This window comes from Mycobacterium sp. (assembly GCF_002863225.1).
GTDB lineage: Bacteria > Actinomycetota > Actinomycetes > Mycobacteriales > Mycobacteriaceae > Mycobacterium.
Window position 1 is genome coordinate 1 of record NZ_PKEK01000004.1, and the last position, 42,677, is coordinate 42,677.

Here is a 42,677-nt window from a genome sequence, read left to right on the forward strand (position 1 = left end):
CCAGCCATGTTTGACACCCGGAGACGTACTTTGAGGGAACCTGGCGCGCCGAGTCCAGCCGTTCGTATGCTGGCAGCGAAGCGAGCTTGGCCCTGCTTTTACACCGGAATCTGGACGCGACCCGAAAACGCCGAGCCGGGTCAGCTTGCGATAGTTCCTGGGCGACTTCTGCAGCGCGGCATCGAGTCGGTCCTTGTCGTTGTCGAGGTTGGGTGCCACCCGGGAGAGCTGCTCGATGGTGCCCGACAGCGGCCGCCTGGCTTTGCCCAGCAGGTCGGCCACCGAGGTGGTGCCGGTGCTCAACGCGTCGATGGCGGGACCGAACGTGTCGCGGTCGTTCGCCAGTCCCGTGACCAGTTTCTCGAGGCGATCGATCGCCCCGGAGAATTGGGCACCGTCCTTGTTGAGGGTGGCCGCCACGGTGTTCAGGTTGTCGATCAGCCGCTCGATGGTCTGGTCGTTGTCGGCCAACGCATTTGTGAACGACGTCGACTTGCTGAACAGTGACTGCAAGGTACCGCCCTCACCCTGGAACACTTCCAACAGTGCCGACGACAGCGCGTTGACATCGCGCGGATTCAGGCCGTGGATAAGCGGTTTCAAGCCACCGAGTAGCAAGTCGAGATCGAGCGCGGGCGCGGTGTGACCGATGTTGATCTGCGCGCCGGCCGGCAGCCGCTTGGCCGAGCCCGGGCCGTCGACCAAATCCAGGTACCGATCCCCGACCAAGTTGAGGTATCGCACTGCCGCCCTGGTGCCCTCGGTCAGCGTCACGGACCGGTCCGCGTCGAACTTCACCACGACCCTCTTGTCCGACTGCAACGAGACACCGTTGACGGTGCCCACCCGAACGCCGGCGACCCGCACCGAATCTCCGGCCCTCAGCCGTGACGCATCGGTGAACAGCGCCGAATAGCCCGTGACCCCACCGGTGCGGTACTGGCCGAAAGTGAAGAACAAGAACACGGTCAGCAACGACATCACGACGGCAAAGACACCGAACTTGACCAGCGTCGGGCCCAGCGAGCCCCTCATCCCTGCTGTCCAACCTGAGCAGGGTTACGCGGTGGGCCGTCGATCGGTCCGTACAACAGCTGTTTGAGGCCGTCGAAGTTCAGCAGCAACTGCGGATTCCCGTAACTCACCGGATTCGAGCCGGTGTCGGCGATGAGAACTTTCGCCGTGCTGTTGAACGGAATCCTGGGAAGGTTCATGCAATGGGGACCGCCGGTCGCTGCCACCTTGGGCAGGTTGGCCGGGTACCGGTAGCGTTCGGCGCCCCAGGTGAGACTGGCCGAGATCGCGATGCTCGGTTCCGGCAACGGCGGCGTCCGAGACAACTGCGCGTCGCCGGCCAGCGCGCAGGTCAGTGCCGGGGCGTATTCATTGAGCAGATCGGTGGTCGGCGCCAACAGGTGGAACACGTTGGTCAAACCCTTCCGGTTGGCGCCCAGCACGTCGTTGCCGACATCGGCCAAACCGATTGCGCTGATCAGGAATGCGTCGAGGTTGCGCCGCTCGTCGACGATCGTCTTGCTGATCTTCACCGAGTTGTCGAACGTCTTGACCAGATCAGCCGACACGTCGCCGTAGGCGCGAAACACCGGTGCCGACATCTCGATGTCGTGGCGCAGCGCGGGCAGGGTCGGCTGGAATTTCGCCAGGAAGGAGTCGAGGTCGGTGAATGCCTGTCCGATCTTGTCTCCCCGCCCGCTGACGGCTTGGGAGACCGCCCCCAGAGTCTCGTTGAGCTTCGCCGGGTCGAGCGTGCCCAGCACCTGGGTCAATTGCTTGAACACCGTGTTGATCTCGACGGTGACATGCTGGCTGTCGAGCACCTGACCGGCGTGCAGAGATTGCGCCGACGGTTCCGCCGGCGGCACAAGTTCGACGAACTTGGCGCCGAACACAGTGGGCGATGTGAGGTCGACGAGCACATTCGACGGAATCAGGTGCAGCTCTGAGGGGTCCATCGCCAAGTGCAGGGCGGCCTGACCGTTGGGTCGCGATTCGATCGAGGCGACTTTGCCGACCTGGACACCGTGCATCTTCACTTTGGCGTCCGGGTTCATCACCAGGCCGGCCCGTGGGGACAGGACTGTCAACGGCACGCTCTCACTGAAGCTGCCTTGGAACAAACCAACGGCGACGGCAACGATCGCGGCGATGACCGCGACGGTCACCAGACCCGTCAGTGCGCGTATCCCGTTGTGGGGCATCGGAGGTGTTCCCTATCCCGAGAGGTTGAAGTTTCCATTTGAGCCGTAGATCGACAGCGAGATCAGCAGCGTCACCGAAATCACGACGATCAGCGAGCTACGTACCGCGTTGCCGGTCGCGACCCCGACCCCTTCGGGTCCGCCGGACGCGAAAAACCCGTAGTAGGTATGCAGCAGCAGGACCGACAGCGCCATCAGCACGGCCTGCACCAACGACCACAGCAAGTCGATCGGGTTCAAGAAGGTGTCGAAATAATGGTTGTACAGGCCACCGGACTGGCCGAACAACACCACCGTGGTGAATTGGCTTGCCAGGAAGGACAATATGACGGCAATGCTGTAGAGCGGTGTGATCGCCAGCATGCCGGCCACGATTCTGGTGCTGACCAGATACGAGATCGGCCGAATCGCCATCGTTTCCAGCGCATCGATTTCTTCGCTGATCCGCATGGCGCCCAGTTGCGCGGTGACACCGGCGCCGAACGTTGCCGCGAGTCCGATTCCGGCGACGACCGGCGCCAGGATGCGGACGTTGATGAACGCGGCCAGGAATCCGGTGAGAGCTTCGATGCCGATATTGCCCAGCGAGCTGTAGCCCTGCACCGCGAGCGTGCCACCGGCAGCCAGCGTCAGGAAGCCGACGATGACGACGGTTCCGCCGATCATCGCCAACGTTCCCGCGCCCATGCTGATTTCGGCGATCAGCCGGATGATCTCTCGCCGGTACCGGGTGAGCGCGAAAGGTATGCCGCCCAATGCCTTGCCGTAGAACACGGTGTGATCGCCGACGGAACTGAGGGCGCCGATGGGCCTGCGCCATGCCCCGAACGCGCGAAACGCCCGCGGATAGGTGGCTCTCAACGTCTTCACCGTCACGGCGTCGTTCCGATCACTTCGCCGTGAACCGGATGCCGACCGCGGTGACGACGACGTTGACGACGAACAGCGCCATGAACGCGTAGACCACGGTCTCGTTGACGGCATTGCCGACGGCCTTGGCGCCCCCGCCGGAAATGGTCAGTCCCCGGTAGCAGGCCACCAGTCCGGCGATCAGACCGAACAGCGCTGCTTTGACGCAGGAGATGATCACCTCCGGCACTCCGGTCAACAAGGTGATACCCGCTGCGAATGCGCCGGGGTTGACGTCCTGCACGAACACCGAGAACACGTAACCGCCAACGATTCCGATGATGACGACCAGACTGTTGAGCAACAGCGCGACCAAACCGGCGGCCAGCATCCTGGGCGTCACCAGTCGCTGGACGGGGTTGATCCCCAGCACCTCCAACGCGTCGATCTCCTCGCGGATGGTGCGCGAGCCGAGGTCGGCACACATGGCCGTCGCACCGGCGCCGGCGACGATCAACACCGTCACCAGCGGACCGAGTTGGGTGACCGCGCCGAAGGCCGCACCCGCGCCGCTGAGATCCGCAGCGCCCAACTCGCGCAACAAGATGTTGAGAATGAAGCTGACGAGCACCGTGAAGGGGATGGCCACCAACAGCGTCGGAGCCAGCGCGACGCGCGCGACAAACCAGGACTGCTCGAAGAACTCGCGAGTCTGAAACGGCCTGCGGAACACAAATCTGACCGCGTCGACGCTCATCGCGAAAAGCCCACCGACCGCCTGCATCGCACCGGAGACGCCGTTCGGCAGGCTGATCCCCGTCGACCAGCGCTCGGGTCCCTTAGTCGCCATCGGTCACTACCATCCCTACGCCAATCCCTCCGTCTCGTCCGCCCGAATTGGCGCACCCGAACAACGCGGGCCGGGCGGACCCCACTTCTGGAAGCGTCTGGCGAGTATGACCTACACCGCATGCGCCTGGAGTGAAAATTGACAACCGAGAGACCTCCGAATTAAGTGACGGCTCCGATAGTTTTGAGCTCGATAATGCGGTCCCAGTCGAGGCCGAGTTCCTCTAAAATCTCGTCGGTCTGCTCGGCGAATCCGGGCGCGGGCCCGGAGACCGGTGCCGCTACGTCGAACTGCACCGGGTTGGCCACCAGTTCGAGTTCGCCTGCCTGGACTACATATTCGTTGGCCCGGATCTGAGCGTCGCCGGCCGCCTGCAAGGTGTCCTGGACCGGGGCCCACGGTCCGGCGAGGGTGGCAAAGCGCTCGCTCCACTCGGCGAGGGTCCTGGTGGCGATGGCCTTGCTGAGAATCTGCACCGCCTCGCCGGTGTTGGCGGCGATCTTCTCACCGCTGTCGAAGCGGGGATCGTCGGCCAGTTCGGGCTGGTCGATGTGCCGGCAGACGTCGGCCCAGAATTTCGTAGCCTGCATCATCACGAAGGAGATGTAGCGGCCGTCCGATGTGGCGTAAAGGCCCACTAGCGGATTGATCGGCGAACCGTGCACTCCGGGCGGGAACGCTTCCATGCGCTGGTTGAGATGCGTCGTCAGCGCCACCGTGTGCCCCAACGACCAGAGCCCGCTGCCGAGCAGGGAGACGTCGACGACCGATGGTTCTCCCGTGCGCTCGCGCTTGAGCAGTGCCGCCGCGATGCCACCGGCGAGGTTGGTTCCAGAGATGGTGTCGCCGTACGCCGGTCCGGGCGGACCGACCATGCCTTCGGTTCCGGGCGGAGTGATGGTGGCCGCGGTTCCGGCTCGACACCAGAACGCGGTCATGTCGTAGCCACCCTTTTCCGCCTCCGCGCCGCGCGGGCCCAGCGCGCTGCCGCGGGCGTAGACGATCGCCGGGTTGATTGCGCGGATGTCGTCGACGTCGATGCCGAACTTCGCGCGATGCCCCGGCAGGAAGCTGGTCAGGAAGACGTCCGAGCGGCGGGCCAACTCGTAGAGCACCTCTTTGCCCTCGGGCAGCGATATGTCCAGGCCGATGCTGCGCTTACACCGGTTGGCGTGCTCGATGTTCGGGTTGGGATCGCCTTCGACCCGCAGCAGGCCGGTCTGACGCAAACCCCGTTGCGGGTCGCCCGTCACGGCGTGCTCGACCTTGACCACATCGGCACCCCACTCGGCGAGCACCGCGCCGGCGGACGGCACGAACCCGTACATCGCGACCTCGAGGACGCGGATGCCCTCCAGCGGCCGAGTCATGCCGCACCCCCGGCCGTCGCGGCCGGAATGGCAAATGTCTTGCGCTCCAAGAACTCCTCCAGGCCCGCCACACCCATCTCGCGGCCGACGCCGGACTGCTTGAAGCCACCGAAGGGAGCGTCTGCGCTGAAGTAGTTGCCGCCGTTGATCGAGAACGATCCGGTGCGGATGCGACGCGCGACGGCCAGTGCCCGGTCCTGATCGGCGCTGAAAACCGCACCCGCCAGGCCGTAGATGGAGTTGTTCGCGATGCGCACGGCGTCGTCGTCATCGTCGTAGGCGATCACCGCCAGAACCGGACCGAAGATCTCCTGCTGAGCGATCTCGCTGTCCGGGTCGACGTCGGTCAGCAGCGTCGGCGCATAGAAGTAGCCGGGGTCGAGCTTCTGGCCACCGGTGACCAGCGTCGCGCCGTCGGCAATCGCGCGCTGGACCATGCCGTCCACCTTGTCGCGCTGGCGCTCGTTGATCAGCGGTCCCATGTAGGTCTTGGGATCGGCCGGATCGCCGTGGCGCACCTTGGCGAAATTCTGCGCGACCAGCTCGACGATCTCGTCCTGGTGCTTGCGCGGCACCAGCAGCCGAGAGGTCAGCGCGCAGCCCTGGCCGGCGTGGGTGACCATCGAAAAGGCCGCGAACACACTGGCTCCGGCGAAGTCGGCGTCGTCGAGCAGGATCGCGGCGGACTTTCCGCCGAGCTCGAGAAAGACGCGCTTGACGGTCTCGCTGGCCGCCGCCATGATCCGGCGCCCGACCGGCGTCGACCCGGTGAACGTGATGACGTCGACGTCGGGGCTGGTGGTCAACGCCTCTCCGACGGCCGCATCCGACGAGCTGAGCACGTTGACCACACCGGCCGGGATGTCGGTGTGGTTGGCGATCAGCTCACCCAGCGCCAACGTCACCAACGGGGTGTCCGGTGCGCCCTTGAGGATGACCGTGCAGCCCGCGGCCAAGGCGGGCGGAAGCTTGGCCAGCGCCAATTGATTCGGGTAGTTGTAGGCGATGATCGCGCCCACCACCCCGGCGCCTTCCTTCTCCACCCAGCGCCGGTGACGCATGCCCCGGGACTCGATTTCGCCGAGCTCCTCGGTCATCTGGTAGTCGCGCAACACGTCGGCGTAGTAGCGGACGATCTTGATCGGCTCGTCGAGCTGAGCGCCCTGGGTGAGCGCTCGGGTCGCGCCGACCTCCGCGATGGTCAGCTCGCGCAACTCCTCGGCGTGATCGAGCAGCGCCTGATGCAACTGCTCCAGGCAGCGAACCCGGAAAGCCACGTCGGTCGACCAGGTCGTGGTGTCGAACGCCCGGCGCGCAGCCGCAATTGCCTGCTGCGCCTCCTCGATTCCGGCATCGGGAGCATGACCGATGACCTCGCCGGTGGCGGGGTTGACGGATGCGAACACCCGGCCGGTGGTGACCAACTCACCGTCGATCAGCAGCCGCCGATCAGGTCCGCCTTCCGTCGATGGGCTGGTGCCCACAATGGAGGTGGCGGCTTGCTGCGGCGGCATTCTGGCTCCTCAACACATGGATAATTCCATTCTCATCCCGGGCGAATCTTACATTCCGCCAACGAGAATTCAACCAAACGGAAGAAACGAGACCGCCGTCCTTGTAGGCGATATGCGCACTCGGCAATTTCGACATCGCCGCAGGACAAAGGTCCTTTCGACGCCGTCTTGCGAGCGGCCATAACGCGAGAGTAAGGTTCTCGTATTCGGAAGGGAGATTCTTTGTGTGCGCCACAGCCCTTGCCGCGGTGACCCGATGAGGACGGCTGTCGTCACCGGCGGCGGCTCTGGAATCGGCTTAGCCGTCGTCGAGCGACTACGCAAAGACGGCCACCGCGTCGCGGTCATCGACCTCAAGCCGTCGGATACTCAATCGGCATACACCGCCGACGTCACCGACCGGGGACAGATCGATACAGCGCTGGCTGGTATCCGCGAAGAGCTGGGGCCGATCAGCATTCTGGTCAACGCGGCCGGACTCGACGGCTTCAAGCGCTTCAACCACATCGAGTTCGCCGACTGGCAACGGCTGATCGACGTCAATCTCAACGGGGTGTTCCACATGATCCAGGCCGTGCTGCCCGACATGCTGGACGCCGAATGGGGTCGCATCGTGAACATTTCGTCGTCGAGCACGCACTCCGGCGCCCCGTTCATGTCGCATTACGTCGCGGCCAAATCCGCGGTCAACGGACTGACCAAGTCGCTGGCGCTGGAATACGGACCGAACGGCATCACGGTCAACGCGGTTCCGCCCGGGTTCATCGACACTCCGATGCTGCGCAGCGCTGAGCAGCGCGGCAACCTCGGCGACATCGACAAGACCATCGCCGCTACTCCGGTTCGCCGGATCGGCAAACCGGAAGACATCGCGGCAGCCTGCGCCTTCTTGGTGTCCGAGGAGGCCGGCTACATCACCGGCCAGATCCTCGGCGTCAACGGCGGCCGAAACACATAGCGAACAAACACATTTCACTAGCTGACTCGAAAGGAGAAGTCGTGGGAGAAGTGCACGGCCGGGTGGCCGGCAAAGTCGCGTTCGTGACCGGCGCGGGTCGCGGTCAGGGCCGCGCGCACGCGGTCCGGCTCGCAGAGGAAGGCGCCGACATCATCGCGGTCGACATCTGCCGGGACATCGACACCATCGGATACCCGATGGCCACCCCGGAGGATCTCGACGAGACCGCGCGGCTGATCGAGAAGACCGGCCAGCGCGTGGTGATCGCCCAGGCCGACGTTCGAGACACCGCGGCGCTGCACACAGCTCTGGCGAGCGGCCTTGCCGAGTTCGGCAAGCTCGACATCGTCGTGACGGCAGCCGGCATTGCGGGCATGAAAGGTCAACCGCCACTGCAGGCTTGGTCGGATGTGATCGACACCAATCTGATCGGGACGATCAACACGATTCAGGCGGCGCTGCCGCATCTCAACGAGGGCGCCTCGATCGTCGCGACCGGGTCGACCGCCGCGCTGATGGACACCTCCAAAAAGGACACCCCGGGTAAGGATCCGGGCGGCATGGCCTACGTGCACTCCAAGCGCGCACTGTCGAGCTACGTGCACGACTTGGCTACCGAGCTCTCCGTGTTCGGCATTCGGGCCAATGTCGTGCACCCGACCAACACCAATACCCCCATGCTGCAGAGCGAACCGATGTACCGTTCGTTCCGGCCAGATCTGGAAAACCCGACTCGCGCCGACGCCGAACCGGTTTTCGGTGTGCAGCAGGCGATGAAGATCCCGTTCGTCGAACCGGAGGACATCAGCAATGCGGTGCTGTGGCTGGCCTCCGACGAAGCCAGGTACGTGACCGGTCTGCAACTGCGCGTCGACGCCGGCGGATACCTCAAGTGGTACGACTACCGCGCTTAAGGAATGCCAATGAAAGTTCGGGTTGACTCAGACCGTTGCCAGGGCCACACGCTGTGCTCGATGATCGCGCCGGATTCCTTCGAGCTCGACGACATCGAGGGTCACGCATCGGCGGTGTCGGAAGACGTTCCGGCAGAACAGGAAGATGCGGTGCGCGAAGCGGCGCAGTCCTGCCCTGAACAAGCAATCCTGATCACGCAGGCCGACTCATGAGCATCGACGACGGCATCGCCAACGACAGCGATCGCAAGAAGAACCGCTACCACTTCGACCGGCACACTCCTGAGTACCGCCATCAGTTCGAGAAGATCACCGAAGAGATTCACGACAGATGCCCGGTCGCGTGGAGCGATACTTACGACGGCCATTGGGTAGCCGGCGGCAGCAACGCGGTCTTCGAACTGGCCCGCTGCCCGGCGGTGTCCAACGATCACGACATCAACGGCGAACGCCGCGGCTATCAAGGCATTTCGATCCCCAAGGCCAAGCGCGCGAGCGGGGTGCGCGGCGGAATCCTGGAGATGGACGAGCCCGAGCACCGCATCTACCGGACCGTGCTCAATCCTTACCTGTCGCCGGCCGCGGTCAAGCGCTGGGTCCCGTTCATCGATGATGTCACCCGGGCCTGCCTCGACGAGAGGATCGAAGAGGGCCGGATCGATTTCGTCGACGACCTCGCCAACATCGTGCCCGCCGTGCTGACACTGGCGATGCTCGGTATCCCACTGAAGAATTGGGCGATCTACAGCGAGCCGGTGCACGCCTCGGTGTACACCCCGGAGCACTCACCGGACATCGACAAGATCGTCGCCATGCACCGGCAGATGGGCTTGGACCTGCTGACCAACATGGTCGAGATCAAGGAGAACCCCCGACCGGGAATCGTCAACGGGCTCTTGCAGTTACGTATCGACGGTGAACCCGCTCCTGACCTCGAGATCATGGGCAACCTGGGTCTGGTGATCGGCGGCGGCTTCGACACCACGACCGCGCTGACCGCGCACTCGATGGAGTGGCTGTCGCAGCACCCGGACGAGCGCGAACGGCTCAGCAACAACCGCGAGACCCTGCTCGACCCTGCCACCGAGGAGTTTCTGCGGTATTACACGCCGGCCCCCGGTGACGGCCGCACCTTCTCCGACGACGTGGAGCTGGAAGGCACGCAGTTCAAAGAGGGTGAGCGGCTGTGGATCTCGTGGGCCATGGCCAACCGCGACCCATCGGTGTTCCACGACCCCAACGAGATCATCATGGATCGTAAGGGCAACCGGCACTTCAGCTTCGGGCTCGGTGTGCACCGCTGCATCGGCTCCAACGTCGCACGGACCGTGTTCAAGTCCATGCTGACCGCGGTGCTCGACCGGATGCCGGACTACGTGTGCGATCCCGAGGGCACCGTGCACTACGAGACCATCGGCGTCATTCAGGGCATGCGCAATCTGCCGGCCACCTTCAGCCCCGGTAAGCGACTCGGCGCTGGACTCGACGAGACGCTGGAAAAGCTGCAGAAGATCTGCGACGAGCAGGAGCTCGCCCGGCCGATCACCGAACGCAAGGAAGCCGCGGTCATCGACTGAGCGTTCGGCCCGTGGCACCGAACTCGGCAATACCGGGTTGCTGCGTTGCCGATCGGCATATATTCAGCCGATCCGGGTCCCGAAGAGACGAGCGGAAGGGGCAGCACGTGAAATCGTTGACGCTCGGCATGACGCTGATCGCAGCCGCGGTGACGATGGCTCCGGTGGCCCACGCCCAGATGTTGTACGGGAACTACGAAGTGCAGACCCCGCGCGACCCAGGACACTCGTGGCTGTGGGCGATCCGGCCATGCGAGCCGGCTGAATCCTTGGACTGCGTGCAGGACCAGGCCCAGCCCAGGCCGAACGGCCAGGCTACGCCGTGGTACGCGGTGGGACACCTCACGAACCGCACCTACACCATGAGCGTCGACGTGCCGGACGGCGTGCGCTGCACGGTCTATTTCCTGCCCTCGCACGACGTCTACACGTGGGACGTGGTGACCCTGACCGGCTCGGTGACGTCGACGTTCGACGCCGGGTGCGGTGGCGCACCGGGCGGCACCGCCAGCTGGCCGTTCAGCCTCGTCCGGTTCTGAGCGCAGCGGTTCAGCGAGCAGGTAGCCCGAGCACTCGCTGCGCCACGATGTTGCGCTGGATCTCCGACGTTCCGCCGGCGATCGTTCCCGAGAAGCTGCGGGCGTAACGCTCGAACCAGCTGCCGAAGTAGTGATCGAGGTTCATCGGCTCGTACGGCCCGCTCAGGGCCGGGTGCACCAACCCGTCGGATCCCGCTGCGGACAACGCGTTTTCGCATGCCTGCCGTTCCGCCTCCGAGCCCAGCAGCTTGAGCACCGACAGGGCGGGAACGTCCTCCTCGCCGCGGGCGGCCCGGGCCAGTGCCACCGATCCCAGCAGGCGAAGCGCCTGGCGGTCCATGATCGCGGTTGCGTAGTGGTCCCGTTGCAGGGCATCTGCCGGGTGGAAATCCGAGATGACGTTGTCGAGTCGGTCGGCGAACCCGAGCCACATCATCGTGCGCTCGTGCCCCAGCGAGCCGTTGGCCACCCCCCAGCCCTGATTGAGCGGCCCGACCAGGTTTTCCGCAGGGACTTTGACGTCCTCGAAGAACACCTCGTTGAAGTCCAGGTTGTCCTGGCCGCAGATGTCCGCGAATGGGCGTCGGGTCACACCGGGCGTATCGGTGGGGATCACCAGCGCGCTGATTCCCTTGTGCTTCGGTGCATCTGGGTCGGTGCGGACGAACGTCAGCAGCACGTCGGCGTCATGAGCGCCCGAGGTCCAGACCTTCTGCCCGTTCACGACGAAGTGGTCACCGTCGCGCACGGCCTTGGTCCGTAGCGACGCCAGGTCCGATCCGGCGCTGGGCTCACTCATCCCGAGCGACGCGGTGATCTCGGCCCGCAGGATGGGGACCGCCCAGCGCTGCTTCTGCTCGTCGCTGCCGAATGAAATCAACGACGCAGCAACGATATTGACGCCCTGCGGGTTGAAGCTGTGATAGATCCGCCGCTTGCAGAGTTCCTCGAGGTACACGTACTGCTGCAACACCGAGGCGTTGCGCCCGCCGAATTCCGGCGGTTGGGTGGGCAGCAGCCAACCGTTGTCGAAGAGGAGACGCTGCCAGCGGCGGGCCCATTCCGGCATGTGCGACACCGACTTCGGCCGCTCCAATGCCTCTGCCGCGGCCGCCGGCACATGTTCGTCCAAGAAGGCGACGAACTCGTCGCGGAACGATTCGACGTCTGGATCAAAGGTGAGCTGCACGGTACTCCTCGGTAACCCTGGCCCGGTGCTCGGCGGTTCCGCCGAGCATCAGTTCGCCGGCCTTGGCACGTTTCAGCGCGAACTGCAGATCGTTCTCCCAGGTGAAACCCATGGCTCCGAACAACTGCAGGCCGTTGCGAAACACCAGCGACTGACATTCCCCCGCACCGGCTTTCGCCATTTCCGCGGCCAGCCGGCGGCGCGGGTCATCGCCGGCGATCGTCAGTGCCGAGTAGTAGGCCAGCGCACGCGCGCGTTCGATGGCGACGTGCATGTCGGCCGCCTTGTGCTGGACCGCCTGGAAGGATCCGATCGCGACCCCGAACTGGTGACGGCTGCGCACATGGTCGAGGACCAGGTCCAGAATGCGTTGGCACGCACCGACCATCGTCATCGACATGCCCATCAGGGCAACCTGGTGGGCCTTTTCGGTGTCGACGCGCACGCGGGAGCCGTCGGGCACTCGCAATCCTCGGAACGTCAGGTCCGCGACGTGCAGCACCGGATCGAGCACGGAGGTCCGGGTTCTGGACACCCGCTCGCCCGCCTCGGCGGCGTTGACGACGAACACCGCGGCATCGGTGACCACGGCGAGCCACTCCGCCCGATCGCCGTCCAGCACGTGCCGGGCGGTGCCGTCCAGGACCCACTCCTCACCGTCCCGGTGCACGGTGATTCCGCTGTAGACCGCAGTGCCTGATGCCTGCGGATCGAACCGGTCTCCCACCAGCGGCGCGAACTGACTCATTGTCGCCAGAAACGGCGTGGGGTCGGTTGCCCGGCCGAGCTCTTCGAGCACGATGGCCAGCTCGACGGCGTTCTCGGACTCGTTCATCTCGGTCCAGCCGTGCTCGACGTACGCCTTCCACACCGGAGCGGAGTCGGCGCCGTCCTCGGCGACGGCCCTGACCAGGGCGGGAGGACACTGCTTGCCGACCGCGTCGCGCACCGTTTCCTGCCAGAGCCGCTGATCAGCGTCGAATTCCAACAGCATCCCGGCCAACTCCTCAAATCGGTTAACGTGCTGCGAGAATACTATTCTCTTAATAGCACAGTGACAATCTCGCCGGCGCGCGCGAAAGGCGCGGGACGGCGGGCGGCGGCGACGGGTGTCGGCGTGCCGGCCGCTCGCGGGGGCTTCATCGGCGTCCGTCATCCGGGGCCTCGGAAATGGGAGAATGATATTATCGCTGGTGCAGAACATCGCTTACACAGGTGAACCGCGATTGTGCCCGCTATCAGGTGTTATGAATAATCGAAATGCTTACCGGAAACCCGTTGATTAGCGGTGAACGAGGATGTTAGTTTGGCTATCAGACTGCCGCTTGGCTTTCACGCAGTCAGTCGACCCATGGAGGGTGGTTAGGTGATCGAGCACCCGGACGGGACACGCACGCCGCTGATCGATGCCAGCGTGCACATCTTCTTCTCGTCCAACAAAGAACTTCGCTCGACTCTCCGCGAGCCGTTCAAGAGCCGCGGATTCCCCGACTACGAGATGGACTGGTACGGCGCACCGGGCGGTGAGTACGCACCCAAAACTCGCGGACCCGAACGCCAGTACCCCGGCTCGGACCCGGATTTCGTTGGCAATGAACTCTTTTCGAACCGCGGGGTCGACATCGCCGTGCTGCACCCGATGGCGCGCGGCATCATGCCGGACCGGCATCTGGGTACCGCACTTCACGCGGCGCACAACGAGATGATGGTGTCGAAGTGGTTGGAGCACAGCCATTTCGGCGACCGGTTCCGCGGCACCATTCGGGTGAACCCCGACGACATCGCAGGCGCGTGCAAGGAAATCGAGAAATGGCGCTCGCACCCGCGCGTGGTCCAGATCGGTGTGCCGCTGCAGTCACGCGAACTCTATGGCAAGCCCCAGTTCTGGCCGTTGTGGGAAGCAGCCGTCGACGCGGGCCTGCCGGTGGCCGCCCACATCGAAGTCGGCTCGGGCATCGCCAATCCACCGACGCCGAACGGCAACACCCGCCTCTACGAGCATTACGTCAGCTTCATGGCGCTGAACTACCTGTACCACCAGATGAACATGATCGCCGAGGGCGTCTTCGAACGCTTCCCCGACCTGAAATTCGTCTGGGGTGACGGCGCCGCCGACTTCATCACTCCGTTCATCTGGCGGATGGACACTTTCGGCCGGCCGCACCTCGAGCAGACCCCATGGGCACCGCGGATGCCCAGCGAATACCTCCCCGGACACATTCATTTCGTCCAGGGCAGCCTCGACGGCCCGGGTGACACCGACTTCGCCGGCGAGTGGTTCGGCTTCACCGGCAAGGAAGACATGGTGATGTTCGGGTCGAGCTACCCGCACTGGCAGTGCGGCGACGTCAGCAAGTTGCCCCGGGCGTTGTCCGCCGAGCAACGGGAGAAGCTGTGCTGGCGCAACGCCGCCGATTTGTACGGGATCGAGATTTCGGCCGATCTCGCGACCGGCTAGTCGCAGAATAGAAGCAACAGGGAGAGCGAGGAGATCGAGATGACGCTGACCCATTCCCAGGAGCGTGTTCCCGCCGCCGAACGCATCGCGGTGCGGTGCGTCGACTCGGATGTCCACCCGGCACCCCGGCGCGGCGAGCTCGTCCAGTACATCCCCGAGCCCTGGCGCAGCAAGTACTTCGGCACCCGCGATGTCGGCGAGCAGATCTACTACGACGCCCCGGATTACGCGCACAGCTACGCGATGCGCACCGACGCCTTCCCCCCGGACGGCGAATTCGCTTGCAGCGACCCGGACATGGCATTTCGGCAGCTGATCATGGAAGCGGGCTCCGACATCTGCATCCTCGAGCCGGCGGCCTACCCGGCCCGGCTACCCGAGGCGCAGCACGCGATGGCGGCCGCGCTCAACGAGTGGCAGGCCCAGCACTGGCTCGACGGCCACAACAACTGGCACCAGCGGTGGCGCGGTTCGATCTGCGCGGCGATCGAACAGCCCGAGGAATCGGTCCTCGAGATCGAGAAGTGGGCCGGCCATCCCTACATGGCGCAGATCCTGATCAAAGCCGAGCCACGGCCGTCGTGGGGCAACCCGAAATACGACCCGATCTGGGCCGCCGCCACCAAGCACGACATCACCGTCAGCTGCCACCTGTCACGCAGCCAGTTCGAGGAACTGCCCGCGCCGCCGGTGGGCTATCCCAGCTACAACCACGACTTCATGGTCACCTACTCGCTGCTGGCTGCCAACCAGGTGATGAGCCTGATCTTCGACGGCGTTTTCGACCGCTTCCCGACGCTACGGATCGTGTTCGTCGAGCACGCCTTCAGCTGGATCCTGCCGCTGATGTGGCGGATGGACGCGATCTACGACGCGCGCAAATCCTGGCTGGGCATCAAGCGCAAGCCGTCCGAATACGTCAAAGAACACATCAAGTTCACCACCCAGCCGCTGGACTACCCGGAGGACAAGACCGAGTTGACCCGCGCCCTGGAGTGGATGGAATGCGAGAAGATCCTGCTGTTCTCCTCGGACTACCCGCACTGGACCTTCGATGACCCGCGCTGGTTGGTCAAGCACTTGCCCAAGCACGCCCGGGACGCCGTGATGTACAAGAACGGGATTGCGACCTACCACCTTCCGGAGACGGTTCCCGTCCTCGAGGGTCAAGTCCGGGTGCTCTGAGTTGGCGGACGACATCGCCGAGCGGCCTCAACCCCGCTTGGCTCAGGGCCGCGAGCACGTCGTCGCCACCGTCGACGAGATCCCCTCGGGTAAGCACAAATTGGTGCCGATCGGTCGGCACGGTGTGGGTGTCTACAACGTCAACGGAACCTTCTACGCCATCGCGAATTACTGCCCGCACCAAGGTGGTCCGTTGTGCTCGGGGCGGGCGCGTGGCCGCACGATCGTGGACGAGACCGCGCCCGGCGATGCGGTGATGGTGCGCGACAAGGAATACATCTACTGCCCCTGGCACCAATGGGGTTTCGAGTTGGCGACCGGCACGACGGCGGTCAAACCGGAGTGGAGCATCCGCACCTACCCGGTGCGGGTCGTCGGCAACGACGTCCTGGTACAGGCCTGAGCGACAGGAGAATCTGTGTCTTCTATCGAGGTGAACGGTGGCAACGTCGTCTACGAGATCCTCGGTGAGTCAGGTGATTTGATCGCACTGACGCCCGGTGGCCGGTTCAGCAAGGAGATCCCCGGCCTGCGACCGTTGGCCGAGGCGCTGGCCGACGGCGGCTACCGGGTGCTGCTGTGGGACCGGCCCAATTGCGGCGCCTCCGATGTCCAGTTCTACGGGCAGAGCGAATCGCACATGCGTGCTGAGACGCTGCACAAGCTGGTCACCGGGCTGGGTTTCGATCGGTGCATCCTGGCCGGCGGCTCCGGTGGCGCAAGGGATTCCATGCTGACCACCATGCTCTATCCGGAGCTGGTCGAGAAGCTGGTGGTCTGGAACATCGTCGGCGGCATCTACGGGACCTTCGTGCTCGGGTCCTACTACATCGTCCCGAGCATCCTGGCGGTGCGCGGAACCGGTATGCCCGGTGTGACCCAGGTTCAGGAGTGGCGCGAGCGCATCGAGGAGAACCCCGACAACGAGAAGCGCTTCCTCGAGTTCGACTCCGACGAATTCCTCAAGCTGATGCTGCGGTGGCTCAACGCCTTCGTGTCCAAGCCTGGACAGACGATTCCCGGTGTCGACGACGAGATGTTCGATCGGATCAAGGTTCCCACCTTGATCATTCGCGGCGGCGAGAACGACATGGACCATCCCAAGCGCACATCGCTGGAAGTCAGTTGCTTGATCAAGGGATCGAAAGTGATCGATCCGCCGTGGCCGGAGGATGCCTGGGAGCGCGCGTCCGAGGATCGCGCTTCGGGCAAAGTCAAGCACTTCAACATGTTTGACACCTGGGTGCAGGCCGCGCCGCCGATCCTGAAGTTCCTGGGATCCTGATGCGGCTACACGGTGTGAATGCGTACTTCGCAGTTCAGCGACGCCTCGAGCGCGGTGTGGACCCGGCTTTCGGGGATACGATCGAGGTCGGCTTCACGCAGTGTCACGTCGATGATGTCGAAGCTGTCGTCGCCGGGGGTGCGAATGATGTCGCCGGTCAACCCGAACCCGGCCAGTACGCCGTGCGCGTCGTCGTCGGTTCCCCGGCTGACGAAGGTGATCACACCGGGCGTCGGTGTGGTCGCAAAAGCTTTGGCGCACAGCTCGATCGCCGCCTGGCTGGCCGTATCGGCATCGTCGCAGGTGATCAGGAGCTCCACCTCGCGGCGGCCGGCGGGCATGGCTCCAAGGTCTTTCACGATCACGTCGCCACCCAGGTGGCCGACACGCTCCAGGAGCACCGTCATGCCCTCGGTTAATTGCGCCGGCTCCAGCGTGTTGTCCGGGTCGACGTTGACGCGCACGACTGCGGTTCGCATGTGTGCCAGCCTAACCGTGACGCCGGGAGCCGACTGATGGAGACCAGTGCCCCGCCTGCGATCTCTGTCGGCACTTCGCCCGGGTTGACGCCGCGGTTGTTGACGCAGGACGGCGGCCGCGAAGACCTCGGCGCCTACACCGGATACCTGCCGCTCGCCGGAGCCGATGAGCTGCTCGACGAGGTCGAAGCCGGCGGACTCCTCGGACGCGGCGGGGCCGGGTTCCCGTTCGCGGTCAAGGCGCGCGCGGTGCGTGACAACGGCCGCGTCGCCGGTGGGGCGGTTGTTGTCGCCAATGGCGAAGAGGGAGAACCGGCTTCGGTCAAAGACCGCTGGCTGCTGCGGTACCGTCCGCATCTGGTCCTCGATGGACTGCGGCTCGCCGCGTCGATCGTTGCCGCCGACCGTGCATACGTCTATGTGTCGGACGCGGATTCGGCACGCAGTGTGGACGCCGCGTTGGCCGAACTCGGACCCGATCCGTTCGGTGGGATCGCCATCGAAGTGCACACCGTCGACGCTGGCTACGTGGCGGGTGAGGAGACCGCGGCGGTCCGCGCGCTCAACGGTGGGCCCGCCAAGCCGACCGACAAGCCGCCGCGTCCGTTCCAGGAAGGCGTCGGTGGACTGCCCACGCTGGTCAGCAATGTCGAGACGCTGGCCGGCTTGCCGTTCCTGCAGCGGCACGGGTCGGCGGAGTTCCGCACGGTGGGCACGTCGTCGTCACCGGGCAGCCTCCTGGTCACGCTCACCGGTGCCGGACGTCCGCCCGCGCTCTACGAAGTACCGCACGGCCTACCGTTCACTGATCTTCTTGCGCTGCATGGTGTTTCACCTGACAGTGTGCGCGGCGCCCTGATCGGCGGCTATTTCGCCGGCCTGCTGGATCGCGTGGTGCTCGACACCACGCTGGACCACGAGACACTTCGCGATCTCGGCAGCGGGCTGGGTAACGGCGCGATCACCGTGATCACCGAAGACTGCCCGCTCGCCGTTGCCGCGTCCGTGTTGGCCTATTTCGATCGAGAGAACGCCGGGCAGTGCGGGTCGTGCTTCAACGGAACCGCGGCCATGGCCGCCGTCGCGGGGGCCCTGCGCGACGGCGTCGCCACCGAGGAGGACGTGGCCAGGTTGCGCCGCTGGTCGGTGGTGCTTCGCGGACGCGGCGCCTGCGGCACGTTGGACGCGGCGACGAACATCGCCGCCAGCCTGCTGGCGAAGTTCCCCGATCTGGTCCAGAACCATCTCGACAACGGTTGTCAGACATGCCAATCGGGGGCCTTCCTGGCAGACCGGCCCTATCAGGTGGAGGCGCTGTGAAGGTTCGGCTGGATCGCACGATCTGCGACGGTTTCGGGCTGTGTGCCAAACATGCGCCGAAGTACTTCTCCCTCGACGACTGGGGATACGCGTCGCTGGAGGGCGGAGGCGACGTCAGCGAAGCCGACCGTGACGGTGTGTTGCGGGCCCTGCTGGACTGCCCCGTGCACGCCATCACCGAGTGGGGCGAGCACCGGGAGGCCGAACCGCACGACCGGTCCGTCGGCGCCCCTGACGCGGCCGAGCATCTGAAAACCGAAGCCAACGAGGCGGAGTGGGGGTTCACCCGTTGACCGGACGCCCGCTGCCGTTGATCACCGACGACAACGAGTTCTTCTGGAAGTCGGGAGCCGACGGCAGGCTGCGCTTGCAGGAGTGCACCGACTGCTCCGCGCTGATCCATCCGCCGGCCCCGGTGTGCCGGTACTGCCGTTCGCACAACCTCGGCGTGCGGGCGGTGTCGGGGCGCGCCACACTGGCCGGGTTCACGATCAACGAGAGATTCAGTCTGCCCGGCCTGCCCGCGCCCTACGTGGTCGCGCAGGTCGCGATCGCCGAGGATCCGCGAGTTCGGTTGACCACCAACATCATCGAATGCGATCCCGGGCAACTCGAGTTGGGCCAGCAGGTCGAAGTCGTCTTCGAGCAGGACGACGACGTGTGGTTGCCGCTGTTCCGCCTTGTCGAGGGTGCCGAGCTCGGGCAGTTACCGGTCGATGAGATCGCGCCGGAACGCTTCGGAGAGTTCGTCCGGCCGATGCTCACGGCAGAGAAGTTCGAAGACAAGGTGGCACTCACCGGCATCGGTATGTCGGAGATCGGCCGGCGGTTGATGGTGCCACCGCTGTCGCTGACCGTCGCGGCCTGCGAGGCCGCCATCGCGGACGCCGGGCTGACGATCGACGACATCGACGGTCTCTCAACGTATCCCGGCGGCGGGAACCTGGGCGGCTTCGGGGAAGGCGGCGTCACCGCACTCGAGGCTGCCATGGGTATCCGGCCGACCTGGCACAACGGCGGCATGGAGACCTTCGGCCCGGGCGGTTCGGTGATCGCGGCGATGCTTGCTGTCGCGGGTGGGCTGGCCCGTCACGTGCTGTGCTTCCGGACGTTGTGGGAAGCCACTTTCAACGAGCAGATGAAACAGGGCAAGATCCCGCTGTCCGGTGGCCGCCGTGCCGACTGGCTGCTGCCGTTCGGAGCTACGTCGGCAGCACACACGTTGGCGCAGAACGCACAACGCCACTTCCACCGCTACGGCACCACCAAGGAAACCTTGGGCTGGATCGCGTTGAACCAGCGCGCCAACGCCGAACTCAACCCGACCGCCGTGTACCGGACGCCGATGACCATGGACGACTACCTCGACGCGCGGCCGATCACCTCGCCCTTCGGGCTCTACGACTGCGACGTGCCCTGCGACGGCGCGATCGCGGTGATCGTATCCGCCGTCGACGCCGCGCAGGACACCGCCAAGGCCCCGGTCTACGTCGATGCCGTCGGCACCCAGATCATCGAGCGGATCGACTGGGACCAAAGCACATTGACCCACGAGCCGCAGGTGCTCGGCCAAGCGGCACACCTGTGGTCGCGGACATCGCTGACGCCCCGCGACGTCGATGTTGCCGAGTTGTACGACGGGTTCACGATGAATTGCCTGTCCTGGATCGAAGCGCTGGGGTTCTGCGGAATCGGTGAAGCACGCGACTTTCTCGACGGCGGCAAGAACATCGCCCGCGACGGGCAGCTGCCGCTGAACACCCACGGCGGTCAGCTTTCCCACGGCCGGACCCACGGCATGGGCCTGCTGCACGAGGCGGTCACGCAGTTGCGCGGCGAGGGTGGTGAACGTCAGGTCGCCGACGCTCGCGTCGGGGTCGTCAGCAGCGGTGGTCTGACACCGAGCGGGGTGCTGCTGCTACGGGCCGACGGCGCATGACGCAGCCCGTTCAGCCACGGCTGGTCATCGTCGACGGGGTGCCGATGTCCGCGTTGGTGTCCGAGTCGCCAGAACCGCGGGCGGTGATCGTCGCCATCCACGGCGGGGGCACCACCGCACTGTATTTCGACTGCCCCGGCCACCCCGAGTCGTCACTGCTGCGCACGGGTGCCCAGCACGGCTACACGGTGATAGCGCTCGACCGGCCCGGTTACGGCAGCTCCGCGGCCTATCCCGACGCGGTGGCCCAGCCCGAGCAGCGGGTCCGGCTGGCCTTCGGCGCGGTGGACCGCATCCTCGGCGAAAAGCACCGTGGCGCAGGGCTGTTCCTGCTGGGCCACTCCGGTGGATGTGAACTCGCGCTGCGCATGGCTGCCGACGACCAGCGCGCCGACGTGATCGGCATCGAACTGTCCGGTACCGGCCGGCGCTACCATCCCGCTGCGCGTGACATTCTCAAGGCCGCCACCAGAGATCGCCGGCCGGCCGGTCTGCGTGAGCTGTTGTGGCATCCGACCGAGCTGTATCCACCCGAAGTGCTCAGTGGCGCAACGGTGTATCCGGGCGCTCCCCCTTACGAGGACCAGATGGTGTCCAACTGGGCACGGCAAGATTTCCCGGCGCTCGCGCCACGGGTGCGAATTCCCGTTCAGTTCAGCGTGGCCGAGCATGAGAAGGTCTGGCTGGCCGATTCATCGGCGCAAGGCGAGATCGCCGAAATGTTCTCGGGTGCACCACGGTTTCAGCTCAACGAGCAAACCGGCGCCGGGCATAACATCAGCCTCGGTCACACCGCCGCGGCCTACCACTCGGCGGTCTTCGGGTTCGCCGACGACTGCTCGGAGGCGCACTGATGGACGTCGGATTCATCGGCCTGGGCAGCCAGGGCGCACCGATGGCGGGCCGAATCATCGAAGCTGGCTTCGCCACCACGCTATGGGCACGCCGGCCGGCGTCGCTCGAGCCGTTCGCCGATACCGCCGCCGCGGTCGCCGAGACCCCCGCCGCACTGGCCGCTGCCAGCGACCTCGTCTGTCTGTGCGTGGTCGGTGACGCCGACGTCGAAGAACTGGTCGCGGGTGAGAACGGGGTGCTGGCCGGACTCAAGCCCGGGGGTGTCATCGCTGTGCACAGCACCGTGCATCCGAAGACCTGCCTACAGCTCGCCGAAAGAGCTGCGGCACAGGGTGTCTCGCTCATCGACGCGCCGGTCAGCGGTGGTGCACCGGCCGTCGCAGAAGGACGGCTGCTGGTGATGGCCGGCGGTGACAGCGAGGTCGTCGAGCGGTGCCGGCCGGTGTTCGCCAGTTATGCGGATCCGATTGTGCATCTCGGCGCGCTGGGCGCCGGCCAGACCACCAAGTTGCTGAACAACCTGCTGTTCACCGCAAACCTGGGGACGGCGGCCACCACGCTGGCGCTCGGTGAGGCGCTGGGCGTCCGGCCCGATCGCCTGACCGAGGTCATTTCGCGCGGAAGCGGGAACAGCTTCGCGCTCAACGTACTTGGTGGTGACACCGCCGGCCTGGCCCGGCTCGCCGACATGGCCGGCACCTTGTTGCAGAAGGATGTCCGGCTGTTGGCCGACGTCGCCGACGCCTCATCGGTTGCCGGCGGGACGGTGTTGAACGCCGCCGACGAGACGCTGTCGCTGATGGAGCACCCGCGGTGAGGATTGGATTCATCGGAGCCGGCCGGATGGGCAGCCCGATGATAGGCCGCCTGGTCGGGGCCGGCAACGATGTCCGCGCGCTCGGCCGATCCGACGAGAAGCGCACGGCCATCGCCCAATTGGGCGCAGCACCCGTTGACCAGATCGCCGCGGTGTGCACCGAGGCGGAGGTGGTGGTGCTGTGCGTGTTCACCGACGAACAGGTACGGCAGATCTGCCTGACCGACGGTCTGGTCGACGCGATGCCGAACGGCTCGACCCTGGTGCTGCACACCACCGGAAGTCCCCGCACGGCGGAGGCCGTCGCCGCGCGCGGAGTCGACGTCGTGGATGCCCCGGTCAGCGGTGGCCCGCACAATGCCGCCGCGGGCGCCTTGACGCTGTTCGTCGGCGGCGGCGATGACGCGGTGGCAAGAGTGCGGCCGGTGTTGAACTGCTACGGGAAGCCGGTTCTGCACGTCGGGCCGCTCGGGGCGGGCCAGAAGGTGAAGCTGGTCAACAACGCCCTGTTCGCGGCCCAGATCGGTCTGTTGTCGAACGCGGTCGAGCTGGCGGACCGGCTGGGCGTGCGGGAGTCCGCTCTGCTCGCCGCCCTCCCGCACGGCAGCGGGACCAGTCGCGTGCTGGAGATCGTCGCCGCCGGGGGTTCGGTGGCGTCGTTCGTCGAATCCGCGGGCGAATTCGTCGGCAAGGACATCGCGGTTGTCCGGCAGATCACCGCTGAACTGGGCGGCGACCTCGGCTTGCTCGACCGCGTCATCGATGTCGGTTTGACCGGTGCGAAATGAGGGTTTTTTGCCCGCGACGAAGCGTCTACCGTTAGCGTTACAGTCACGCATTCCGTCGAAAAGCTTTAGGGCGCTCACCGGCGCCGGGGAGGCTGCAATGACCAAGCCCAAGGTCGTCTTTGATCCGTTCTCCGAGGAGTACTTCGCCAACCCGTTCGACATCTACCGGCGAATGCGGGAGGACTCCCCGCTGTACTACGACGAGAAAGAGGATTTCTACGCGCTGACCAGGCACGAGGACGTGGCCGCCGCGTTCAAGGATCACGAGACCTACTCCTCGGCACGCGGCTGCGACCTGGCGATGGTGCGTAAGGGCATCTCCCCCGAGATGCGGTCCATCATCTTCATGGATCCCCCGGATCACCGCCACATGCGCAGCCTGCTCAACAAGGCCTTCACCCCGCGCGCTATCCAGTCGCAAACCGAGACGGTCCACACGGTGATCGACAAGTATCTGGACGCGGTCAACCCAGAGCAGTTCGACGTCGTGCAGGACTTCTCCGGACCATTTCCCGTCGAGGTCATCACCACGATGGCCGGCGTGCCGGAGGAATACCGTCAGCAGGTGCGGCACTGGATCGACACCAGCCTGAGCCGCGAACCCGGGCAGATCGAGGTCAGCGAAGCGGGCATGCAGGCCAACATCGACACCGCGATGTACTACTACGGCCTGGTGCAGCAGCGCCGCGAGGACCCACAGGACGACATGATCAGTCGGCTGATCGCGGCCGAAATTCCCGGCGAGGGCGGCACGTTACGACACCTCGACGATATCGAGATCTGCGGATTCGCCACGCTGCTCGGCGGCGCCGGCGCGGAAACAGTCACCAAGTTGATCGGCAACGCAGCGGTGATTTTTGCCCGCAACCCGGACGAGTGGGACAAGCTCAAAGAAGACCGCAGCAAGGTGCCGGGCGCCGTCGAGGAACTCCTGCGCTACGAGGGGCCGGTGCAGTACAACGTCCGCTGGACGATGAAAGAGGCGCACACCAGCGGCGGCACGATTCCCGCCGGCAAACCGGTGTTTCTGATTGGTGCCGCCGCCAATCGTGACCCGGACGCGTTCACCGACGCCGAGGAATTCAACATCGACCGCGACCACACCGAAGCGCAGCATCTTGGCCTCGGTTACGGAATTCACAGTTGCCTCGGCGCCGCGTTGGCCCGGATGGAAAGCCGCATCGCGCTGGAAAAGATGCTCGACTTCATGCCCCGCTACGAAGTGCAATGGGACGGCTGCAAGCGGGTCACCATGCAGAACGTCGCGGGCTGGCTGAACGTCCCGGTGAAGGTACAGCGATGAGGTGGATCGCGTGACAAAGAAGATCGACGTCGACTGGGGTCTGTGCGAAAGCAACGGGGTCTGCATGGGCGTCATCCCGGAGGTTTTTCAACTCGAGGATGACGACACGCTGACCTTGTTGCAGGAAGAGGTCACCCCCGACAACGAGGAGCAGGTGCTCGACGCGGTTCGGCAATGCCCGCGTCAGGCCATTTCGATCAGCGAATAGCACTTCCTGTCGGACTCCACGTCGGCACACGACGGCTGCGACTTTCCCTGGAACCCCCTAGACTTCGCCTAGCGACCGAAAGGGATTCAGCATGAGGACGAAACTATTGGCGGCGACGGTCGGCGGCGCAGCGGCGGCCTTGGCCTCTGGTGTCTTGTGGACCGCGCCATCAGCATCGGCTCAGAGCGACTTCTGCGAGTCGCTCGGCAACCCCGCACATATTCGCGAATGCAACTGTGGCGCCGAGAATCTTCCCGGTACTCCGGAGTATCAGCAGTGCCTGCACGGAACCGCGGCCGGACCGGCCAAACCGACCCCGTGATCCCCCGCTAACCCGTTGCGGCTCAGGCGAACCCGGCGATGATCACCGCGTTGCAGTCGGCCGCGGCGTGGCGCAGCTTCGCCGCCTCCTGGTAGGCGTCCGACTCGTACCACGCGCGGGCGGCGTCGACCGACTCGAATTCCAGCACGACCGTCTGGTCACCGTGCCAATCGCCTTCGAGGACTGCCGGCTTGGTGTCCACCGCGAGAACGTTGACCCCACCCATCGCCGCACCGGCCGCGCGGCCGTAGGCCTTCATACCTTCTGGATCTTTGATGGCCTCGGTCAGGATGACATAACCCTTGGGCATAGTTGACTCAATCTTTCTGTGCGCGTGTGGTTCTGGCTATTTCTCGCTGATGGCCTGCTCGGGGCAGCACTCGATGGCCTCACGGGCGGCCGACTCCAGCTCCGTTGGCACGTCGGAGTCGATCGCCTCCGCATAACCGTCATCGGTCAGAGTGAACACATCCGGACAAAGCGTGAGACACATCCCGTGGCCGCGACAACGCTGGTCGTCTACCCATACCTTCATGCCGGCGTGAACTCCAGGTGCAGCTCGGTCAGCCCGCGCAATATGTAGGTCGGAACATATTGGAAGCGCCGATCATTGGCCGGCCCGTGGTGCTGCTCACTGATCCGGATGTCGGACGTCCGGTCGAGTAGTCGCTCGAGAGCCACCCGGGTCTCGGCGCGCGCGAGCGGCGCACCGGGGCAGCTGTGGATGCCCCGGCCGAACGCGATGTGCTGACGGGCATTTTTTCTGACGGGATCGAAAGTCGCAGGGTCATCGAACCGGCGGGGGTCGCGGTTGGCCGCGGCCTGAACGATCATCACGGTCGAGCCCGCGGGCAGGTCGACCCCACCGATGTTGACCGGCCGCCGGTTCATCCGGAAGTCACCCTTGACCGGGCTCTCGTGGCGCAACGATTCCTCGATGAAGTTCGGGAGCAGACTGCGGTCCTTGCGCAACTGGGCCTGGATGTCCGGGCGCTCCCCCAGCGTCTGCAGCGACGCGCCGAGCAGGCGCACGGTGGTCTCCTGCCCCGCCGAAAAGACGTTGGCCGCAACGCGCGCCACGTCGCCGACGTCGGGCGTCGAGCCGTCCGGATACGTCGCGGTGGCGAGACCGGTCAGCACGTCCTCACGCGGATTCGCGCGACGGTCGTTGACGTAGTCGGAGAACAGACCGTAGAGGAATTCCAGCGGGCTGTGTGCCAGCGATTCCTTGCCGGTGCCACCGACGCCACCACCCGAGTGCTGGCGGATGCCCTGGACGAACTTGTCGCGGTCCTCCAACGGCACCCCGAGCAGGTCTGCGATCACCAGCAGCGTGAACGGGCTGGCGAAGCCCTTGATGAATTCGCCGTGCCCGGGGGCCAGGTATTCGTCGAGCGCCTGGTCGGCCAGCGCCCACATCGCGTCCTCGTTCTCCTTGAGGCGCTTGGGAGTGATCAGGCGCATCAGCAGCGACCGGTGGTTGGTGTGGGTTGGCGGGTCGAGCGTCGGCAGCTGGTCGCTGAACGGCAGCTCGTCGCGGTGCTGCTCGATCAGCTCGGTGATGTCGCTGTCGCGCTTGTCCTCGAGGCTCACCGGGAAGCCGGGAAACGGCCCGGTCACCGAGTTGCACGATGACCACGTCTCGGCGTCGTTGAGGACGGCGCAGGCTTCTTCCCAGCCGGTCACCATCGTGACGTCGTGGTGCTTCTCCTTGGTCACGGGGCACTGCTGTCGAAGTGACTCGTAGTAGGGATAGGGGTCTGCCACGAGGTCTGTACCTCGGAAAAAGTCCAGCTCTCCCGCGTCATTCACCATTTCGCACCGTTCCAGTCTCGATCTGTGAGAATGGGCCTCTCAGAGATGAGTATTAGATTTCCATAGGGCAGGCCGCGTCGTCAACGCGGTTCGGACGGACGCGCTGTGAGTCAGCTGGCGGGAACGAGATCGGCCCCGACTGACGGGCCCGAGAGCACCCGGCTGCGGAAAGTCTCGATCGGCCCGATCGGCGCCGCGGATATCCCGGCAGCCGTGAGCGCGTACGCCTTGAACGCCTGGGCCGCCGCGCTGAGCCGGTGCTCGACGAGTCCGACACTGTCGTCGAGCTCGGCCGGCCACGACTGTCCCCAGAGCGTGACCTCGGTGGCGCCCTGGTCGAGTGCCTGAAGGACGCCCTCCCGGACGCGGGAGTCGCAGTCGAACAGGTCAGCGGCCACGGCCAGGGTCTGCGGCGGCGGTCGTTGCCCGGCCGACGCCAGCGCGTACTCGAGGTCGAGAATCTGGGCGCCGAGGATCCGCAGTGGACGCTCGTCGGGGTGGTCGGCAACCAGCACCGTCACGTCCCAGCCCGCCATCGTCCGGTCGAACAACCAGCCGCCGGCGAAGCGCACCACGTCGGCGACACCGGCGGCGACGACGTCGAGCCGGTACCTCACGCCTGGTTCGGCGGCGCCATGTCCCGGGCCAGCGACTCCGAGTACTCCTTGAAAACCTCGGTCAGTGGGATCGAGGGATTGATCAGCCACGTCGTCTCCATTCCGGTTATGAAGGCAAGAATCTGCACTGCCTTGACGGTCACATCAATGTCCATACGGAACTGGCCGGCGCGCTGACCCCGCCGGATGAGCTCGGTGATGATGTCGATCGCCGCCTGGTAGCGGGCGGTGAGGCGGTCGTGCAGCGGAGCGTCGGGGTCGACGTTCTCTGCGAGCAACACGCTGTAGGTGCCGATCAGCTCGGGCGAGCGGTAATAACGCTCGGCTACCGCGGCGATCTCCGAGATCAGGTCACCGGCCCGGTCGCCGTGCGCGTCGTCGTCTGCGTCGCGGATGTCGAGCACCGCGTGCAGCAGTTGTTCCTTGGATTCGAAGTGATGCAGCAGGCCGGCCGGGCTGACCCCGGCCTCGCCCGCGATCTGGGCCAGTGTCGTGTTGCGCCACCCATTGCGGGTCAGCAACCGCTGCGCCACGGCCAAGATCCGCTGCTTGCGGTCCTCGCCCTTGGCCCGCAGCGACTCGTATGGCCGTGTCTCGGGCACCGGACTCCTCTGTCCAACCAACTAACTGAACACACAGTAGGTTGGTTGGGCGGGCTGTGACAAGGGTCTCAGCGAGAGAATTTCTTCGGCTCAGCCTCCGCAAGGCGGTCCGACCTGATATTTTCCTAAGTGTCAAATATAAATTTGGCCTGAATCATCACTGACGGGACATCGACGCAGGACGTCTCGTCGTCTCGGCGGGGGAATGATGAAGAAAATATTGCTCGGCGCCGCGCTCTGCAGCGCTGCGGTGGTGTCGGCCGGTGCCGCCAACGCCGACGACGACTTTCTGATCGGCTCGACCCACGCGCTGGTCTTGGGCTCAACCGGCATACCGACACCGGATGCCGCATACATCGCCGGCGCGGAAAGCCTCTATCTCGACCCGAGTGGCTACGAGGGCACCACCGCGACGACGCTGGCGCTCACCACTCCGGAGACCTTCGACTTCATCCCGAGCGTGACGCAGGGTGAAGACGTCCTCATCAAAGCCATCGAGACCGATTACGCCTCGGGAGCCATGGACTGCAACGCGCTCGGCGTGTGCAGCGACCCGCTGACCATTTTCGCTTATTCGCAGAGCAGCGCCATCGCCGCCCTGGCCGAACAGCAACTGTCCGCCGACGGCGTTCCCAGCGACGCGTTACGTTTCGTGTTGACCGGCGCCTCCCCCCTCGGCGTCCCCGACAGCCTGTACCCGACCGAGGTGTACGACATCTACGGCGACTTTTTTGCGGTGCCCGGCCTACTGGGCACGAACATCCAGGATGTCGAGTACGAGTTGCTGCTACATCTTGCCTACCTCTGGGTGACGCCGGCCGAGATCGACTCGGCCATACCGATAGTCGATGGACTGACGACCTTCTTCGCCATGCCGACACTCACCATCGACGGGCTTTTCGACGCGCTGCTCACTGCGTTCAACGCAGGGTTTTAGGCGGTCAGAGCCCCAGCGATTTGGCGATGATCACCTTCATCACCTCACTGGTGCCGGCGTAGATCCGGGCCACCCGCGCATCGGTGTACAGCCGCGCGATCGGATACTCCATCATGTAGCCGTATCCGCCGAACAGTTGCAGGCAGCGGTCGATGACGCGTTGCTGCATCTCGGTGCAGAACAGCTTCACCCGCGCTGCGTCAGGGGCGGACAGCTGCCCGTCGACGTGTAGCGCGATCGCGCGGTCCAGCATCGCCTGGCCGGCCTCCACCTCCGTCGAACAGGCGGCCAATTCGAACTTGGTGTTCTGGAACGACGCGACCGGCTGACCGAACGCCTTGCGGTCCTTGGTGTAGCCGATCGCCGCGGCGATCGCCGAACGCGCCTGCGCCACCGACCCGACCGCGACCGTCAGACGCTCCTGGGGCAGGTTGTGGCCTAGATATCCGAACGCCTCGTCCACTTCGCCGAGAACGTTCTCCGCGGGGACCCGGACGTCGACGAACGACAGCTCGGCGGTGTCCTGGACCTTGCACCCCATCTTCTCCAGCTCACGGCCGCGGGTGAAGCCCGCCATCCCGTCCTCGACGACGAGCAGCGTCAAGCCCTTGCGGCGGTTGTCCGGGTCGGTGGACGTCCGGGCGACCACGATCACCAGGTCGGCCTGCATACCGCCGGTGATGAATGTCTTGGCGCCGTTGACGATCCAGTAGTCGCCATCACGCACCGCGGTGGTGCGCATACCCGCGAGGTCGGATCCGGTGCCCGGCTCGGTCATCGCGACGGCGGTGAGCAGGGTCCCGTCGGCAAGCCCGGGGAACCAGCGCTTGCGCTGTTCTTCGTTCGCGTAGTGCAGGAAGTACGGCAGGATCACCTCGAGTTGGGTGCGCACGGTGGACAGCGTCACCAGTGCCTTGGCGGCCTCCTCCTGCAGCACGACGTTGTAACGGTAGTCGGGCATGCCGCCGCCGCCGTGCTCCTCGGGGATCGCCATCCCCAGCATCCCGAGCGCGCCCATTTTCTTGAAGACGTCGCGCGGCATGCGCCCGCCCTTCTCCCACTCCGGGTAGGCGGGCACGACCTCCTTCTCGATGAAGTCGCGGGCCAGCTGGCGAAACGCCTCGTGATCGTCGGTGAACAGGTCTCTGCGCATGAATCTTCCTGTCAGGCAACAAGTTCGACGACGGTGGCGTTGGCGGTGCCGCCACCCTCGCACATGGTTTGCAGTCCGTAGCGAATCCCGTTGTCGCGCATGTGGTGTGCCAAGCGGGTCATCAGCACCGCACCCGACGCACCGAGCGGGTGACCGAGGGCGATGGCCCCACCGAGTGGGTTCAACCGGTCGGGGTCGGCACCGGTTTCAGCCAGCCAGGCCAACGGAACCGGGGCAAAGGCCTCATTCACCTCGAACGCCCCGATGTCGGAGATCGAGACGCCCGCCTTGGCCAGCACCTTCTCGGTGGCCGGGATGGGGCCGGTGAGCATCAGCAACGGGTCGGCTCCGGTGACCGCGCCGGCGATGTAACGCACCAGCGGGGTCAGGCCGAGTTCGACCGCGATGTCTGAGGTCGTCACCAGCAAAGCCGCTGCGCCATCGGAGATTTGCGACGAGTTGCCGGCGTGGACCACGCCGGCCTCGTCGAACGCGGGCTTCAGTCCGGCGAGTTTCTCCACCGACGTGCCGCGACGAATTCCCTCGTCCGCGGTGACGACAGCGGTGTCGTCGCCGATGTCGGCGAAGACCGGGACGATCTGCCCGGTGAAGGCGCCGTTGTCCTGCGCCGCGGCGGCGCGCTCGTGCGACAGCGCGGAGTACTCGTCGAGCCGGGTGCGGGAAAGACCCCATTTCTTGGCGATCAGCTCCGCGGAGATGCCCTGGTTGAAGGAGAAACCGTCATAGCGTGCAAGCACTTTGGGCCCGTAAGGCTGACCGCTGGCCCGGGCCGAGCCCAGCGGTACCCGGCTCATCACCTCGACGCCGCCCGCGACGACGACGTCCTGCTGGCCCGACATCACCGCCTGGGCCGCGAAGTCGAGCGCTTGCTGGCTCGATCCGCAGGCCCGGTTGATCGTCGTGCCTGGAATACGCTCGGGCCAGCCGGCGGCCAGCACCGCGTAGCGGCCGATGTTGCTGGACTGGTCGCCGACCTGTGACACGCAACCCCACACCACGTCGTCGATGACGTTCGGGTCGATGCCGGTGCGCTCGACGAGTTCGTTGAGCACGACGGCCGACAGGTCGGCGGCGTGCATGGCCGACAGGCCACCGTTGCGCTTGCCGACCGGCGTCCGCACCGCCTCGACGATGACTGTTTCACGCATTCTTCTGCTCCGATCTCTTGACCGCCCACTGACCGGTGAACGAGGCGTCACGCTTTTCGGCGAACGCCGCATACGCCTCGGCCGAATCCACCGTGGCGAAGTTACCGACCTGTGCTCGCGCCTCGTTGGCCAGGGCGTCGCGCATGGTCCGGTCGGCCCCCTCGTTCAGTAGTTTCTTGCTGTGTGCCAACGCGATCGGCGGGCCGGCCGCGAGTCGGCAGGCGATGTCGGTGACGAAGTCGTCGATGTCGCCGACGGCAACCGTCCACGTCACCAGCCCCAGCGACTGCGCCTCGGCGGCGCCGATGGTATCGGCCAGCAGTACCAGGCGCTTGGCCTGCTGCAGCCCGACGATCTTGGGCAACAACCAGGAGCCACCAAGGTCCACTGACAGTCCCCGTTTGGAAAAGATCTGCGAGAACGTCGATTCCGGCGTCGCCACCACCAGGTCGCAACCCAGCGCCAGATTCCAGCCGGCGCCGACCGCCACACCGTTGACCTTGGCGATGGTCGGCTTGGACAGTTCGTGTAGCGCCAGGGCGACGTCGGTCAGCCGTTGCAGCTTGTGCACGGGATGGCTGTCGTCGGGTGTCGAGATGTCAGCACCCGAGCAGAAGGCACCGCCGGCGCCGGTGAGCACGACCGCACGCACCACGGCGTCTTTGTCCGCGTCAACCAGGGCCTGCGCCAACGCAATCCAGAGTTCACGGTTGATCGCATTCTTCCGCCGCGGACGGTTGAGGGTCAGCGTCCGGACGCCGTCACGGTCGTTGCACAGCAGCGCGGGCTCCGCAGCGTCGTCAGCGCCCATCAGGAGTACGCCGCTCCGATGGCACCCTGCTCCCGTAGGCCATCGAGTTCGTCTGCGCTGTAGCCGAATTCGGTGAGCACCAGGTCGGTGTGCTGCCCGAGTCCGGGGACCGCACCCATCGGGGGCTGAAAACCGGAGATCACCGGGGGCGGCAACAGAGCCTGGATGGGCCCCGCAGGTGTCTCGACCTCTCGCCAGCGGTCGCGGGCCTGCAGTTGCGGGTGGACCAGAACCTCGCTGGGCAGGTTGTACCGCGAGTTACCGATCCCGGCCGCGTCCGCGGTTTCCTGCACATGCTTCAGGTCGTGCTCGGCACACCACGCGCCGATGGCCTCGTCCAAGAGGTCGCGGTGTGCGCAGCGACCGGAGTTGTGGGCCAGCCGCGGGTCCTCGGCGAGATCGTCACGTCCGATGATCTGTCGGGAAAGCCGTTGCCACTCAGCGTCGTTGGTGGTGCCGAGAACGACGGTCTGACCGTCGGCGGTGCGGTACGCACCGTAGGGCGCCACCGCCGGCGAGCTCATCCCGAGCGGCTGCTGGTCGACGCCGGAATGTTGGGTGTAGGTCAACGGATAGCCCATCAACTCCATCATGGTGTCGAGCAGGCTGAGACCTATCGCGTTGCCGTGCTCCCCCGGCGTCGACTGCGCATCGCGCGAATACAACAGCGCGAGAATCGACAGCGCCGAGTACAGCCCGGTGCTGATGTCGGCCACCGGCGGGCCGGGCTTGGCCGGTGCGCCGGCGCTCCCGGTAATCGCACACGCGCCCGATTCGGCCTGCACCAGCAAGTCGTAGGCCCGTTTGTGGGACAACGGACCGCCGGGGCCGTAGCCGTCGATCTCGACGGCGATCACGTTCGGGTGCCGCTCTTTGAGATCGGCTGCCCCGATCCCGAGTCGCGATATCGCACCGGGAGCCAGGTTGGAGACCAGCACGTCAGCACGGTCGAGCAGGCGGTGCAGGATGTCACGCCCCGCATCGGTTTTCAGGTCGAGAGTCACCGACTCCTTGCCGCGGTTGGCCCACACGAAATGTGCGGCGAGCCCGTTGACGACCTCGTCGTAGTACCGGGCGAAGTCACCGCCTTTCGGGTTTTCGACCTTGATCACCCGCGCACCGAAGTCGGCCAGCACGCGGGTGCACATCGGTGCCGAGACCGCCTGCTCGAGGGCCACCACGGTGACGCCCGTCAGCGGCCCACGGTTCTGCGGCATCACATCACCATGCCGCCGTCCACCGGCAGCACCTGACCGGTGATGTAGGAGGCGGCGTCGGAGGCAAGGAAGACGAAAGCGCCGGCGACCTCTTCGGGCTCCGCCCACCGCTTCAGTGGAATGCGGTTCATCATGTTGGCCGCGAATTTCTCGTTGGTACGGATCGTCTCGGTCATCTTCGTCGCCGCAAGCGGCGCAAGCGCATTGACAAGAATGCTGTTTCGCGCCTGCTCACGCGCCAGCGATTTGGTGAAGCCGATGATGCTGGCCTTGGCCGCCGAGTAGTTGACCTGGCCGAGGGTCCCGGTGATGCCGGCTGAGGAGACCACGTTGATGATGCGGCCGGTGCCGTCGGTGGGCAGAAATTTCAGGGCCGCCTGGGCGCAGTGCACCGCACCCATCAGATGGATGTCGAGCACCTTGTAGAAGCTGTCGTCGGTGAGGTCGGCGAACATCCCGGGAGCGGTCACCCCGGCGTTGTTGATCAGGATGTTCAGCACCCCGTCGGACAACGCGGCGGCCTGTGCCGCAGCGGCTTCCGCCGCCCCCCGGTCACGCACGTCGAGCGCAACGCTTTCCGCTGTGCCGCCATCGGCGGAAATGCGTTGGGCCACAGCCGAAGCAGCATCGGCATCGACGTCGCTGACGAGCACCGCCGCCCCCGCGGCGGCCAATGCCTCGGCGACCGCCGCGCCGATCCCGGTGCCCGACCCAGTGACCAATGCCGATCGACCGGTGAGGTCGAACAGCGACGCCATCAGTAACTCCTCGGCAATCCCAGCACGTGCTCGCCGAGGAAGTTCAGGATCATCTCCTGACTCACCGGCGCGATCTTCATCAGACGCGACTCGCGGAAGTAGCGCGACACGTGGTATTCCTCCGAGTAGCCCATCCCGCCGTGCAATTGCAGCGCACGGTCGGCCGCGCCGAAACCGGCGTCGGCGCACAGATACTTGGCGGTGTTGGCTTCGCGGCCGCAAGGTCTGCCGTTGTCGTAGAGCCAAGTCGCCTTGCGCAGCACCAATTCCGCGGCGTCGAGGCGGGCCAGTGAATCGGCGAGCGGGAACTGCAAGCCCTGATTCATGCCGATCGGGCGGTTGAACACCACTCGCTCGTTGCCGTACTTGACGGCCTTCTCCAGCGCGACGCGCCCGATGCCGAGTGCTTCGGCGGCGATCAGCATCCGCTCCGGGTTGAGACCGTCGAGGATGTACTTGAAGCCCTTGCCCTCCTCCCCGACTCGGTCCTCGACCGGAACGATCAGATCGTCGATGAAGACCTCGTTGGAGCTGACGGCGTTGCGGCCCATCTTCTTGATCGGCCGGATGTCGACATGGTCGCGATCGAGGTCGGTGAGGAACAGCGTCATACCGTCGGTCTTCTTGGCGCCGCGCTTCTCCAGATCAGCCGGTGTCTCGGTCCGCGTCAACAGCAGGATCTTCTCGGACTCCAGCGCTTTGGAGATCCAGACCTTGCGCCCGTTGATCCGATACGTGTCGCCCTCGCGCTTGGCGAACGTGGTGATCCGCGAAGTATCAAGGCCCGCACCGGGTTCGGTGACGCCGAAGCAGACGTGCAGGTCGCCGTTGACGATTCGCGGTAGGGTCCTGGCCTTCAGCTCGTCTGAGCCGTGTTTCACCACTGGCTGCATGCCGAAGATGGTCAGGTGAATCGCGCTGGCGCCGTTCATGGCCGCACCCGAACGCGACACCTCCTCGAGCAACAGCGTCGCCTCGGTGATGCCGAGTCCGTGACCGCCGTACTCCTCGGGAATCGTCATGCCGAGCCAACCGCCACTGGCGATCGCGTCGTAGAACTCCTGAGGAAACTCGTGGGCGAGGTCTTTTTCCATCCAATACTGGTCGTCGAATTTCGACGCCAGTTCGGCGACCGACTTGCGGATCAGCTCTTGGTCATCGGTCAGCTCAAAGCTCATCCCATCGCCGGCCACTGCGAAATCTCCTTTTGATCAGTTCAGGCTCAGCCTCCGGTGCCGGCCCGCTGTTCCCGGCTTCGCCCGCGTTTTCCCACGGACGCCCATGTGTCGGTGAGGCGTCAGTCCTTGTTGCCGGTCAGTTCCTTGGCGCTGGCGGCGAAGTCCTGGAAGCTGGCGCCTCCGTGCTCGTGCTTGGACAGTGCCCGGATCGAAACATCATGACCCTCAGCGGATTTACGCAACGCGCCGACGGTGGCCTGCGCCTCGGTGATGTGACTGAACGGATCGAAGGAATACCAGCGCATCGCGTTCTGGTAGGACATCTTCTTGATCTCGTCGTCCGGCACGTCGTTCTCCGACAGCACGTCCCACAGTTCTTCTGGGGCGCCCGGCCACATCGAGTCGCTGTGCGGGTAGTCGGCTTCCCAGCAGATGTTGTCGATGCCGATCATGTTGCGCAGCTTCACACCGACCTTGTCGCTGATGAAGCAGGTCAGGAAGTGCTCGCGGAACACCTCGCTGGGCAGCTTGCCCTTGAAGTCCTGGTGCGTCCACGTCGAGTGCATTTCGTAGGTGCGGTCCGCGCGCTCGAGGAAGTACGGGATCCACCCGGTGCCGCCTTCGGACAGCGCGACCTTCAAGTCGGGGTACTGCTTGATCGGCTTGGACCACAACAGGTCCGCCGCAGCCTGCACGATGTTCATCGGCTGCAGCGTGATCATCACGTCCATCGGCGCGTCGGGCGCCGTGATGGCCAGCCGGCCCGACGATCCGATGTGCACGTTCATTACAGTGTTGGTGTCGACCAGCGCCTTCCACAACGGCGTCCAGTAGTCGTCGTGAAAGCTCGGGTAGCCCATCGCCGCGGGGTTCTCGGTGAAGGTCAGGGCATGCACGCCCTTCTTGGCGACGCGACGCACCTCTTTGGCGCACTCCTCGGCGTCCCAGATCACCGGGATCGCCATCGGGATGAAGCGGGCCGGGTAGGCGCCACACCACTCGTCGATGTGCCAGTCGTTGTAGGCCTGCACCAGGGCGATGGAGAAGTCGTGGTCCTCGGTGGCGAACAACCGGCCGGCGAAGCCGGGGAAGGACGGAAAGCAGATCGACGCCAGGATGCCGCCGGCGTTCATGTCCTTGATGCGCTCGTCGACGTTGTAACAGCCGGGGCGGATCTCGTCGAGGCCCTGCGGCTCCAGCCCGTATTCCTCCTTCGGGCGACCGGCGACCGCGTTGAGCGCCACGTTGGGGATGATCGTGTCGCGGAACTGCCAGGTGTCCGAGCCGTCCTCGTTGTGCACCAGCCGGGGAGCGTCGTCGATGTACTTCTTCGGCAAGTGGTTCTTGAACATGTCCGGCGGCTCGACGGTGTGGTCGTCGACGCTGATCAAAATCATGTCGTCTTTGTTCACTGCCCGGTCCTCTCATTGGGGGCACTCGGGGCCCACCTGGTCATTGGCTCGCGGTTATCCCGCGATTGTTGCGAACCTGTGGTCGGCCCGTCGTCGAATCGCTTTCGCCGCTGACTTCGTTCGTAGTATGAAAACTAGCTTCTCAAATCCCGAGAATCAACATCCCAAGGCTACCCCCACCACGGTCAGACATGCATTGGGGCCGTCCGCCGGACCGTCCGAGGTGCCGGTGTCACCGCAGGTGGAGGACGAAAGATTGACCAATTCACGAGTTCATGGAAACCTATCGATCAAATATGAGAATCTGATTCTCTTACTCGAGGAGCCCACATGCGTCTGTCCCCGCTACCGGCGGACCAGTGGGACGACGCTGCCCGGCAGGCGGTCGCGGTGATGCTGCCCGAAGAGCGGCGCAACCCCGACGACGCCGGCACCCTGCTGTCGACACTGGTGCGTCATCCAAAGCTCACCCGCGCCTATCTGAAGTTCAGCACGTACCTGCTGTACGGATCGACGCTGCCGCCGCGCACCCGCGAACTGGTGATCCTGCGCGTCGCGCATCGGCGCCAATGCAGCTACGAGTGGACTCACCACGCGGAGATGGGCAGGGAGACGGGGCTCAGCGACGCCGACATCGAAGCCGCCCGGGCCGGGCGGTCACACGACGCCTTCGACAGCGCATTGTTGCGCGCCGTGGACGAGCTCGACGAGAACAGCACTATCTCCGACCAGACCTGGGCCGTTCTCGGCGAGCGGCTCGACGAGCAGCAGCGCATGGACCTGGTCTTCACCACCGGCAATTACATCGCACTTGCAATGGCACTGAACACTTTTGGCGTCGAGGTCGAAGACCACGAAGCCAAAACACGAGAGAGGTAAGGACGTTGGCACACTTTCCCAAGCCCGCCGCAGGCAGCTGGACTGAGAACTACCCGGATCTCGGCACCGCGCCGGTGGACTACACCGACTCCATCGACCCGGCGTTCTTCGAGGCCGAGCGCGAGGCTGTGTTCAAGAAGACCTGGCTCAATGTGGGTCGCGTCGACCGACTGCCCCGCACCGGCAGCTATTTCACCAAAGAGCTGTCGTCGGCCGGCAAGGGCACGTCCGTCATCATCGTCAAGACCAAGGATGGGTCGGTCAAGGCGTATCACAACGTCTGCCGCCACCGCGGAAACAAGTTGGTGTGGAACGACTTTCCGAACGAGGAGACGTCCGGCACCTGCCGGCAGTTCACCTGCAAGTACCACGCCTGGCGCTACAGCCTGGACGGTGAGTTGACCTTCGTCCAACAGCCCGAGGAATTCTTCGACCTCGACACGAGCAACTACGGCCTGGCGACCGTCCGCTGCGAGGTGTGGGAAGGCTTCATCTTCATCAACTTCGACGACAACGCGGCACCGCTGGTCGACTATCTCGGGCCGCTGGCCAAGAGCATCGAGGGCTACCCGTTCGGGGAGATGACCGAGACCTACTCCTACCGGGCCGAAGTCGGCAGCAACTGGAAGCTGTTCATCGACGCGTTCGTGGAGTTCTACCACGCGCCGATCCTGCACCAGGGTCAGTACACCAAGGAAGAAGCCGCCAAGATCCAGAAGTTCGGCTACGAGGCGCTGCACTACGAATTGGCCGGCCCGCACAACTTGCAGTCGACCTGGGGCGGGCAGGCACCTCCCCCCGACATGTCGATGGTCAAACCGCTGGATCAGGTGTTGCGCAGCGGGTTGTTCGGCCCCTGGGACAAGCCCGAAATCATCGAAAACCTCGAGCTGCCACCGGGTGTCAACGTGAAGCGGGTTCCGCAGTGGGGCATCGACTCCTGGCTGTTCTACCCCAACTTCATGCTGCTGATCTGGGAGCCGGGCTGGTTCCTGACCTACCACTACTGGCCGACCGCGGTCGACAAGCACATCTTCGAGTCGACGCTGTACTTCGTCCCGCCGCGCAACGCCCGCGAACGTCTGGCCCAGGAACTGGCCGCGGTGACATTCAAGGAATACGCGCTGCAGGACGCCAACACCCTGGAAGCAACCCAGACCATGATCGGCACCCGGGCGGTCAAGGAGTTCCTGCTGTGCGACCAGGAGATCCTGATCCGCCATCTGCACAAGACCACCAGCGACTACGTGAAGGAGTACCAGGGCAATGGCGTTACCGTCTGAATTCGCGGCGCTGGAGCAGTACTTGGATTGGGATCTGGCCACCGAGCCCGAGCGCTACGCCAAGCGGCTGGCCTCGTCGATGGCCGAGATGCAGGCGTTCTACGACGTGGCGTTTCCTAAGATCAACGACGTCATCGAGTATTGCGACAAATTCCCGCTCGACGATCTTCCCGAAGACGCGAAGACGCTCATGCACATCATGCAATCGTTGGTCATGGTGTCATTCCCGATCGAAGCCTGGAAGCAGCCGCGTGTTCCGGACAGCGGAGCCGCGTGGGTCGAGGTGCTTCGGGAGCCGGTGATCTAGCCGGTGCTGACGCTCAAGGCTGCCGGGCTGCTCGACATCGACGCCGGCGAGATCGTCTCGCCCGGCATCCTGCGCATCGAGGACGATCGGATCGTCGGTGTCGGAGGCGAACCCGAGGGCGATCTCATCGATCTCGGGGACTCCATCCTGCTGCCGGGACTGATGGACATGGAAGTCAACCTGCTGATGGGCGGGCGGGGTGAGACGCCCGGGCTGTCCCAGGTGCAGGACGATCCCCCGACGCGCGTGCTGCGTGCGGTCGGCAATGCCCGCCGCACGCTGCGGGCCGGTTTCACCACGGTCCGTAACCTCGGATTGTTCGTCAAGACCGGGGGTTATCTGCTCGACGTCGCGCTGGGCAAGGCCATCGACGCGGGCTGGATCGACGGACCCCGGATCGTCCCGGCCGGCCATGCGATCACCCCCACCGGTGGACATCTGGACCCGACCATGTTCGCTGCGTTCATGCCGGGCGCGCTCGAGCTCACGGTCGAAGAGGGCATCGCCAACGGGGTCGACGAGATCCGCAAGGCCGTGCGATACCAGATCAAGCACGGTGCCCAGTTGATCAAGGTGTGCGTCTCGGGCGGCGTCATGTCGCTGACCGGTGAGGCTGGGGCGCAACACTATTCAGACGAAGAACTGTGCGCGATCGTCGATGAGGCGCACCGGCGTGGGCTGCGGGTCGCCGCGCACACCCACGGGGCCGAAGCCGTCAAGCACGCCGTCGCGTGCGGTATCGACTGCATCGAGCACGGGTTCCTGATGGACGACGAGGCCATCCAGATGCTGGTCGACAACGACCGGTTTCTGGTGACCACCCGCCGGCTCGCCCAGGCAATGGATGTGTCCCGGGCGCCGAAGGTGTTGCAGGACAAGGCAGCCGAGATGTTCCCGAAGGCGGAGACGTCGATCAAGGCAGCCTACGAGGCCGGGGTGAAGATCGCCGTCGGCACCGACGCCCCGGCCATCCCGCACGGCAAGAACGCCGATGAGCTCGTCACGCTGGTGGAGTGGGGCATGCCGCCGCTGGCGGTCTTGCGCGCGGCCACCACGGTCGCGGCCGACCTGATCAACGTGACCGACCGGGGTCGGCTGGCGGTTGGTCAACTCGCCGATGTCATTGCGGTGCCGGGAAATCCGTTGTCCGACATCAGCGTGACTCAGCGGGTGAACTTTGTGATGAAAGGCGGCAAGGTTTATGTCGGAGCGAATTGAGGACCTCGTCGACATCCAGCAACTGCTGGCTCGGTATGCGGTGACCATCACTCAGGGGGACATCGACGGTCTCGTCGCGGTCTTCACCCCGGATGGAACCTACAGCGCGTTCGGCGAAACGTATTCGCTGGACCGTTTCCCGGTGTTGGTCGACGCCGCCCCCAAGGGATTGTTCATGACGGCGACCCCGGTGATCGACCTGAACGGCGACACCGCCACCGGAACCCAGCCGCTGTGCTTCATCGACCATGCGACGCACGACATGCGGATCGGTTACTACAAAGACAACTACGTGCGGACTGCCGACGGTTGGCGGCTGAAAACCCGTGCGATGACCTTCATTCGACGTAGCGGTATCCACGACTCGGGTCGTCCGCACGCAGTGGGACGACCGCCTGCATGAAAGTCGAGCAGTTCCGGGCAGATCTTCGAGCCTGGCTCGACGAGAACGACTTGACGCCGGGGCCTGATCACTCGCTGGAAGCCCACATGCGGCAGATGGCCAGAGTGAGCCGAGCCCTCTACGACGCCGACTGGATGCGCTACGGCTGGCCGGTCGAAGTCGGCGGCCTGGGTGGCCCGGCCATTCTTCGCGCGGTTGTCGGCGAGGAAATCGTCGGCCGCCGTCTGGCCGAGCCCGGCCCGTACTCGATGCTCGAGGTGCTCACGCCGACGATGATCGACTACGCGCCGGACGGACTCGCCGCAGAGATGGTGCCGCGCCTCCTTCGGGGTGAAGAGCAATGGTGCCAAGGCTTTTCCGAGCCGGGCTCCGGTAGTGACCTCGCGTCCCTGACCACCCGCGCGGTCCAGGACGGCGACAACTGGATCATCAACGGGCAGAAGGTCTGGACGAGTTACGCGCAGTTCTCCACCCGGTGCATTCTGCTCACCCGCACCGCGCCGGGCCACGACGGCATCACCGCGTTCTTCGTCGACCTGGACACCCCGGGCATCACCGTCCGCCCGCTGCGCACCATGCACGGGGTCGACGAGTTCTGCGAGGTCTACTACGACGACGTCGTGGTGCCGGCGGATCGCATGCTCGGCAAGCCTGGTGACGGTTGGCGCCTGGCGATGGATCTGCTGCCGTACGAGCGCTCCACCTGCTTCTGGCAACGCATTGCCTATCTCTACTCCCGGTTCGACGAGTTGATCGCCGAGGCAGTCGATCCCGACGAATACGAGCTCGGCGCGGCCTATCTCGCGTTGCACACGCTGCGCTGCCGCTCGCGCGGCACCCAGCATCGGCTGGCCGACGGCGAGCCGCTGGGTCCGCAGACGTCGATCGACAAGGTGCTGCTGGCAGGCGCCGAGCAACGGCTCTACGACACCGTGCGCGATCTGCTGCCCGGGACCCTGGAGTTGGACGAAAGTCCCTGGCGCGCAGAGTTTCTCTACTCGCGGGCGTCGACCATCTACGGCGGGACCGCCGAGATCCAGCGAAACATCATCGCGCGCCGGCTGCTGGATCTGGGCAAGGAGTGAGCGTGGACAGCGAATCCTTGCAGCTGCTGGAAGACGGTCTGCGCAAGACGATGGCGACGGCTTCGGGTGAGCGTCTCGACGCGGCGCTGGCCGAGCTGGGCTGGCTCGAGATGCTCGACGAAATGCCGGAAGCCGCCGTCCCGTTGGTGTTTCGGCTGCTCGGCGAGACCGGTGCGCACGCCCCGGTGCTCAACGACGTCGTGCTCCGGGCGGCCGGCCGCGACGGCGGAGGGACCGTACCGCTGCCGTTCGCGGGCAATTCCTGGGTGGTGTGGGAGCGGACCGACCAGCCGACCACCGTGTTGGGCGATGACCTGCCGATACACCGCGCCGAGCAAGGTGAGTCGGTGCCGGCCGATGCCGGACGGACTGCGCTGGGCTGGTGGCTGGTGGGTTCCGCACGCGCGATGCTGACGCTGGCCCGCCGGCACGCGGTGGACCGCAGCCAATTCGGCCGGCCGGTCGCGTCGTTCCAGGCGATTCGGCACCGGCTGGCCGAGACATTGGTCGCCATCGAGGGCGCGGAGTCCACGCTGGTGGCCGCCGCGATCGCGCCAGACGCGCTAAGCTCGCTGCTCGCCAAGGCCGCCGCGGGCCAGGCGGCGCTGACCGCCGCGCGGCACTGCCAGCAGGTGCTGGCCGGCATCGGTTTCACTGCCGAGCATGAGCTGCACCGACACATCAAGCGCGCACTGGTCCTCGACGCGACGCTCGGCAGTTCACGTGAGCTGACGCGCGAGGCCGGAGCGGCGTTGCGTGAGAGCGGCTCTGCGCCGCGGCTGATCCAGCTCTGAGGCCGTCGAGATCGACGCCAGCGTCGACGCCTCTCGCACAAATCCGCGTCAGCGCCGATTTCGGCGCCGCGTCCTAGTTGCGAGGCAGCCCGAGTACCCGC

General features: G+C 65.3%; 47 protein-coding genes. 26 read left to right on the forward strand and 21 right to left on the reverse strand.

Annotation, left to right across the window (positions count from 1 at the left end; all coding sequences use genetic code 11):
• The 6 genes from CYU59_RS00110 to CYU59_RS00135 form a co-directional block, all read right to left on the reverse strand.
• The coding region (locus CYU59_RS00110) for an MCE family protein (RefSeq protein WP_292974687.1) at positions 1-1,035 on the reverse strand (1,035 nt) is incomplete at its 3' end.
• Entirely contained in the window at positions 1,032-2,219 is a 1,188-nt protein-coding gene (locus CYU59_RS00115; protein ID WP_292974688.1) for an MCE family protein, read from the reverse strand. The genes CYU59_RS00110 and CYU59_RS00115, both read right to left, overlap by 4 nt.
• Positions 2,220-2,231: 12 nt before the next feature.
• Positions 2,232-3,026 (reverse strand): ABC transporter permease, encoded by a 795-nt coding sequence (locus CYU59_RS00120; protein WP_292974729.1) that lies wholly within the window; start codon positions 3,024-3,026, stop codon positions 2,232-2,234.
• A gap of 82 nt (positions 3,027-3,108) precedes the next feature.
• Positions 3,109-3,918 carry an ABC transporter permease gene (locus CYU59_RS00125; RefSeq protein WP_292974689.1) on the reverse strand — a complete coding sequence of 270 codons (810 nt, stop codon included), beginning with the start codon at positions 3,916-3,918 and terminating at the stop codon, positions 3,109-3,111.
• Between the two features lie 161 nt (positions 3,919-4,079).
• Complete coding sequence (locus tag CYU59_RS00130; protein WP_292974690.1) at positions 4,080-5,288, reverse strand: CoA transferase; 1,209 nt, start codon at positions 5,286-5,288, stop codon at positions 4,080-4,082.
• Positions 5,285-6,802 (reverse strand): aldehyde dehydrogenase family protein, encoded by a 1,518-nt coding sequence (locus CYU59_RS00135; protein WP_292974691.1) that lies wholly within the window; start codon positions 6,800-6,802, stop codon positions 5,285-5,287. The genes CYU59_RS00130 and CYU59_RS00135 overlap by 4 nt, the downstream gene beginning before the upstream one ends.
• Before the next feature lie 256 nt (positions 6,803-7,058).
• On the opposite strand from CYU59_RS00135, the gene CYU59_RS00140 reads away from it, so the two are divergent.
• The 5 genes from CYU59_RS00140 (at position 7,059) to CYU59_RS00160 (ending at position 10,790) form a co-directional block, all read left to right on the forward strand.
• A complete protein-coding gene (locus CYU59_RS00140) occupies positions 7,059-7,760 on the forward strand; it encodes an SDR family NAD(P)-dependent oxidoreductase (RefSeq protein WP_292974692.1) in 702 nt (233 codons plus the stop codon).
• A 41-nt stretch (positions 7,761-7,801) separates the two neighbouring features.
• On the forward strand, positions 7,802-8,674 hold the full coding sequence (locus tag CYU59_RS00145) for a mycofactocin-coupled SDR family oxidoreductase (RefSeq protein ID WP_292974693.1): 873 nt from the start codon (positions 7,802-7,804) through the stop codon (positions 8,672-8,674).
• A 9-nt stretch (positions 8,675-8,683) separates the two neighbouring features.
• On the forward strand, positions 8,684-8,887 hold the full coding sequence (locus CYU59_RS00150; RefSeq protein WP_292974694.1) for a ferredoxin: 204 nt from the start codon (positions 8,684-8,686) through the stop codon (positions 8,885-8,887).
• A complete protein-coding gene (locus CYU59_RS00155; RefSeq protein ID WP_292974695.1) occupies positions 8,884-10,251 on the forward strand; it encodes a cytochrome P450 in 1,368 nt (455 codons plus the stop codon). Before CYU59_RS00150 ends, CYU59_RS00155 begins: the two co-directional genes overlap by 4 nt.
• 128 nt (positions 10,252-10,379) lie before the next feature.
• Entirely contained in the window at positions 10,380-10,790 is a 411-nt protein-coding gene (locus tag CYU59_RS00160) for a hypothetical protein (RefSeq protein WP_292974730.1), read from the forward strand.
• Positions 10,791-10,800: 10 nt separating this feature from the next.
• Here CYU59_RS00160 and CYU59_RS00165 read toward each other — a convergent pair whose 3' ends face one another.
• Positions 10,801-11,979 carry an acyl-CoA dehydrogenase family protein gene (locus CYU59_RS00165; RefSeq protein WP_292974696.1) on the reverse strand — a complete coding sequence of 393 codons (1,179 nt, stop codon included), beginning with the start codon at positions 11,977-11,979 and terminating at the stop codon, positions 10,801-10,803.
• Positions 11,963-12,973, reverse strand: coding sequence for an acyl-CoA dehydrogenase family protein (locus CYU59_RS00170; RefSeq protein WP_292974697.1), 1,011 nt, complete (start codon positions 12,971-12,973; stop codon positions 11,963-11,965). Before CYU59_RS00170 ends, CYU59_RS00165 begins: the two co-directional genes overlap by 17 nt.
• Positions 12,974-13,345: 372 nt before the next feature.
• On the opposite strand from CYU59_RS00170, the gene CYU59_RS00175 reads away from it, so the two are divergent.
• Genes CYU59_RS00175 through CYU59_RS00190 form a run of 4 tightly spaced genes read left to right on the forward strand, consistent with a single transcriptional unit; the run spans position 13,346 to position 16,907 of the window.
• The gene (locus tag CYU59_RS00175; protein ID WP_292974698.1) at positions 13,346-14,437 is read left to right on the forward strand and encodes an amidohydrolase family protein; all 1,092 of its coding nucleotides are present in this window, start codon (positions 13,346-13,348) and stop codon (positions 14,435-14,437) included.
• 39 nt (positions 14,438-14,476) lie between these two features.
• Entirely contained in the window at positions 14,477-15,622 is a 1,146-nt protein-coding gene (locus CYU59_RS00180; protein WP_292974699.1) for an amidohydrolase family protein, read from the forward strand.
• A gap of 13 nt (positions 15,623-15,635) precedes the next feature.
• Positions 15,636-16,025, forward strand: coding sequence for a Rieske (2Fe-2S) protein (locus CYU59_RS00185; protein ID WP_292974731.1), 390 nt, complete (start codon positions 15,636-15,638; stop codon positions 16,023-16,025).
• A gap of 15 nt (positions 16,026-16,040) precedes the next feature.
• Positions 16,041-16,907: an alpha/beta hydrolase gene (locus tag CYU59_RS00190; protein ID WP_292974700.1), complete on the forward strand. Its 867-nt coding sequence runs from the start codon at positions 16,041-16,043 to the stop codon at positions 16,905-16,907.
• A 5-nt stretch (positions 16,908-16,912) separates the two neighbouring features.
• On the opposite strand, the gene CYU59_RS00195 is transcribed toward CYU59_RS00190, so the two are convergent.
• Positions 16,913-17,386, reverse strand: a complete 474-nt coding sequence (locus CYU59_RS00195) for a hypothetical protein (RefSeq protein ID WP_292974701.1) — start codon at positions 17,384-17,386, stop codon at positions 16,913-16,915.
• A gap of 36 nt (positions 17,387-17,422) precedes the next feature.
• On the opposite strand from CYU59_RS00195, the gene CYU59_RS00200 reads away from it, so the two are divergent.
• The 9 genes from CYU59_RS00200 (at position 17,423) to CYU59_RS00240 (ending at position 24,938) form a co-directional block, all read left to right on the forward strand.
• Positions 17,423-18,706 carry an NADH-ubiquinone oxidoreductase-F iron-sulfur binding region domain-containing protein gene (locus CYU59_RS00200; protein ID WP_292974702.1) on the forward strand — a complete coding sequence of 428 codons (1,284 nt, stop codon included), beginning with the start codon at positions 17,423-17,425 and terminating at the stop codon, positions 18,704-18,706.
• Positions 18,703-18,999: a ferredoxin gene (locus CYU59_RS00205; RefSeq protein WP_292974703.1), complete on the forward strand. Its 297-nt coding sequence runs from the start codon at positions 18,703-18,705 to the stop codon at positions 18,997-18,999. Before CYU59_RS00200 ends, CYU59_RS00205 begins: the two co-directional genes overlap by 4 nt.
• Positions 18,981-20,645, forward strand: a complete 1,665-nt coding sequence (locus CYU59_RS00210; RefSeq protein ID WP_292974704.1) for an OB-fold domain-containing protein — start codon at positions 18,981-18,983, stop codon at positions 20,643-20,645. Before CYU59_RS00205 ends, CYU59_RS00210 begins: the two co-directional genes overlap by 19 nt.
• Positions 20,642-21,499 carry an alpha/beta hydrolase gene (locus tag CYU59_RS00215; protein ID WP_292974705.1) on the forward strand — a complete coding sequence of 286 codons (858 nt, stop codon included), beginning with the start codon at positions 20,642-20,644 and terminating at the stop codon, positions 21,497-21,499. The genes CYU59_RS00210 and CYU59_RS00215 overlap by 4 nt, the downstream gene beginning before the upstream one ends.
• Positions 21,499-22,317: an NAD(P)-dependent oxidoreductase gene (locus CYU59_RS00220; RefSeq protein WP_292974706.1), complete on the forward strand. Its 819-nt coding sequence runs from the start codon at positions 21,499-21,501 to the stop codon at positions 22,315-22,317. Before CYU59_RS00215 ends, CYU59_RS00220 begins: the two co-directional genes overlap by 1 nt.
• Positions 22,314-23,105, forward strand: coding sequence for an NAD(P)-dependent oxidoreductase (locus tag CYU59_RS00225; RefSeq protein WP_292974707.1), 792 nt, complete (start codon positions 22,314-22,316; stop codon positions 23,103-23,105). Before CYU59_RS00220 ends, CYU59_RS00225 begins: the two co-directional genes overlap by 4 nt.
• 97 nt (positions 23,106-23,202) lie before the next feature.
• On the forward strand, positions 23,203-24,408 hold the full coding sequence (locus tag CYU59_RS00230; RefSeq protein WP_292974708.1) for a cytochrome P450: 1,206 nt from the start codon (positions 23,203-23,205) through the stop codon (positions 24,406-24,408).
• A gap of 10 nt (positions 24,409-24,418) precedes the next feature.
• A complete protein-coding gene (locus CYU59_RS00235; RefSeq protein ID WP_292974709.1) occupies positions 24,419-24,616 on the forward strand; it encodes a ferredoxin in 198 nt (65 codons plus the stop codon).
• 91 nt (positions 24,617-24,707) lie between these two features.
• Entirely contained in the window at positions 24,708-24,938 is a 231-nt protein-coding gene (locus CYU59_RS00240) for a hypothetical protein (protein ID WP_292974710.1), read from the forward strand.
• A 22-nt stretch (positions 24,939-24,960) separates the two neighbouring features.
• Here CYU59_RS00240 and CYU59_RS00245 read toward each other — a convergent pair whose 3' ends face one another.
• The 5 genes from CYU59_RS00245 to CYU59_RS00265 all read right to left on the reverse strand — a co-directional run bounded on the left by CYU59_RS00245 (position 24,961) and on the right by CYU59_RS00265 (position 27,972).
• The gene (locus CYU59_RS00245; protein WP_292974711.1) at positions 24,961-25,248 is read right to left on the reverse strand and encodes a DUF1330 domain-containing protein; all 288 of its coding nucleotides are present in this window, start codon (positions 25,246-25,248) and stop codon (positions 24,961-24,963) included.
• A gap of 36 nt (positions 25,249-25,284) precedes the next feature.
• Positions 25,285-25,473, reverse strand: a complete 189-nt coding sequence (locus CYU59_RS00250) for a ferredoxin (protein ID WP_292974712.1) — start codon at positions 25,471-25,473, stop codon at positions 25,285-25,287.
• Complete coding sequence (locus CYU59_RS00255; protein WP_292974713.1) at positions 25,470-26,753, reverse strand: cytochrome P450; 1,284 nt, start codon at positions 26,751-26,753, stop codon at positions 25,470-25,472. Before CYU59_RS00255 ends, CYU59_RS00250 begins: the two co-directional genes overlap by 4 nt.
• A gap of 110 nt (positions 26,754-26,863) precedes the next feature.
• Positions 26,864-27,370: a hypothetical protein gene (locus tag CYU59_RS00260; protein ID WP_292974714.1), complete on the reverse strand. Its 507-nt coding sequence runs from the start codon at positions 27,368-27,370 to the stop codon at positions 26,864-26,866.
• Complete coding sequence (locus tag CYU59_RS00265) at positions 27,367-27,972, reverse strand: TetR/AcrR family transcriptional regulator (RefSeq protein ID WP_292974715.1); 606 nt, start codon at positions 27,970-27,972, stop codon at positions 27,367-27,369. Before CYU59_RS00265 ends, CYU59_RS00260 begins: the two co-directional genes overlap by 4 nt.
• A 208-nt stretch (positions 27,973-28,180) precedes the next feature.
• On the opposite strand from CYU59_RS00265, the gene CYU59_RS00270 reads away from it, so the two are divergent.
• Positions 28,181-28,909 carry a PE-PPE domain-containing protein gene (locus tag CYU59_RS00270; RefSeq protein WP_292974716.1) on the forward strand — a complete coding sequence of 243 codons (729 nt, stop codon included), beginning with the start codon at positions 28,181-28,183 and terminating at the stop codon, positions 28,907-28,909.
• 4 nt (positions 28,910-28,913) lie between these two features.
• Here CYU59_RS00270 and CYU59_RS00275 read toward each other — a convergent pair whose 3' ends face one another.
• The 7 genes from CYU59_RS00275 to CYU59_RS00305 form a co-directional block, all read right to left on the reverse strand.
• Positions 28,914-30,062 carry an acyl-CoA dehydrogenase family protein gene (locus CYU59_RS00275; RefSeq protein WP_292974717.1) on the reverse strand — a complete coding sequence of 383 codons (1,149 nt, stop codon included), beginning with the start codon at positions 30,060-30,062 and terminating at the stop codon, positions 28,914-28,916.
• Between the two features lie 11 nt (positions 30,063-30,073).
• Positions 30,074-31,231: a thiolase family protein gene (locus tag CYU59_RS00280; protein WP_292974718.1), complete on the reverse strand. Its 1,158-nt coding sequence runs from the start codon at positions 31,229-31,231 to the stop codon at positions 30,074-30,076.
• Positions 31,224-32,042, reverse strand: a complete 819-nt coding sequence (locus CYU59_RS00285) for an enoyl-CoA hydratase-related protein (RefSeq protein ID WP_292974719.1) — start codon at positions 32,040-32,042, stop codon at positions 31,224-31,226. Before CYU59_RS00285 ends, CYU59_RS00280 begins: the two co-directional genes overlap by 8 nt.
• Positions 32,042-33,259 (reverse strand): CaiB/BaiF CoA-transferase family protein, encoded by a 1,218-nt coding sequence (locus CYU59_RS00290; RefSeq protein WP_292974720.1) that lies wholly within the window; start codon positions 33,257-33,259, stop codon positions 32,042-32,044. Before CYU59_RS00290 ends, CYU59_RS00285 begins: the two co-directional genes overlap by 1 nt.
• Entirely contained in the window at positions 33,259-34,017 is a 759-nt protein-coding gene (locus CYU59_RS00295) for an SDR family NAD(P)-dependent oxidoreductase (protein WP_292974721.1), read from the reverse strand. Before CYU59_RS00295 ends, CYU59_RS00290 begins: the two co-directional genes overlap by 1 nt.
• The gene (locus tag CYU59_RS00300) at positions 34,017-35,195 is read right to left on the reverse strand and encodes an acyl-CoA dehydrogenase family protein (protein WP_292974732.1); all 1,179 of its coding nucleotides are present in this window, start codon (positions 35,193-35,195) and stop codon (positions 34,017-34,019) included. The genes CYU59_RS00295 and CYU59_RS00300 overlap by 1 nt, the downstream gene beginning before the upstream one ends.
• Positions 35,196-35,314: 119 nt before the next feature.
• Positions 35,315-36,607 (reverse strand): amidohydrolase family protein, encoded by a 1,293-nt coding sequence (locus CYU59_RS00305; protein ID WP_292974722.1) that lies wholly within the window; start codon positions 36,605-36,607, stop codon positions 35,315-35,317.
• Positions 36,608-36,937: 330 nt separating this feature from the next.
• On the opposite strand from CYU59_RS00305, the gene CYU59_RS00310 reads away from it, so the two are divergent.
• Genes CYU59_RS00310 through CYU59_RS00340 form a run of 7 tightly spaced genes read left to right on the forward strand, consistent with a single transcriptional unit; the run spans position 36,938 to position 42,576 of the window.
• A complete protein-coding gene (locus tag CYU59_RS00310) occupies positions 36,938-37,486 on the forward strand; it encodes a carboxymuconolactone decarboxylase family protein (protein WP_292974723.1) in 549 nt (182 codons plus the stop codon).
• Between the two features lie 5 nt (positions 37,487-37,491).
• Positions 37,492-38,769 carry an aromatic ring-hydroxylating dioxygenase subunit alpha gene (locus CYU59_RS00315; protein ID WP_292974724.1) on the forward strand — a complete coding sequence of 426 codons (1,278 nt, stop codon included), beginning with the start codon at positions 37,492-37,494 and terminating at the stop codon, positions 38,767-38,769.
• Complete coding sequence (locus tag CYU59_RS00320; protein WP_292974725.1) at positions 38,753-39,076, forward strand: hypothetical protein; 324 nt, start codon at positions 38,753-38,755, stop codon at positions 39,074-39,076. The genes CYU59_RS00315 and CYU59_RS00320 overlap by 17 nt, the downstream gene beginning before the upstream one ends.
• Positions 39,077-39,079: 3 nt before the next feature.
• Positions 39,080-40,294 (forward strand): amidohydrolase family protein, encoded by a 1,215-nt coding sequence (locus tag CYU59_RS00325; protein ID WP_292974726.1) that lies wholly within the window; start codon positions 39,080-39,082, stop codon positions 40,292-40,294.
• Positions 40,278-40,697 (forward strand): nuclear transport factor 2 family protein, encoded by a 420-nt coding sequence (locus CYU59_RS00330; protein WP_292974727.1) that lies wholly within the window; start codon positions 40,278-40,280, stop codon positions 40,695-40,697. The genes CYU59_RS00325 and CYU59_RS00330 overlap by 17 nt, the downstream gene beginning before the upstream one ends.
• Positions 40,694-41,782, forward strand: a complete 1,089-nt coding sequence (locus CYU59_RS00335; RefSeq protein ID WP_292974728.1) for an acyl-CoA dehydrogenase family protein — start codon at positions 40,694-40,696, stop codon at positions 41,780-41,782. The genes CYU59_RS00330 and CYU59_RS00335 overlap by 4 nt, the downstream gene beginning before the upstream one ends.
• Positions 41,783-41,832: 50 nt before the next feature.
• Positions 41,833-42,576, forward strand: coding sequence for an acyl-CoA dehydrogenase family protein (locus CYU59_RS00340; RefSeq protein WP_292974733.1), 744 nt, complete (start codon positions 41,833-41,835; stop codon positions 42,574-42,576).
• The last annotated feature ends 101 nt before the right edge of the window (positions 42,577-42,677 follow it).

What these genes read in the sequence shown, in the direction of transcription:
- CYU59_RS00285 (WP_292974719.1), bottom strand. Translation starts at nt 32,042, where the DNA reads ATGGGCGCTGACGACGCTGCGGAGCCCGCGCTGCTGTGCAACGACCGT.
- CYU59_RS00135 (WP_292974691.1), bottom strand. Translation starts at nt 6,802, where the DNA reads ATGCCGCCGCAGCAAGCCGCCACCTCCATTGTGGGCACCAGCCCATCG.
- CYU59_RS00215 (WP_292974705.1), top strand. Translation starts at nt 20,642, where the DNA reads ATGACGCAGCCCGTTCAGCCACGGCTGGTCATCGTCGACGGGGTGCCG.
- CYU59_RS00245 (WP_292974711.1), bottom strand. Translation starts at nt 25,248, where the DNA reads ATGCCCAAGGGTTATGTCATCCTGACCGAGGCCATCAAAGATCCAGAA.
- CYU59_RS00240 (WP_292974710.1), top strand. Translation starts at nt 24,708, where the DNA reads ATGAGGACGAAACTATTGGCGGCGACGGTCGGCGGCGCAGCGGCGGCC.
- CYU59_RS00335 (WP_292974728.1), top strand. Translation starts at nt 40,694, where the DNA reads ATGAAAGTCGAGCAGTTCCGGGCAGATCTTCGAGCCTGGCTCGACGAG.
- CYU59_RS00250 (WP_292974712.1), bottom strand. Translation starts at nt 25,473, where the DNA reads ATGAAGGTATGGGTAGACGACCAGCGTTGTCGCGGCCACGGGATGTGT.
- CYU59_RS00125 (WP_292974689.1), bottom strand. Translation starts at nt 3,918, where the DNA reads ATGGCGACTAAGGGACCCGAGCGCTGGTCGACGGGGATCAGCCTGCCG.
- CYU59_RS00150 (WP_292974694.1), top strand. Translation starts at nt 8,684, where the DNA reads ATGAAAGTTCGGGTTGACTCAGACCGTTGCCAGGGCCACACGCTGTGC.
- CYU59_RS00275 (WP_292974717.1), bottom strand. Translation starts at nt 30,062, where the DNA reads ATGCGCAGAGACCTGTTCACCGACGATCACGAGGCGTTTCGCCAGCTG.
- CYU59_RS00295 (WP_292974721.1), bottom strand. Translation starts at nt 34,017, where the DNA reads ATGGCGTCGCTGTTCGACCTCACCGGTCGATCGGCATTGGTCACTGGG.
- CYU59_RS00220 (WP_292974706.1), top strand. Translation starts at nt 21,499, where the DNA reads ATGGACGTCGGATTCATCGGCCTGGGCAGCCAGGGCGCACCGATGGCG.
- CYU59_RS00280 (WP_292974718.1), bottom strand. Translation starts at nt 31,231, where the DNA reads ATGCGTGAAACAGTCATCGTCGAGGCGGTGCGGACGCCGGTCGGCAAG.
- CYU59_RS00320 (WP_292974725.1), top strand. Translation starts at nt 38,753, where the DNA reads ATGGCGTTACCGTCTGAATTCGCGGCGCTGGAGCAGTACTTGGATTGG.
- CYU59_RS00115 (WP_292974688.1), bottom strand. Translation starts at nt 2,219, where the DNA reads ATGCCCCACAACGGGATACGCGCACTGACGGGTCTGGTGACCGTCGCG.
- CYU59_RS00180 (WP_292974699.1), top strand. Translation starts at nt 14,477, where the DNA reads ATGACGCTGACCCATTCCCAGGAGCGTGTTCCCGCCGCCGAACGCATC.
- CYU59_RS00340 (WP_292974733.1), top strand. Translation starts at nt 41,833, where the DNA reads ATGGCGACGGCTTCGGGTGAGCGTCTCGACGCGGCGCTGGCCGAGCTG.
- CYU59_RS00160 (WP_292974730.1), top strand. Translation starts at nt 10,380, where the DNA reads ATGACGCTGATCGCAGCCGCGGTGACGATGGCTCCGGTGGCCCACGCC.
- CYU59_RS00230 (WP_292974708.1), top strand. Translation starts at nt 23,203, where the DNA reads ATGACCAAGCCCAAGGTCGTCTTTGATCCGTTCTCCGAGGAGTACTTC.
- CYU59_RS00140 (WP_292974692.1), top strand. Translation starts at nt 7,059, where the DNA reads ATGAGGACGGCTGTCGTCACCGGCGGCGGCTCTGGAATCGGCTTAGCC.
- CYU59_RS00200 (WP_292974702.1), top strand. Translation starts at nt 17,423, where the DNA reads ATGGAGACCAGTGCCCCGCCTGCGATCTCTGTCGGCACTTCGCCCGGG.
- CYU59_RS00170 (WP_292974697.1), bottom strand. Translation starts at nt 12,973, where the DNA reads ATGCTGTTGGAATTCGACGCTGATCAGCGGCTCTGGCAGGAAACGGTG.
- CYU59_RS00290 (WP_292974720.1), bottom strand. Translation starts at nt 33,259, where the DNA reads ATGCCGCAGAACCGTGGGCCGCTGACGGGCGTCACCGTGGTGGCCCTC.
- CYU59_RS00130 (WP_292974690.1), bottom strand. Translation starts at nt 5,288, where the DNA reads ATGACTCGGCCGCTGGAGGGCATCCGCGTCCTCGAGGTCGCGATGTAC.
- CYU59_RS00255 (WP_292974713.1), bottom strand. Translation starts at nt 26,753, where the DNA reads ATGGTGAATGACGCGGGAGAGCTGGACTTTTTCCGAGGTACAGACCTC.
- CYU59_RS00155 (WP_292974695.1), top strand. Translation starts at nt 8,884, where the DNA reads ATGAGCATCGACGACGGCATCGCCAACGACAGCGATCGCAAGAAGAAC.
- CYU59_RS00300 (WP_292974732.1), bottom strand. Translation starts at nt 35,195, where the DNA reads ATGAGCTTTGAGCTGACCGATGACCAAGAGCTGATCCGCAAGTCGGTC.
- CYU59_RS00195 (WP_292974701.1), bottom strand. Translation starts at nt 17,386, where the DNA reads ATGCGAACCGCAGTCGTGCGCGTCAACGTCGACCCGGACAACACGCTG.
- CYU59_RS00270 (WP_292974716.1), top strand. Translation starts at nt 28,181, where the DNA reads ATGAAGAAAATATTGCTCGGCGCCGCGCTCTGCAGCGCTGCGGTGGTG.
- CYU59_RS00310 (WP_292974723.1), top strand. Translation starts at nt 36,938, where the DNA reads ATGCGTCTGTCCCCGCTACCGGCGGACCAGTGGGACGACGCTGCCCGG.
- CYU59_RS00330 (WP_292974727.1), top strand. Translation starts at nt 40,278, where the DNA reads ATGTCGGAGCGAATTGAGGACCTCGTCGACATCCAGCAACTGCTGGCT.